Below are 41863 nucleotides of genomic sequence, written 5' to 3'. Positions count from 1 at the left end.
CGGACTGCACGATCGAGCCGTGGTCGACATCAGCCTGCGTGACCCGGTACGAGCCGGTGCACGTCGCATCCGCACCCGGCGCCAGCGTCGCGACCGAGCACGACGGCTTCGCCCCGAGGGTCGCGGTCACCGTCAGACCCGACAGCGTCACGTTCCCGGTGTTGCTGAACGTCGAGGTGTACCCGACCTCCTGCCCGGCGACGATCTCCGACCCGGCAGCATCCGACACGATCGCCGACGAACCCTGCGGCGCGGCCGTGATCGTCGTCGTCACGGAGTCCGAACCGAGCGCGACCGCTGCTCCGGCGGGGCTGGTCGCACCCGCGGTGAACTTGCGGGTGATGCGCCCGGCGTCGATGTCGTCCTGGGTGACCGTCGCGGTGCTCGTGCAGGTCGTCGAGGCGCCGGCGCCGAGCGTGACGGTGTCGCAGGTGGCGGTACCGCCGGCGGAGACGCCCACGGCCACATCATCGAGTCGGACGTTCCCCGTGTTGCGCACGGTGACGCGGTACTCGACGGAACCGCCGGGGACGAGCTGGGCGGACTCGCGGACGGCGCTGACCTCGCCGGCAGGTGCTGCGGCCTGGAACGGCGCGGGGAGCGGCACCGGGCGGGAGGACTCGCCGCCGTCGCGGTCCGTGCTCGCTGACGCGGTCGCGATGTTCACGGCGTCGTCTCGACCGCCCGTGAAGCCCTCGGCGAGGTGCGCGCGGAACGTGAAGGAGCGGTCTGCGCCGGCGGCGAGGTCAGTGGCCGACGTGCAGGTGACGTCCTGCCCGTCCGCGGTGCACTGGTCCGCGGAGCCGACGAACGAGACACCGTCGGGGAGCGTGTCGTGGACGGCGACGTCCGAGGCGGGCGAGGTGCTCTGGTTCTTCGCGGTGACGGTGTACTCGAAGTCACCACCCGGGATGAGGGCGGCATCGCCGTCGAGCAGCGCGGCCGACTTGGTGGTGGTGACGTCCGTGTTCGCGACGACGCGGGCCGTCGACGTGACGGTGTTGTCGTCGGGCTCGGCGTCGGCACGGTCCGCGGGCGCTTCGACGTGCACCCTGCTGCGGAGGGTACCCGTCGCGGTCTTCGGGAGCGTGCCGGTGACGGTGTACTCGGCGGATCCCCCCACCGGGAGATCGACGGCGGCGCGGATGTCGTTGCCGGTGCCGCTCCGATCGGTGCAGACGGTGTCGGCTGCCGGCGCACACGTCCACCGGACGTTCTGCAGTGCTGCCGGGACGGTGCTGGTGACGACGGCACCGGGTGCCGCGTTCTGGCCGTGGTTCCGCACGGTGAAGGTGGAGCGGACGTCGGTCCCTGCGGCGACGCTCGTCGGGAAGTCCTGGGTCACCGAGAGGTCCGTCGGGACCGCGACGCGCACGGCACTGATCTCGTGGACGTTCGTCGAGCCTCCGGTGCTCCCCGCGAAACCGAGACGGAGCGTCGGCGGCAGAGCGGCCTGACCGGCTCCGCTCACAGCGACGTTGTCGATGATGACGGCCATCGGGGTCCCGGGGCCGGTGTTGCTCCGGACCGAGAGTCGCAACACACCGTCCGCGTCCGGCTGCATCGTGATGCGGACGTCACGGGCACCCGTCGCGCTGCCCGTGCTGAGCGATCCTCCGGGTGCTGCGACGCCCGTGACGTAGCGGTAGCCGGCGGTGCCGTCGCCGGAGCCACGAACGACGACCTGGTTGCTGCGCTGCCCAGGGCCCGAGTTGCCGAGGGCGTTGGAGAAGTTCCCGAACTGGTCGAACCCGACTCCGACGTAGCCACCGGGGACACCCGCCACGGTGCACGGTCCGCTCGGCCCGCCGGAGGGTGCGCACGAGTAGCCGAGTCCGGCTCCGGGTGCGCCGACGCCCTGGCTGGCAGCGCCGTCCGCGAGGTAGGCCACGAAGCCGTCCGCTCCCGATCCGCCGTACATGCCGTACGAGAAGGACACGTCGACGCCGAGGCTCGACGGGAACACCCCGTCGGTGGCCCAGGAACCGGCCTGACCCGTCTGCGCCTGCGTCAGCCGGAGCTTGTTGTCCGTGACGACCGCCGAACCCGTCAGCGTCCCGCCGTCCGCCGATGCGAAGTCGGTGGCGAACGGGAAGTGCAGTTCAGCGGCATTCGCTGGCACTGCAGCGAGCAGTCCGCCGCCGATGCCGACGGTCGACGCGAGGACGGCGGCGAGCATCGGTCGGAACGGAGAGCGGAGGGCGAGCCGAACGCGGGCCGGCAGTGCAGAACGAGACATGGATCGCAATCGTCAGGAACGGATGTCCTGTAAATATACCACATGTCAGCGAAGGGATATCAGTCGTGTCGGTCGGCACCGTCTGCGATGAGGCGCTTGCCGAGCGAGACGGTCCGGTCGTCCGCATACCCGAGGGTCTCGTAGAACGCGATGACCTGCTCGTTGCCGGCGCGGACCTGGAGGTTGAGCTTCGGGCAGCCCATCGCGGTGAGCAATCGTTCGAACTCCGCCATGAAGCGGCGGCCGAGGCCCGAGCGCTGCAGGGAGGGTGACACGGCGAGGTAGTTCACCCAGCCACGGTGCCCGTCGAAGCCGGCCATGCCCGCTCCGAGGATCGTCGCGCGGTCGTCGGCCGGGGTGGCGACGAGGAACAGCTCGGGCTGCACCGTCAGCTTGCGGGCGATGTCACGGCGCGGGTCGTTCCAGGGGCGGATCAGGTCGCACTCGGTCCACAGCGCGACGATGGCCTCGGTGTCACCTGGCTCGAACCGGCGGAAGACGATCTCGGGGGCGTCCATCGCCCAACGCTAGCGGGGCGCCGGTCACCGACCGAGCGGTGTCCCGGCCGCGCGGTAGGAGCTGAAGTCACAGGTGTGCACGGCGGACGCGTCGAGCACGGTCCGCAGGTCGTACTCGGCGCAGTCCCGGAACGTCGCGATGCTCGGCGACTTCGTCGATCGGTGGAGGACACCCTTCGAGGGACCGTCCCCGCCGATCCCGGCCCGATGCACCACCCATTCGAGATCCGAGGCCTCGTCGACCAGGTGGCGCATCACGGCCTCGTTGTCCTCGTGCTGGCCGATGTACCCGCGGGCGATGGTCGCGCGGATGAGTCGCAGCGCGGGCGGCAGCGAACCGCCGGGGGGAGCGCTCAGGCCACCCGCCTGGTACAGGAACCGGGCGACGCCGCTCCGTCGCATGGCCGGCACGAGCTGTTGCACGAACTCGGTGTTGATGCGGCGTGTCCGCTGGGCGGCGGCGTCCCCCAGCATCGAGACGACGGCGTCCGCGCCGTCGAGGAGTCCGTCCAGGACCTGGTCGAGTCCGTGCCGCTCGCCCACGTCTCCGCGGACGACCGTCAGCGCGGGGTGCTCCGCCGGCATCGTGGACGGGTCGCGGACCATCGCACGGACCTGGTGACCTTCCTCGAGCGCGCGCCGGACGAGGTGCCGGCCCGTCTGGCCCGTGCCGCCGAACACCACGAGTGTGTGCTGGGGAACCATGTCTGTCGTCCTGTCGTCGAGCACCGGTCCGCGGGCATGGATCACGATCGCGGAGCGGCGCGTCATGACCGACGGCCGCGCATCCCAATCTAGGCACTGTCTACTATCTAGTCAATGCCTAGTGCTCACTAGGATGACTCCATGACACCCCAGCCCTTCCACCACGGGAACCTCCGGGCTGAACTCCTCGACCAGGCGGAGGCCCTGCTCCGGGACTCCGGGGTCGACGGCCTGTCCCTCCGTGAGCTGGCCAGGCGTGCCGGGGTGAGTCACGGCGCTCCACGGAGTCACTTCGTCGACCGGCAGGCGCTGCTCGACGCTCTCGCCGAACGGGGGTTCATGCGTCTGACGGAGGACGTCCGATCGGCACTCGCGACGGAGGGGCTGCTCGCCGACCGACTCGTCCGTGTCGGGCAGGCCTACGTCGACTTCGCCGTCGCCGACGCCGCGCTCATGGAGCTGATGTTCGCCGTCGGGACGAGCGCGCCGACGAGGCCCGTCCAGGACGCGGCAGCCCGGTTGTTCGCGGTGCTCGACGGGGTCATCGGCACACACCGCAAGCTGCTCTTCGCGGCGACCCTGCAGGGCATCTCGACGTTCGTCTCCGGCCACCGCGTCACCCCGGCACAGGGCGAGTCGCTGGTGCGGGACGCGGTGTCGACGATGCTCGGCGCAGGCCCCACCGGCCCGGTCACTTGATGCCGCTGCGCGCGAACCCCTGCACGAAGAACCGCTGGAACACCAGGAAGACGATGAGGATCGGCACGATGTCGATGAGCGCGAAGGCCATCGTCGCCCCGTAGTCCGAGTTGAACTGGCCCTGCAGGTACAGCAGCCCGATCGGCAGGGTGAAGAGCCGGTTCTCCCGCAGCGCGATGAGTGGCCACGCGAAGTCGTTCCACGACGACAGCAGGCTCATGAAGAACAGCACGGCGACGAGCGGCTTCGAGATCGGCAGCACGACGCGCATGAACACCGTGAAGTGCCCGGCGCCGTCGAGCCTGGCGGCCTCGATGAGCTCCTTCGGGATGCTCAGCAGGAACTGCCGCGCGAGGAAGAGCCCGAACGCAGATGCGGCGCTCGGCAGGATGACGGCCCAGTAGGTGCCGTAGAGCTGCAGACCCGTGACGATCCGGAAGAGGGAGACCATGATGACCTGCACCGGGATGGTCAGCGTGGCGAGTGCGATGAAGAACAGCACTGTGGAGCCCCGGAAGCGCAGCTGCGCGAACGCGTAGCCGGCGAGCAGGTTCACCGCGGTCGTGAGGACGGCCACGGACACGGCGATCGCGGTCGAGTTCCCGAGCCACTCCACGACCGGGAACGCCGAGAACACCCGCTCGAAGTTCTCGAGTGTCAGCGTGCGGGGCCACACCCGGAGCGCGCCGCCGAGGAGCTCCGCGCGCGGTGACAGCGCCACCACGAGCATCCAGTACAGGGGTGCGATCACGACGAGGGCGATGACGAGCACCACGAGGGTGCGGAGCACCGTCAGGCGGCGACGGCCGTGCGGCCTCCGCGGACGGGGCCCGCTCGGCCGGCCCGGGCGCGCGGACACGGATCGGGGTGCCTGCGAAGCGGTCATTCGACGACGTCCTTCGTGCGGGAGGTCTTCCACTGCACGATCGTGAACGCGACGGCCAGCACGAGCAGCACCATCCCGATCGCCGCCGCGTAGCCCTGGTCGCGCGTCACGAACCCGGTGTCGTACGCGTAGGTGACGAGCACCGAGGTGGCGTTCCGGGGCCCGCCGCCGGTCAGCACGAACACGATGTCGAACACCTGGAACGAGTACACGACGTTCAGGACCACGAGGAAGAACGTCGACGGGCCGAGGAGCGGCACCGTCACCGAGCGGAACCGCTGCCAGGTGTTCGCGCCGTCGAGGGTCGCGGCCTCCGGCAGGTCCGGGCCGATCCCCTGCAGCCCGGCGAGGTACACGAGCATGTTGAACCCGATGCGCCACCAGATCGTCACGAGGACGACGGACGCGAACGCCGGCACCGGGTCGGACTGCCACAGGGCGGCGGGGAGACCCATTGCACGGAGCAGCTTGTCGAGGATCCCGCTGTTCTGGTCGAAGACGAGGACGCCGATGAGCGCCGTCGCCACGCCGGACACGGCCATCGGGATGATGATGATCGACCGGAGCAGCCCCCTGGCCGGGATCCAGGCATTCAGGAGCGTCGCGGCGAGCAGTCCGAGCGCCATGGAGATCGGCGTGACGAGGACCGTGAACAGGACGGTGTTGACGAGCGCGCGCCAGAACAGCGGGTCCGTGACGAGGCGCGTGTAGTTCGCCGCGCCGATCCACTCCCCCGCGCCGAACCCGTTCGTGCGCTGGAAGCTGACGACGAAGGCCCCGACCAGCGGCACGAGCACGAACAGGCCGAGCAGGACCATGTTCGGGGCGATGAACGCGTACCCGGCGAGGTTCTCCGCGCCGATGCGCCCATGCCCTCGCCCACGCCTGTGCCCACGCCCGTCAGGGCGGACGCGACCCGCCTGCCCGGCTGCCCCGGGCCTCCCGGCCTGCTCCGCCCCGGCTGCGGTCATCGTGCTCCTCCTGTCGCGGCAGCGATGCCCTCGGCGAGCGACGCGACCGTGTCGGCGGCGCTCGTGCCGCCGACGAACGCGTCCTCGAGCCCGTTCTGCAGCACCGTGATGATCGCCGACATGTCCGGGGACGCGACCTGCGCCACGTCCTGCGGCTCGATCGTCCCCGCCTGCGCCAGGAACACCGGCGTCAGTTCGGGGCGCACGGTGAACCGGAAGTCACCGTCGCCGAGATCGCGCCGGGTCGGCAGCAGCGACGCCCTCGCGCAGAAGTCCCGCATCTGCTCGCGCCGTGTCACGAAGTCCAGGAAGGAGGCCGCGAGGTCCGGCTTCGTCGTCTGTGCGGTCGCGACGAGGGCGTTGCCGCCGAAGTCACTCCCCCCGCGGACCTTCCGCGGGGCCGGGATCGCCGTCCACTCGAAGTCGAGCGTCTTCGCGGCGTCCGGGATCTGGAAGCCGCCGGACCACACCATCGCGACGGTCTCCGAGTACCAGGAGTCGCTGGCGTAGGTCGCGGACTTGATCGAATCGTTCTTCGGCACCCAGCGCTCGTCGAAGAACCGCTGTGCGAACGCCACGGCCTCGCGACCTGCCGCCGAGTCGATCGCCGGGGTCTTCTGATCGGTCTCCAGGAACGCCCCGTCGGCCTGGAACAACAGGTTCAGCCACCGCGTCACGCCGTTGCCCTGCCAGTTGTACGCGAACGGGTACCGGCTGTCGGGCAGACGGTCGCGGAGCTTCTGCGCGTTGCTCGCCAGCTCGTCCCAGGTCCAGGCGTCCGCCGCGGTCGTCGGCAGTTCCGTGATCCCGGCGTCCCGGAGCATCTTCGTGTTGACGAGGATCGCCGAGGTGTCCGTGTGGTGCGGCACCCCGAACGGCCTGCCGTTCGCCTGCACGGCCGCCCACGCCGCGTCGGTGAAGCGGTCGCCGACGCCCGCGTTCAGCGAGCGGCTGAGGTCGAGGAGCTGGCCGCGCCCGGCGTACGCCCCGAACGTGTAGTACGGCACGCGGAAGACGTCTGGCGGGTTGCCGGCCTGCAGCTGCGCGTCGATGTTCGTGAACATCTGCTCGTACGGCACGGCGTTCAGCGCCACGGATCGGCCGGGGTACTCACGCTCGAAGTCCTTGATCGCGGCACGGAAGCCGGCGAGTTCGTCGTCGGTGCCCCACGTGGTGAAGGCGAGCGTGTCCGCGTCGGCCTCCGACCCGGACGACTGCGGGATGAACCCGCACCCGGCGAGGGCCATCGATCCGACCGACACCCCGGCCACTCCGAGGAAGCGGCGGCGGCTCATCGACATGCGCAGGACTCCCGGTGACGGTGGGGCTGACGCCCCGGACGAGCAGGTGCTGCGCCCCGGACTGGAGACACGGGGCGACTCCACGACGGACCGTCGAGTCAGTCCCGACTCTGCCCGGTCCGCCGCGATCGTGTTCGCCGGTGTCCAGCGGGCGCTGGGGCGGGGGTGTACGGATGGTCCGGTGCGATACGTGATCATCGGAGCAGGGTCCATCGGCGGAGCCATCGCGGCCCGCCTCGCGATGCGGAGTCCGAACTCGCCGCTCGTCGTCGCCAGGGGTGGCCGCGCTGATGCGCTCCGGTCCGGTGGCCTGCGCCTCCGCACCCCCGACGAGGACACCACTGTCCGGGTCGACGTCGCGACGTCGCCCGAGGGGGCGGCGCTCCGCGAGGACGACGTGCTCATCCTCGCGACGAAGACCCACCAGGCGGACGAGGCGCTCCGCGAGTGGGCGGACGCGCCGGTCCACGACGGGTCCGGGGACGTCGTGGGGAGCGCCGGGGCCCTGCTGCCGGTGTTCACGGCGTTGAACGGCGTCGAGGCGGAACGGATCGCACTCCGGTACTTCGCCCGGGTGTACGGCGTGACGGTGTGGATGCCCGCGGTGTCCCTCGAGCCGGGCGAGGTGGTGGTCCGGATCGCGCCGACGATCGGCATCCTGACGATCGGGCCGATCCCCGCATCCGGGTCTCCGACGGACGACTCGATGCTCGAGACCCTGCGGGAGGACTTCGCGACGGCCGGCATCGACGTGTACCTCGAGCAGGACGTCATGCCGTGGAAGTACTTCAAGCTCCTGACGAACCTGTCGAACGGGCTGCAGGCGCTCCTCGGTCCGGACGCGTCGTTCCGGGACCTGTCGACGGCGCTCCGTGACGAGGCCGTCGAGGTCTACCGGGCGGCGGGCATCGAGTGGACCTCGGACGAAGACGAACGCGCACGCCGTGGTGACATGTTCGACAGCAGGCCGGTCCCCGGGGTGGAGCACGCGCTCGGCGGGTCCTCGTGGCAGTCGATCGCGCGCGGGTCCGGGTCGATCGAGACGGACTACCTCAACGGGGAGATCGTGCGGATCGCCCGGGCAGCAGGGGCCACGGCGCCGCGGAACGCCCTCGTGCAGCGGCTCGCCCGGGTCGCGGCGCGGGACCACGTCGAGCCCGGGACCCTGGGTGTGGAGGAACTCCGGGAGCAGTTCGCGGCACTGGAGTTCAGGCTCGGATGACACCACTCTTCGCGCATCGCACCACATGTGACCCGTGGTGCGATGCGCCGATGGTGGTGCCACTCCAGCGGGTCCGGGCAGTCAGTGCCCGGTCAGCGGACCCATCAGGCGCGCGGCCACGGACCTCCGGCCGGTGAGCTGTTCCTCGCGGTCGGCGATGTCCGTCGCCACGAGCCCCGCGTTCGCCCCGAGGAACCGCAGCGGCTCGGGCTCCCACTCCGGCGAGCGGTGGTTCACCCACGGCAGGTCCACGAGCGGCGACGCGACCCCGAGCACGAGGTCCGCGAGCGTCCGTCCGGCGAGGTTCGTCGTGGAGAGGCCGTCTCCCACGTAGCCGCCGGCACGCCCCACCGAGCCGTCCCACGTCACCGAGGCGCACCAGTCCCGCGGGACCCCGAGCGGCCCGCCCCACGTGTGCGTCACCGGGACGTCGCCGATCTGCGGGAACATCTCGCCGAGCGTCCGACGGAGGTGCGCGAACACCTGCGGGGCTCGGTCGTACGCGGGATCGATCGTCGAGCCCCAGTGGTACCGCGCACCACGGCCGCCGAACGCGAACCGGTCGTCGGCGGTCCGCTGCCCGTAGACCAGCAGGTGCCGGTAGTCGGAGAACGTCTGCCCGTGCTCGAGCCCGATCCGGTCCCAGACATCGGGCGGCAGCGGTGCGGTGGCGATCATCAGCGAGTAGAGCGGCAGCACACTCCGGCGGATCTGCGGGATCTGCGAGCCGTAGCCCTCGACCGCGATGACGACCGCGCCGGCGCTCACGACGCCGCGGGGTGTCACGACGCTGGCACCGCGCGGACCCGCGGATCCGGACGGACCCGCACCGGCCCAGGACGAGGCGGGGGTGCGTTCCGCGATCACGACGCCACGGGCCTCCAGGACGGCCGCGAGCCCGCGTGCCAACGCGGCGGGCTGCACCCGTGCGCAGTCCGCGTCGAACGCGACCCCGACGCTCTCGGTCGCGTCGCCGTCCCGCGCCGGTCGGTACGTGATCCGGTCGCCGTACCGTCCGGACTCGGTCGCCTCGGCGCGCGCGGCGCGGTCCTGGACCGCACTCCGCGCGTAGAGGACGGTCCCGCCCTTGACGAAGTCGCAGTCGATGCCCTCGGTGGCGACGACCCGGCCCACCTCGTCGACCGTGTCACGCATGGCAGCGCGCATCGCTGACGCGGCCGGGAGGCCCGACATGCGTTCCAGCGCCGCTCCCGACCGCGGGAACAGGGCTGAGCACCAGCCCCCGTTCCGCCCCGAGGCGCCGAAGCCGGCGATCTCCTGCTCGACGATCACGATGCGCAGGGACGGGTCGCGCTCGAGCAGTGCGTACGCGGTCCAGAGCCCGGTCAGGCCGGCCCCGACGATGCAGACGTCCGCGGTCGTGTCACCGTCGAGGGGCGGCCTCGGGGTCAGGTCGTCCCGGCCAGCGGTCACGAGGGCGTCGAGCCAGAACGACAGGTCGCGGTACGGACGGGTGGTGGCCACGGTGTGCTCCGTCGTCGTCTCGGCGTGCGTCGTCGTCGTCGTCGTCGCTAGATCTTCGTCCAGGCCTCGGACAGGACGCCCCGCAGGATGCTCGTCATCTCCCGGAACTCCGCCGGTCCGACGGTGAGCGGCGGGGCGAGCTGGACGACGGGGTCGCCACGGTCGTCGGCGCGGCAGTAGAGGCCCGCGTCGAAGAGCGCCTTCGACAGGAACCCGCGGAGCAGCCGCTCGGACTCGTCGTCGTCGAAGGTGGTCTTCGTCGCCTTGTCCTTGACGAGCTCGATGCCGTAGAAGTACCCGTCGCCGCGGACGTCACCGACGATCGGCAGGTCGAGCAGGGTCTCGAGCTCGGCCTTGAACAGCGGTGCGTTCGTCCGGACGTTCTCGAGCAGGCCCTCCTCCTCGAAGATGTCGAGGTTCTCCATCGCGACCGCCGCGGACACCGGGTGCCCGCCGAACGTGTACCCGTGGTAGAACGTCGTGTCGCCCGTGGAGAACGGCTCGAAGATCCGGTCGGAGATGATCGTCGCACCGATCGGCGAGTACCCGCTCGTCATCGCCTTGGCGCACGTGATCATGTCCGGGACGAAGCCGTAGTGGTCGCAGGCGAACATCTCGCCGATGCGGCCGAACGCGCAGATGACCTCGTCCGACACGAGCAGGACGTCGTACTCGTCGCAGATCTCGCGGACGCGCTGGAAGTACCCGGGCGGTGGGGTGAACGCGCCGCCGGAGTTCTGCACGGGCTCGAGGAACACCGCCGCGACGGTCTCCGGACCCTCGAACTCGATCATCTCGCGGATGCGCTCCGCGGCCCACACCCCGAACTGCTCCTCGGTCTCCCCCGCGAAGCCCATCTCGGCGGCCCGGTACCAGTTCGTGTTCGGCACGCGGAAGCCGCCGGGCACGAGGGGCTCGAACGCCTTCTTCATGTCCGGGATGCCGGTGATCGCGAGGGCACCCTGCGGGGTGCCGTGGTAGGCCACCGCTCGGGAGATCACCTTGTGCTTCATCGGCATCCCGCGGAGCTTCCAGTACTGCTTGGCGAGCTTGAACGCGGTCTCGACGGCCTCGCCACCGCCGGTCGAGAAGAACACCTTGTTCAGGTCGCCCGGCGCGTGGTCGGCCAGGCGGTCCGCGAGCTCGATCGCCGCCGGGTGCGCGTAGGACCAGATGGGGAAGAAGCTCAGCGTCTCGGCCTGCTTGGCGGCCTGTTCCGCGAGCCGCTTGCGCCCGTGCCCGGCAGCGACGACGAACAGTCCCGCGAGGCCGTCGATGTACTCCTTGCCGTGCGAGTCGTAGACGTGGTGCCCCTCGCCCCGGACCATGATCGGGACCTCGGCCCCCGCCTGGACACCGCCGTGCCTGGCGAAGTGCATCCAGAGGTGGTCCCTGGCCTTCTGCTGGAGTGCGTCGTTGTCGACGGCGGCGAAGGGGTCGTACGAGCCGAGGCGGGTGGGCTGCTGCATCGTCATTATCTGGTTCCCCAGTCGTAGAGCTGCTTGCGGAGTTGGAGGTAGACGAACGTCTCGGTGGAGACGACGCCGGGGAGGCTGCGGATCTGGCTGTTGAGCAGTTCGATGAGGTCGTCGTCGCTCTCGCAGACGACCTCGATCATGATGTCGAAGCTGCCCGCGGTGAGGACGAGGTAGTCCACCGCCTGGAGCTTCTCGAGTGCATCGGCGACGCTCCGGGTGTCCCCGCTGACCCGGATGCCGATCATCGCCTGCCGGTTGAACCCGAGCTGCATCGGGTCCGTGACGGCGACGATCTGCATCACGCCGGTCTCGGTGAGCTTCTGCACCCGCTGTCGCACGGCGGCCTCGGACAGCCCGACCGCCTTGCCGATCTCGCCGTAGGAGCGACGTCCGTCGGCCTGGAGCTGTTCGATGATGCGTTTGGAGATGTCGTCGATCGGTCCGGGTCGTCGTGGTGCCGCTGCCATGCCGGACAGCATGACAGCGGATCGACACCTGCCGCAACCGCAGACGAGTGAATTCGTCGCGTTCCGGTGGTTCCACAACGGATATCGTGGATTCCGGGCTGTCGACCTCGTGCCGTCTGCCTCTAGGATCGCGGACATGCGCACTCTCCAGAACTTCGTCGGTGGTTCGTCCACCACGGCCGACGCATCCTCGGCGATCGACCTCATCGACCCCGCGACCGAGGAGGTCTACGCCTCCGCTCCGGTGTCGAGCGCCGCGGACGTCGATGCCGCGTACGGTGCCGCGTCGACCGCCTTCGAGGGCTGGAAGCGGACGACCCCGTCCGAACGGCAGCTCGCACTGTTCCGGATCGCGGACGCGATGGAGGCACGGGCCGACGAGTTCGCGGACCTCGAGTCCCAGGACACCGGCAAGCCGCGGGCCTCGCTCGTCGAGGACGAGATCCTGGCGTCGGTCGACCAGATCCGGTTCTTCGCCGGCGCCGCGCGGAACCTCGAGGGGAAGTCGGCCGGCGAGTACATGGCCGACCACACCTCGTTCATCCGCCGCGAGCCCATCGGCGTCGTCGGCCAGGTCGCGCCGTGGAACTACCCGCTCAACATGGCGGTGTGGAAGTTCGCACCCGCCGTCGCCGCCGGGAACACCACCGTGCTGAAGCCGTCGGACACCACCCCGCAGTCCACGCTCCTGCTCGCCGAGGTCGCGGCGGAGTTCCTGCCCGCGGGCGTCCTGAACGTCATCGTCGGCGACCGGACGACCGGCGCGGCGATGATCGACCACCGGACACCGCAGCTCGTCTCGATCACGGGGTCGGTCCAGGCCGGGATGTCGGTCGCCCGTGCAGCGTCGTCGGACCTCAAGCGCGTGCACCTCGAGCTCGGCGGCAAGGCCCCGGTGATCGTGTTCGACGATGCCGACGTCGAGTCGGCGGTCGCGGGGATCGTCGCCGCCGGGTACTTCAACGCCGGCCAGGACTGCACCGCGGCGACGCGGTTGCTCGTGCAGTCCGGCATCCACGACGAGTTCGTGGCCGCACTCGCCGCGTACGCATCGGACAACGCGCGGACCGGTGCCCCGTCGGACCCCGACGTGCTGTTCGGGCCGGTCAACAACGCATCGCAGCTGTCACGGGTGTCGTCGTTCATCGACTCGCTGCCCGACCACGCGTCGATCGAGCTCGGCGGCCACCGCCAGGGCGACGTCGGGTACTTCCACGAGGCGACGATCGTCTCTGGGCTCCGCCAGGACGACCAGGCCGTGCAGGACGAGATCTTCGGCCCGGTCATCACCGTGCAGCGGTTCACCGACGAGGCCGAAGCACTCCGCTGGGCGAACGGTGTCGAGTACGGGCTGGCCAGCTCGGTGTGGACGTCGAACCACGGGCGGGCGATGCGGTTCGCCCGGGACCTGGACTTCGGGTGCGTGTGGATCAACACGCACATCCCGCTCGTCGCCGAGATGCCGCACGGCGGGTTCAAGCACTCCGGGTACGGCAAGGACCTGTCGGCCTACGGGTTCGAGGACTACACGCGCATCAAGCACGTGATGTCCTACATCGGCTGACGCGGGCCCCGGAACGAGCGAACCCGCACGTTCGTGCAGTTCCACCCGGGGGTGAACGACACGAACGTGCGGGTTCGCGGTGCGTGGGGGGTCAGTGCTTGCGGAAGTAGCCGTTCGCGCCACCGACGAACATCAGGATCGTCGCGATGATGACCGCGACGACGCCGATGATGCCCGCGACGGAGAAGGCACCGAACACGCCGAGGATCTGCAGGATCGCGAGGACGAGCAGGACGATGCGGGCCCAGTTGCGGCCGTCGCGCATCTTGAAGACGATGATGAGCTCGACGACGGCGATGATGATCGCGATGACCGCGCTCCCGACCGCGATCCCGGTGCCCATGTTGCTGACACCGGCCTGGTCGGCGGCCTGCTGGGCTCCGCCACCGACGAAGCCGATGATGCCGTTGATGATGCCGATCAGGACGACGACGAGCCAGATGAAGAACGAGACGGTGACGCTGGTCGGACGACCGGACGTGGTGTTTGCCATGGTGATGATCCCTCGGTGATGGTGTCTGCTGCGACAAGTGGAGGCGGCCCCGATGGACCGCCACAGTGCACCAGAGCGTAGGCCGTGAACTCACTGCGGGTTTCGTGTGGACGATTCCGGGCGTGTCGTATGCCTGCGCGCACAGCTGGGAGCGACCAGCATTGCTGCGGCAAACCGCAGCTCGAGTGGAACATGACGACGAAATCAGTCGCAACGGACCGCAAAACTGACGAATTTCGTGAACATCCTGTTACAGCACTTCCGGTTTCCGTCGCGACAGTGCCAGTATCGGGGCCACCCGAAACGGACGGGCCCTCCACGGTGACTCGACCGGGGACGACCCGACCAGGTGCGAGGAGGACACATGCCAGGAGCATTCGCCGAGTCCGGCGCCGATCTCGAGCTCGTCGGGCTCCGTAAGGAGTTCCCCGGCAGCGGGAAGACCGAGGGGTACACGGCGATCGAGGACCTGGACCTCACCATCCCCGCCGGCTCCTTCTTCGCGCTCCTCGGGCCGAGCGGCTGCGGCAAGACGACGACGCTCCGGCTCGTGGCCGGCCTCGAGGAGCCCTCGGCCGGGCGCATCCTCATCGGCGGCGCGGACGTCACGGACACCAGGGCGCACCAGCGCCCGGTCAACACCGTCTTCCAGAGCTACGCGCTCTTCCCGCACATGACGGTCCTCGACAACGTCGCGTTCGGCCTCAAGCGTCGGAAGATCGCCGACCCGATGGGCAAGGCACGCGAGGCCCTGGCGCTCGTCGAGCTCGAGCAGGTCGCGAACCGACGCCCGGCGCAGCTCTCCGGCGGCATGCAGCAGCGCGTCGCTCTGGCGCGCGCGGTGGTCAACCGCCCGGCGCTCCTGCTCCTCGACGAACCCCTCGGCGCGCTCGACCTGAAGCTCCGGCGCCAGATGCAGCTCGAGCTGAAGAGCATCCAGGGCGAGGTCGGCCTGACCTTCCTCCACGTCACGCACGACCAGGAGGAGGCGATGACGATGGCGGACACGGTCGCCGTGATGAACCGGGGGCGGATCGAGCAGATGGGTGCGCCGGAGGAGCTGTACGAGCTCCCGCGGACCGCCTTCGTCGCGAACTTCCTCGGGCAGTCGAACCTGTTCCCCGGAACGGTCCGCGGCACCGACGGCGCACTCCTCGTCGTCGAGACCCCGGCCGGCGTCATCGGCATCCCGGCGGACCGCGCCGAAGCAGCGGGCACCGCCGCGTCCGGAACAGGCACCGCCGGGACCCGGATCACCGTCGGCATCCGGCCCGAGAAGCTCCTGCTCTGGACCGAGGCCCCGCCGGCGACCGCCGGCCGCAACGCCGTCGGACCCGGCCGGGTGGTCGACGTCTCGTTCTCCGGCGTGAGCACGCAGTACCTCATCGCCGTCCCGGGTCTCGGCGAGATCGTCGTGTTCGCGCAGAACATGGTGTTCGGCCCGGTCGTCTCCCCGGGCGCCGAGGTGTGGGTCACGTGGCAGGTCGAGCACGGGTTCGGACTGGAGGCAGGGGCCTGCCCCGCACCGGAGGCGAGCGTTCCGGACAACGCGGCCCCGGGCCTCCAGTCCGACGCGGCGACGCGCGCGTCGCAGACCGCGGAGGCGGTCGCGTGAACGGCGAGCCGGAGACCACCGACCACGGCGCGTTCCGGCCCGACCTGGTCCGCGGGATGACCGAGCGGCGGATGAGCCGGCGGCAGCTGCTCCGCGGCGGCGCGGCGGTCGGCGGTGCCGCCGCGATCACTGCGCTGCTGAGCGCCTGCAGCATCCAGGGGTCGGTGGCGTCCCAGGCCGAGGACCCCGTCGACTGGACCGCGTACTGGCGGGATGCGAAGAAGACCGAGACGCTCAACTTCGCGAACTGGCCGCTCTACATCGACTCGTCGCACGGCAAGTCCGAGTCGATCGCGCTGTTCGAGCAGGCGACCGGGATCCGGGTCGACTACCAGCCGGTGATCCAGGACAACGCGAACTTCTACGCCACCGTCTCGCCGATCCTCCGGGCGCACGGCGCGACCGGCTACGACATCGTCGTCATGACGAACGGGTGGGAGCTCACCGAGATGATCAAGAACGGCTTCGTCGCCGAGCTCGACCACTCACGGCTGCCGAACTTCGCCGCCAACGCCTCCGACGCGGTGAAGAGCCCGAACTACGATCCGGGCAACAAGCACTCGCTCGTCTGGCAGACCGGGTTCACAGGCATCGCCTACAACCCGAAGTACATCGACCGCGAGATCACCTCGTGGGAGGACCTGCGGGACCCGGCATTCAAGGGCCGCGTCGGCATGTACAGCGACAACACCGAGATCGGGGCGGCCGCACTGCTGGCCATCGGCATCGACCCGGGTTCGTCGACGCCGAAGGACTGGCGGAAGGCGCAGGCCTGGCTCCAGAAGCAGCGTCCGCTCGTCGCCGGGTACTACGACCAGAGCTACATCAACCGGCTCGAGAACGGCGACACCTGGATCACGCAGGCATGGTCCGGCGACGTCTTCCAGGCGCAGCAGTCCGGGTTCCCGCACCTGGAGTTCATCACGCCGAAGGAGGGGCAGATGACCTGGCACGACAACATGATGATCCCGCGGCAGGCCGAGAACCCGATGGCGGCACTGTCGTGGATGGACTTCTACTACACGCCGAAGATCGCCGGGATCGTCGAGGACTACGTCAACTACGTCTGCCCGGTGCCGGGAGCGCAGGACTACGTGCGGAACGAACTCGACGACGCTGCGGTGGCAGACAGCCCGCTCGTGTTCCCGTCTGCCGAGGTGCTGTCGAACTCGCACGAGTTCCCCGTGTTCCGGAACTACGACGAGTACGCCGAGTGGAACAGCCTCTTCAACGCGGTGATCCAGTCATGAGCTCGGTGGTCCGGTCATGACCGCGGCGGTCCTCACCGGTGCAACACCCACGCGCACCCGGACACGTCGTCGGGGCACGCCGTACCTGCTCGCGGTCATCGGTGTCGCCTGGCTGGCGCTCTTCTTCGTGGTGCCGCTCGTCTCCGGGCTCATCGTGTCGCTCATGTCCGGGAACCCCGACGACGGCTACGCGTTCACCTGGAACTGGGGTGTGTACTCCGCGCTCTTCGTCGACCCGACGGTGCCGTACGCGACCTTCTTCCTCCGGTCGCTCTGGTACGGCGCCGCAGCGACGGTCATCACCATCGTCGTCGGGTACCCGGTGGCGTACTTCATCGCGTTCCGGGTGTCCGAGCGGTGGAAGAGCCCGCTGCTCATGCTCGTGTTCGTGAGCTTCCTCGTGTCGTTCGTCATCCGGACCGACATGTGGGCGTTCGTGCTCGCGTCGCAGGGGCCCGTCGTCACGGTGCTCCGGGACCTGCACCTCGTGACGAAGGACTTCCACATCCTCGGCACGTCCGGGGCGGTGGTCTTCGGCGACGCGTACAACGACCTGGCCTTCATGGTCCTGCCGATCTACGCGGCGCTCGAGCGGATCGACCCGCGGCTGTCCGAGGCAGCGTCCGACCTCTACGCGAACAAGTTCCGTGCGTTCTTCCACACGACGCTCCCGCTGTCCCGCTCCGGCATCTTCGCCGGGGTGCTCCTGGTCTTCATCGACACCGTCGGCGACCCGGTGAACTCCTCGCTCCTCGGCGGCACGAACACGTACACGATCGGCCAGGCGATCCAGGACACCTACTCCGGCAACCAGCAGTACAACGTCGCAGCCGCACTGTCGACGGTGCTGATGATCGTGCTCGGCATCATCCTCTTCCTCTACGCCCGGGTCGCGGGCACCGACGACATCGAGGACCTCGTATGACCGCCACCACCGCCGCCCCCGCCACACCGGTCGCGTCCTCGCACGCGCACGCGGACCGGACGGGAGGCACGGCCCGCCCCCGTCCCGCCCGTCGCCGCCGCGCCGGGTCACGCTGGGTGCTCCCCCTCGTCTACTGGGTCGTCATCGGGATCACCCTCGTGCCGATCGTGTACATGGTCGCGTACAGCTTCAACGACGCCCCGACGAACCGGCTCACGTTCGCCTGGAACGGGTTCACGACGTACTGGTACGCGAACCTGACGCAGGTGAGCGGCCTCGGGTCGGCGTTCCTCACCTCGGTCGTCGTCGCCGTCGTCGCCGCGGTCGTCTCGGTGGCGATCGGGCTCCCGCTCGCACTCTCCCTCGAGCGGTACCGGTGGTTCGGACGCGGTGCGGTCTCGACCGTCGTGTTCGCGGACATCGCCGCGCCGTCGATCGTCGTCGGCTCGGCGTCGCTGTCCTTCTTCCTGTCGATCGGGGTCGGCACCGGGTTCCTGACGATCCTGATCGTGCACGTCGCCTTCGACGTCGCGTACGTCGTGGTGGTGCTCCGGGCCCGGATCTCGGGCATGGGACACGTGCTCGAGGAGGCGGCGAGCGACCTCGGCGCGACACCGTTCCAGGCGTTCCGGCTCGTGACGCTGCCGCTGCTCGTGCCGGGCATGCTCGCGGCGGGGCTCCTCGCGCTCGCGATGTCCATCGACGACTACGTCATCACGTCGTTCATCGCCGGGCCGTCGGTGACGTTCCCGCTGTTCGTCTACGGTGCCGCGAAGGCCGGGATGCCGCCGCAGGTGCTGTGCTTCGGGACGCTCATCTTCGTGGTCGGGCTCGTCGTCGCGCTGCTCAACGGACTACTCAATCGTCGGTTCGCTCGGACCCGGGGGTCGCTCGACGCCTGATCGGCGGACGGCCGTCAGACGGTCGTGTTGACTCTCGACCCGCCACCCGGGGCCCGACGGACCTCCACCCGGTCGGGGATCCGCAGCTTGAGCTCCTCGACGTGGCTCACGATGCCGATCTGACGACCACCCGCCGAGAGCTGCGCGAGCTGCCCGACGACGCCGTCGAGGGTCTCCGGGTCGAGCGTGCCGAAGCCCTCGTCGACGAACAGCGTGCCGAGCTCGACACCGCCCGCCTCGGCCTGGACGACGTCCGCGAGTCCGAGAGCCAGACACAGCGACGCCGTGAAGGTCTCACCGCCGGAGAGGCTCTTCGGGTCGCGCGGTCGCCCCGTCTCGTGGTCGAGGACCGCCAGCGCGAGCCCCGTCCGACGTGCCCGCGAGGACGATTCCCGCTCGTCGGAGGTCTGCAGCGAGAACCGCCCGCCGAGCATCGTTCCGAGACGGCTGTTCGCGGCGGCGACGACGTCCTCGAACCGCCGCATCAGGACGTAGGTCCCGAGGGTGATCCCGGTCGGGTTCGATCCGGGGACGGCCGCGGCGATGTCGGCGAGTCGGACGACAGCTCTGCTCGCGGCCGACGTCGACTCCCTGGCCGCGACGGCGCGGGTGAGACCCGCCGCACGTGCTCCCGCAGCGCCGAGCCGGTCGGCGCTCGTGACCGCGGCGACCCGTGCGGCGTCGAGCACACCGGCGGCCGACGTCTGTGCCGCCTGCACGCCGGCGAGGTCGATGCGTTCCGCGGTGTCCTGGGCCGCGGCGACGACCCCGGGCTCGGCGAGCACCGACTCGACCACGGCCTGCTCGCGGTCGTGTCGGGCGATCCGGTCGCGCAGAGCGGCACCGTCCTGGGGCCCGAGCGCTGCGGCCCGAGCGCTGTCCGCATCGACGAAGTCGTTCTCGTCGAGGGCACGCGCGACCTCGACGGCCCGGACCTCGAACTGCGCTCCGGCCGCGACCGACACCGTCAGGACCTCGGCCACGTCGGCCAGGATCGACGCGTCCCGATCCACGAGCGCCACGGCGGCCGCGAGGGCGCCGTCCGCGGAGTCCCCCGCATCGTCGGGATCGCGAGGTGCGGAGGCAGCGCGGAACCCGCGGAGCGCACGCACCCGTTCGGCCACGGCCGCGGTGTCCAGCGCGATCGAGGCGGTCTCCGAGGTCTGTGTCGCCTCTGCTCCGGCTAGGGCGGAAGCGGTCGCACGCCGGTCGGACTCGAGCTCGGCGGTCCCCCGGTCGAACGCGGCGACCTGCGTCTCGACCTCCTTCCGCTGGGCGCCGGCGTTCCGGGCGTCGGCGACCCGCTGCCGGGCGAGCTCGATCGCCCGGAGCGCGGACTCCGCGGTCGCGTCGCCCACCTGCGTGGTCAGACGGCGGTGCTCCTCGGAGCTCAGCGCGTACTCCGTGGCGGCATCGGCGAGGAGGGCGTCGGCTGCGGCGCGGGCATCGGTGGCGGCCTGGACCGCGTCGACGTCGGGGTGTTCGTCGGTCGGCGCCGCGACGGCGGGGTGCTCGACGGCACCGCAGACGGGGCACGGGTCACCATCCACGAGCGCCGCGCCGAGCTCCCCCGCGAGGCCGGCCGCACGGCGTGTCCGGAGATCGGCCTCGTGTGCGATCGCGGAGCGGGCGGCATCGGCTGCTGCCCGTCGAGCGGCATCAGCACGTTCCCGCCGGTCGCCCGCGGCCTCGAGTGCCACGACGAGCCGCGCAGTGTCCTCGGCGTCCGCGAGCGCACGCTCCGCGGGACGGGCGTCCTCGGCACGGTCGGCGAGCGCGGCGGCGGCCGTCACGAGGCCCGCGCGTTCGTCCGGCCGTCGGTCGAGCTCGTCGGACAGCGCGGCGAGGCGGTCTCGTGTCGTGGTCAGGGTGTGCTCGCGGCGGGCCGCCGAGGTCCGCCGTTCCGGGAGGTCACGCTCGACGCCGACGAGGTGCCTGGCCCCCGCGACCGCCTCGCGGAGCGCTGCCGCGTGGTCGGCGAGACCATCGGCGTCGTACTGCCCCGTGCCGGACCAGATCGTGCCCGAGCCGCCCTGGCCGTCGCCGGAGACCGAGTCGGACGCCGAGCCCGGGCCCGAGGCCGGGCCCGAGGCCGGGTCCACGCCCGAGCCTGAGCCCGAGACCGAGCCGGAGCCGGAGACACCGACGGGCTGCAGCGCACGGCGGATCGTGGCCCCGTGCCGGTCGACCGCGGCATCGCGAGCAGCCTCGGCCTTCTGTGCTGCGGCACGCGCGGTGTCGAGCCCGGTGAGCATCGCGAGCACGCGCCCGGCCCGTTCGGCGTCGGCGAGCCGGGCGCGCGCGGCGTCGGTCTCGGTGTCGCTGTCCGCCAGGGCGGATCGACGGCGCAGGTACTCCCGGCGTCGATCGAGTGCTGCGGAGCGACGGGCGGCGTCCTCCGCGACGACCCGACACCGCTCGAGCGCCCCTGCGGCGTCGGCACGAGCAGCCTCGGCCTGCTCGGACGCCGCGCTGAGGACCCGGACGACGTCCGCCGCGTCGTCCTCCGTGAGCTCGGTGCGGCCGGAGGCCTCCTCGAACCGGCTCAGCGCGTCCGCGACGGCATGCTCGGCCTGCTCCACCGACGCGATCGCCGCTCGTCGCCGCGCTGCGAGCTCCTCGGCCGTCCGGACGTAGATCTCGGTGCCGAACAGCGACTGCAGCAGCGCCCGACGGTCCTCGCCCGGCGCGCGCAGGAACCGCGCGAACTCGCCCTGGGGCAGGACCACCGTCTGGACGAACTGCGCGCGGTCGAGCCCGACGATGCGGAGGATCTCGGCGCCGACCTCCGGCGCTCGGTCGGACAGCGGCTCACCGACGGTGTCGTCGGGTGCCGCGAGCCGGAAGAGCCGAGCAGAGGCCTGCTGCGTCACGGTGCCCGTCCCGCGCTGCTTCGGGCGGTCGTACGCCGGCGTCCGACGCACCCGGTGGACACCGGCGGCGGTCTGGAACACGAGCTCGACGAACGGTTCGGTGGTGGGCGCCGCGTGGTGGCTGTGCAGTCGGTCCCTGCTGGTACCGGAGGAGTCGCCTGCGAGCGACCCGTAGAGCGCGAACACGACGGCGTCGATGATCGTGGACTTGCCGGATCCCGTCGGGCCCTCGAGCAGGAACACCCCCGAGGCTCCGAGCGCCGCGAAGTCGACGTCGACGCGGTCCGCGAACGGTCCGATCGCCTGGAGTGTCAGGTGGTGCAGGTACATCAGCGCGCTCCTTCGCTGAGCGCGGCGGCTGCGGTCTCGTACGCGTCGCGGAGGAGACCGATCTCGAGTTCGGTGGGCGCGCCACCCGTGGCGTACGTGACGAAGTCGGCGGCGACCTCGACGGGGTCGGACGTCGCGGTCACGGCGGCGGCTCCGGTCCGGATGAGGCCGCCCTCCGGCTCGTGCAGGATCGACAGTGCGAACGGGAAGCGCTCCTTGACGCGCGCGTACATCCGGTCGGGGTGCGCGGCGTCGGTGACCGTCACCCGGACCCACGCGTCCACATCGGCCGCGAAGTCCCCGGACTCGATCTGGTCGATGGTCCCGCGAACATCGACGAGGCGGCGGGGCACCGGGGTCCGGACGAGCTCCACGGACACCGCGCCGTCCGCGCCCAGGTCGACGACGGTCACGGACTTCTGCTGGTGTCGCTCGCCGAACGAGAACGCCAGCGGGGACCCCGCGTACCGGATGCGATCGCCGACACCGACGCGCTGGGGGCCGTGCAGGTGTCCGAGCGCGACGTAGTCGATGCCGTCGAACACCGACTCGGCCACGCGGTCGACGCCCCCGACCCGGATGTCCTGCTCGCTGTCGCTCGGTTCCGCACCACCGACGAACGCGTGCGCGACGACGACGCTCCTGACCCCGGGACGCGAGGCCAGATCGGCCCGGACCCGCTCCATCGCAGCGCCCACGACCGCCTGGTGCGACCGGGGCAGCGGCGTCGCCGGGTCGGACGACAGCTCGTGCCGCACCATGTCGGGCGCGAGGAACGGCAGCCCGTACACGGCGACGGGTCCTTCTGCGTCGTCGAGGAGCACCGGTGTGCCGATCCCCCCGACGTCCGCGAGGATCCGGACGCGGTCCTGCATGACACCGGCGCCGAAGCCGAGCCGGACGGCGGAGTCGTGGTTGCCCGGCGTCACGACGACCGGCGCGACCGCGGCGAGTCGTTCGAGCGCGCCCGACAGCATGCGGACGGCGGGGACGGGCGGGATCGCGCGGTCGTAGACGTCCCCCGCGACGACCACCAGGTCGACGGCACGATCGCGGGCCAGGTCGACCAGGAAGTCGAGGAACGCCGCCTGGTGGTCGAGGAGGTCCGTGCCGAGCAGGGTGCGCCCGAGGTGCCAGTCCCCGGTGTGCAGGATCCGCATGGCAGCCCCCTCCGGCTCCGTCCGTCCGGACCACCCGGACGCCTGCCACGCTAGACGGGACGACGGACATCCCGCGACTCGGCGTGCGGAGCTGTGGACAACCGGCCGGGCGACTGCTCCGACTACCGCCCCTGCTTGTACAGCGTCGACACCTGTGCGGCCGTCAGCGCCGTCGGGTACGCGGTGACGTCGTCGAGGTCGCCCTTGAAGTAGGCGCTCGTCGGCGCGTTCGTCCAGGCGTTGAGATTGTCGTAGCCGATCCGCCACCAGCCCGAGTTCGCCTCGGCACCGGTGTTCGTGTTCGTGCCGACGCTGACGCCGTCGACGTACAGGGCCATGCCGGAGGACGACATCGTGCCGACGACGTGGTGCCAAGCGCCGTCCGTGACCACCGCGGGCGAGGCGATCGTGATGTTGCCGGAGTTGTAGACCCCGAACACGATCTTGCCCGCCGAGTTGACGTAGAGATGGCGGTCGTACGAGCTCGACGTGCCGGTCTGCGAGTTGCCGAACCCGACCACCTTGCCGGCCGCGGTGGAGGTGCGGATCCAGGCTTCGACCGTGAACGTCGTCGGAGCGGTGACCTTCGTCGCGCTCGTCGTCGTGATCTGGCCCGAGGTCCCGTCGAACGTGACGTACGGGCTGCTCCCGCAGGTCCCGCCGACCCGGGTGACGCCCGTGGACAGCGTGCCCGCGCGGCCGTTCGCGGACAGGTCCGACTCGCTCGTGCCGGATGCGGCACCGAACTGGTACGTGAACGACGGCGAGTTGGTCACGGTGCGACCGAGGCAGTCGAAGGTCGAGCCGGCGGCCCACGAGGACGTCGGGTTCACGGCGGTGGCCCCGAACCCGGCCGCGAGCGCCTTGGCCGGCAGGACGAGTCCCGCGCCGCCGGCGACGAGGACGATGGCGAGCACCGTACCGGCCCGGCGGAGGCGACGGGTGTGCCGGACGCGACGACGCGCCTCCCGGCGGCTGACGGTGGCGACGACGGACGGGAGGCCCGTGGTGGCGTCGACCCGCGCCTCCAGTCCGATGTCGGTCGCGTCGGTGCGGCCACCGGCGTCGGCGGTCGTCCCGCCGTCCGTGTCCGCGTCCGCGTCTGCGTCCTCGAGCCGGCGACGGAGCGACGCGTCGAGCATGCTGAGGAGCGCGATCGCGGCGAGGACCACGACGAGTCCGATGACCCGGAGGTACTCGCCGTCACGGAGCCACATGACGGGGAGACCGACGTACGGCACGCGGATGAACGCGACCCCGTGAACGGCGGTCCGCATGATCGGCGTCGAGTCCGCGGCGGGGTTCGCGTCGCCCTTGGTGATGATCTGGCCGTTCGACCCGGCCTTGTCGAACCGGTGCAGGCGGAGCTGCCCGGGCATGTCCGGGTCGTCGTAGAGGAGCACCTGACCCGCGTGCAGCGAGGTCTCGGCGACGGGGCGTGCGACCACGACGTCGCCCGGGTGCAGGCGGGGCTCCATCGAGCCGGTCATCACGGTGGTGGGGTGCCAGCCGATGACCGCCGGAGCAGCAGCCCAGAGCGCCATGCCGAGCAGGGTCGCGATGACGCCGCGAGCGAGCGTCGCGACGATGATCCTGGACCAGTCACGGACGTCCCGCATCGTGCTCGACGGCAGGGACACCGTGGGGAGCTCGATGCGGGACGTGGTCATGACTGCCTTCTCGGGAGGAGTGGTGCGGGGTGGAGCGGTTCAGCTGTACTCAGCTGCTTCAGCTGTTCTGGGCCTCCCAGGTGAGACCGAGGGCCGCGGTGCCGGCCTGCGCCGAGTTCGGGGCCGTCGAGGACACCGTGTAGCTGATCTGGTAGACGCGGGACTCCGAGGCGGTGCCGGTCGGGGTCCAGGTGCCGACGCCGTTGCTGTAGTTCGTGTAGGTGTTGCCGAAGTTCAGCAGGGTGCCGGTGTACAGCGAGCTGCCGGAGGCGAGCGGGGTGAAGCCGGTGCAGGAGCCGAAGCCGCCGCCGGTGCCCTGGACGACCGAGATGTTGATGTAGGAGGAGAACGCGTTCGTCGTCGCGGCGGCGGTGCCGTAGAGCTTGACGGCCGAGGCGAGCGAGCCGGTCGAGGTGACCGTGATGCAGTTCGAGCCGGTCGAGCCCGGCTTGAGGCCGGTCGCCGTGAACATCGCCGAGTTCGCGTCGTCGTCGGTGAGGGCGACGGTGCCGGCGGTCCAGTTGTTCGTCGGGTTCACCGTGGTGGCGGAGAAGGCCGAGTAGGAGGCGGTGGAGACGACGATGCCCGAGGCGATGAGCGCTGCGGGGATGGCGATCCAGGCGGCGAGCTTCGCGGCGCGGGGCGTGACACGGGACATGGCGGTACTCCAGAGGAAGAGGGGGTCTGATCGAGAAGGCGGCCAGCGGCGGGAACCGGGCTGCGGTTGGTACGACGATCAAGTTACTTGCGCGTCGAGTTGCTCACAAGCCGTGCGACACCCCCACTGGTGGGGGTACCTCGATCATCGAGTAACTTGCACTTCGAGCAGTATGCTCAGCGAGTGGCACGATCCGTGGCACATGCCCCACCTCCGATCGCAGGATGCGGTCCGACCGAAGAGATGCCCATGACGGACACCCTTGTTGCCCCTGACACCGCGATGGACACGACGTCCTCCCGCGATGTCGCCTCCCCCACCGACGGCGATGCGCTCGACCGGCTCCTGCAGTCCTTCCGCGTGCTGCAGCTCCACCACGCGCACGTGCTGCACCACGAGGCGGTGCGACGCGGGCTCAACGAGACGGACCTCCGCCTGGTGTTCTTCCTCGGCGTCAACACGTGCGGCGGCGTCACCCCGAAGCAGGCCGGCGAGTACCTCGAGCTCTCCACCGGAGCCGTGACGAGCCTCGTCGACCGGCTCGAGCGCCACGGGCACCTCGAGCGTCAGCCGAACCCGGCCGACCGCCGCAGCGTCCTCATCCAGCTCACCGACTCCGGCCGTGAGATCGCCGCAACCATCGGCGGGGTCTACCGGTCGGTCTTCAGCCAGTCGATCCCCGCCGAGCACCTGCTCGCACTCGCTGCCGGGTTCGACCAGATGAGCGCCGCCCTGGCGCGCGTGACCAGCGTCCCCGCGCCCTGCGAATGACCGGCACGACGGCACCGGCCACGGCCACGGCACCGGCCCCGGCCCCCGCCACGGCTCCGGCGGAGGCGTCGATCGACGCGGCCATCGAGGTCTACCGGCGACTCCAGCTCCACCACGCTCGACTCACGCAGGAGCTCGCGACCGCCCGGAGCATCAACCACACCGACCTGCGGTTCCTGTTCTACCTCGCGGCCCAGCCGGACGAGGGTGTCCTCCCGAAGACCGTGACCCGGTACCTGGGGCTCACGACGGGCGCCACGACGAGCCTGGTCGACCGGCTCGAGGACCGCGGGTACGTCGAGCGCGTCCCGAACCCCGAGGACCGTCGGAGCGTCTACGTGACGATCACCCCGACCGGCGTCGAGCTCGTCGACGACGTCAAGGTGACCTTCCGCGATGCGTTCGCGGAGGCGATCCCGGCGGATCGCCTCGATGCGTTCACCGCCATGCTCGCCGCGGTCGACGCCGCACTCGTCGCACGCAGCGACCTCCGACCCTGACCGGGGTCGGCGTGCGGGGATAGCGTGGCGGCATGACCCCCACCGAACTGCTCATCGAGTCCTTCTCACGCATCCCGGACACGGTCGAACGCGCCGTCACAGGGCTGTCGAAGGACCAGCTGGCATCGCGTCCGTCCGCCGGAGCGAACACCCTCGCGTGGCTCGCCTGGCACATCGCCCGCGGGCAGGACGTGCAGATCGCGGGGTTGGCCGACAGCGAGCAGGTGTGGACCTCCGGCGGATGGTACGACCGCTTCGGCCTGCCGTTCCCGGCCGAGGCCCTCGGCTACGGCATGACGCGCGACGACGTCGGCCGGGTCCGCGTCTCCGCTGACGACCTCGTCGGGTACCTCCGTGCGGTGCACGCTCGGACCGTCGAGGTGCTCTCCGGCATGTCCGAGGCAGACCTCGACGCCGTCGTGGACGACGCCTGGGACCCGCCCGTCACCGCCGGAGTCCGGCTCGCGAGCATCCTCGACGACTGTGTCCAGCACGCTGGACAGGCCGGGTACGTCCGGGGGCTGCTCTTCTTCTGAGACCGCGCCCCGTCGACGACGTGAGCTGAACACAGACAGACGGGAGGCCCGGTACCGGCTGGTACCGGGCCTCCCGTCCGCGCGTGCTGCGTCCGGCGCTAGCGGTTCGCCAGTTCCTTCAGGAACTGGTCGCCGGGCGCGACCGAGACCATCGGCGCCTCGATCTCGGCGCGGCCGAGCATGTCCTCCATCTTGCGACGGCGGTTGTTCGTGATCAGGGTCACGACGGTGCCCTCCTTGCCCGCTCGACCCGTCCGGCCCGCGCGGTGCGTGTACGTCTTGTACTCGTCCGGCAGGTCGGCCTGGATCACGAGCGAGATGTCGTCGACGTGGATACCGCGCGCTGCGACGTCCGTGGCGACGAGCACGTTGACGCGTCCGGTCGTCAGGAGCGACAGGTTGCGGGTGCGTCGCGCCTGGTTGAGGTCGCCGTGGAGGCTCGTGGCGCGGATCCCCGCGTCCTCGAGCTGGTCCGCGATCCGCTCGGCGTAGGCACGGGTCCGCGCGAAGACGAGCGTCTTGCCGGGACCGCTCGAGAGTTCCTCGATGATCTCGTCCTTCTGGCGCTGCTCGATGAGCAGGACCTGGTGGTCGATCGTCGAGGATGCCTGGTCCTCGCCGAGGACCTCGTGCACGGCCGGGTCGACGAGGAACTTCTCGACGAGAGACGCGACCTGCGTGTCGAGCGTCGCGCTGAAGAGGAGCTTCTGCGCGCGGTCGCCGTGCGGGGTCACCGTGGCGGTGGCCTCGAGGATGCGCTCGACGGGCTCGAGGAACCCGAGGTCGCACATGTGGTCGGCCTCGTCGAGGACCGTGACGGTCACCTCGCTGAGGTCGAGACGGCCCTGTGCCATGAGGTCCTCGATACGCCCGGGCGTGCCGATGATGATGTCGACACCGCGATCGAGTGCACCGACCTGACGACCCTGCGGGACGCCACCGTAGATCTGCGTCGTGAACAGGCCGACGGCGCGGGCGATGGGCTGCACCGTCCGGTCGATCTGCAGCGCGAGCTCGCGGGTCGGCGCGACGATGAGGGCGCGGGGGTTCCGACCCATCCGACGGTCCTTGCCGCCGCCGTGCTCCATGAGCTTCTCGACGAGGGGGGCGCCGAACGCGATGGTCTTGCCGGAGCCGGTCTTGCCGCGACCGAGGACGTCACGGCCGGCGAGCACGTCCGGGATCGTGGCGGCCTGGATCGGGAACGGACGGTCGGCGCCGAGCTCGGCAAGGACACGGGTGATGTTGCCGCCGATGCCGAGGTCGCCGAACGTCACGCCCTCGACGTCCTCCGCCACGGTGGCCTCCGCCTGGAGCTTCTCGAGCTTGACGTCGTCGCCGGGCTTGAAGGGGGCGCGGTCCTCGCGGGCGTCGCCGAAGTACCGGCCACCGGTCTCGTGCTGACGCTGCGGGCGATCGTTGCGGTCGTTGCGGTCGAACGAGCGCTGCGGGCGGTCGTCACGGTCACGACGGGGTGCGCGGTCGTCACGGTCGAAGCTGCGCGGGGCACGGTCGTTGCGATCGTTGCGGTCGTTGCGGTCGAACGAACGCTGCGGGCGGTCGTCACGGTCACGACGGGGCGCGCGGTCGTCACGGTCGAAGCTGCGCGGGGCACGATCGTTCCGGTCGTTCCGGTCGAACGAACGCTGCGGGCGGTCGTCRCGGTCACGACGGGGCGCACGGTCGTCACGGTCGAAGCTGCGCGGGGCACGGTCGTTCCGGTCGAACGAACGCGGGCCGCGGTCGTCGCGGTCACGACGGGGCGCACGGTCGTCACGGTCACGACGGGGTGCGCGGTCGTCGCGGTCGAAGCTGCGCGGGGCACGGTCGTTGCGGTCGTTGCGGTCGAACGAACGCTGCGGGCGGTCGTCACGATCGAACGAGCGGCCACCACGACGGTCATCGCCACGGTCGCTCGGACGACCAGCGGTGCCGGCCCGACGGTCGTCACGCTCGAAGCGCCCACGACCGCGGCTGTCGTTGTTCGAGCGCGGCTCCCAGTTCGGCCGCTCACCCTTCGCCGCACCGGAGCCGGCACGATCACGGCGCTCCGAGGCGTTCCAGCGGGCCTTCTGCTTCGGGGCTCCAGGCTCGTCGGCGCGGTACCCGCGATGCGAGGAGCTGCGCGAAGCCGGGGTGCCGTTGTCGTTGCGGGCACGCGAGGGCCCGCCCTTCTTGAATGGGGGCATGAGGATCTTTCCGGTGTGGAGACATGCCGCTGCCCACCCTGGGCTGCATCGGCCGGGGTGTCACGCGGAGGGGGTTCTTCCCGTCGGAACATCGACGTGATTCCAGCCCTCGAGATACACACACCGCTCGCAGCCACATGCTGCGTTGTCGAGAGCCGACCGATCCACCCTACGCGACCCGACGTGCGATCGCCAGCCCCGTGCCTCCAGGTCGACCGTCAGGACTCGGCGAGGCGCCGACGCTGCTCGGCGACGTCGAAGTCGGCCGACGGCCACTCGAGGTGCATGTCCTGGAGCGCACCGATGAGCAGCTGTTGCACCGCCAACCGGGCGTACCACTTGCGGTTCGCCGGGACGACGTACCACGGTGCGACGTCGGTCGAGGTCCGGTCGAACGCGACCTGGTAGGCCTGCTGGTACTCACCCCAGAGCATGCGCTCGTCGATGTCGCCCGGGTTGAACTTCCAGTGCTTGTCCGGCCGGTCGAGCCGCTCCCCGAGGCGTTCGCGCTGCTCGTCCTTGGAGATGTGCAGCATCACCTTGACGATGCTCGTGCCCGACGAGGCGAGCGCCCGCTCGAACGCGACGATCGCTCCGTACCGCCGCTCGATCTCCTCCGGAGGGGCGAACGACCGGACGCGCTGGATGAGGACGTCCTCGTAGTGCGACCGGTCGAAGACGCCGAGCTGGCCAGCGGAGGGCAGGGCCTTCTCGATCCGCCACAGGAAGTCGTGGTCGCGCTCCTCGGCCGTCGGGGCCTTGAACCCCGCGTACCGGACGCCGTTCGGGTCGACCGCACCGACCACGTGGGACACGATGCCGCCCTTGCCCGCGCTGTCCATCGCCTGGAGCACCAGGAGGACCCGACGTTCGTCGCCGGCAGTGGACGCTGCCCACAGCCGCTCCTGCATCGCGCCGAGTCGGGCTGCACCGGCGGCGAGCGCCTCGAGCCCGTCGATCTTGCGGCCGCGGAACCCCGGCGTGGACTCCGGGTCGACGTTCGTGAGCCGGAACCCCTCCTCGACGCGGAGCAGGGGTTCTGGATCCTCGGACCATGCCGTTCGTCGACTCACGCGGTCTCCTCCTCGATGTCCTCGAATCCTCCCATCCCGGACGGTGCCAGCGGAAGCGACGGAGCGGGTGCGTCCAGGGGAACTGAGGCGAGACACCGTTTATGTTGGACGGCGATGACGTCTGACCCGACCCGCCGGCGCGCTGCGCGTGATCCGCGCCCCGTCACGCGGCGCCGGTCGGTACAGGTGCTCGCGCTCGCGGTCGCGGCGGCGCTGCTGGTGGGGCTCGCAGCGTGCACGGGTTCCCCCACCGGCGACTCGGACGCCACGGTCGACGCCAAGCCCGTCATCTACCCGCTCTCCCTGCGCTACCGGGGCATCGAGACCGTGTCCGACGTGCCCTACGGGGGCGACCGACTGCAGCAGCTCGACGTGTGCCTGCCGGTCGGGGCCTCCGGCGGACGACCCACCGGTACCGCCACGGATGCCGCGCGCGACCGAGCGGACGCGAACGCCAGCGACAGCGCCGACACGGGTGCGAGCGCCGACGCGAGTGCGGACACGAGCTCCGCGGCGGGTGCCAGCACCTCGACCGCCGCACCCGACGCGCCGACCGGCAGCGCCGAACCCGACGCGACGCCGACCGCCCAGGGCACGCGCGCCGCGATCATGATGATCCACGGCGGCTCGTGGTCGCACGGTGACAAGGCCACCGCCGCCTACCACTCCGTCTGCCAGTACCTGGCGTCCGAGGGCTTCGTCGTCTTCAACGTCGACTACCGACTCGCGCCGACCGATCCGTTCCCCGCCGGCCTCGACGACGTCCGCCGCGCACTCGACTGGGTGTTCCGAGCTTCGACACTCGACACGTACGACGTCGACCGCGACCGGGTCGGGGTGTTCGGCGGCAGTGCCGGCGGCAACCTCGCGTCGCTGCTCGCCCTCGAGGACCACGGCTCGGCGTCCTACGCCGCGGGTGACCGCATCCGGGCCGTGGCCGAGCTGAGCGGCCCAGCCGACCTCACCGCCGCGTCGACTGCTGCCGACGGCGTCACCGAGGGCTTCCAACGGACACAGCTCCTGTACCTGAACTGCCCGAACTACGCCGACTGCCCCGCAGCACGTCGCGCGTCCCCGATGTACAAGGTCACCGCGACCACACCGCCGTTCTTCATCGGGCAGTCCACCCACGAGTTCATCCCGGCATGGGAGTCGCAGCGCTTCGCCGAGCGGCTCCGGGGGCATGACGTCCCGGTCACGCTCGTGATGGTCCGTGGGAGCGCCCACTCCATCGCGCAGCTCGACCAGGCGATGAGCGAGCGCGTCGCGGGATGGTTCCGAGCCCGCCTCCGGTGAAACATCGGTGCCGTACGTTTGTATTTCAGGTACGATGATCATGGTGCTGTCCCCTGTCCCCCGTTCTGGCGGCACCCGCACTCGGGTCTGTCCGATGTGGAGCGGTCAGCCGAGACTGGGCACCATGAGCACGCAGCAACTGGACCGCGCCGAGCGGATCACCGCCCCCGAGTGGGCAGGGATGACCTGGCTGCGCGCCGGCACCGAACTGCTGCTCGGCCTGTCGTTCCTCGTCACCGTCGGTTTCGGGTTCGCCGGGGTCGTCCGGGGCGAGACCTCCATGGTCGCCCAGCTCAGCGCGGTCGTGTTCGTCTGCTCACTCGCCGCCGTGCTCGTCAACTGGTTCACCGCCACGACGGACGACAGTCACCGCCGCGGCTGGGAGTGCTGACCCGCCGCTCGGCGTCCTGGTCACCGACCGTCAGCAGTCCGACCGCGTGAGCGCCACCGTCGTATGAAGCGCGAGATGGCGTTCGGCCGCTTCGGAGGCAGCAGCCCAGCCCGCCGGTCCGCCCGCCGCTCGAGCCACCCCTCGACCACCGAGTAGAGCGCCGGCAGCACGATCAGCGTCAGGACGGTCGACGACACGAGCCCGCCGATCACGATGAGTGCAAGCGGCTGCGAGATGAACCCGCCCTGCCCGGTCAGCCCGATCGCCATCGGCACGAGCGCGAACACCGTCGCGAGTGCCGTCATGAGGATCGGTCGGAGTCGACGCGTCGCACCCTCGACGAGTGCCTCGCGGACGCGGAGCCCTCGTCGTCGGTACTGGTTCACGAGGTCGATGAGCACGATGGCGTTCGTCACGACGATCCCCACCAGCATGAGCAGCCCGATGAGCGACGGAACGCCGATCGGGATGCCCGAGACGATCTGCAGGACGACGGCTCCGGTGGCGGCGAACGGGATCGACACGAGCAGCATCAGCGGCTGGTAGAGGCTCTTGAACGTCGCGACCATCACGACGTACACGATGAGGATCGCGATGAGCGCCGCGAGTCCGAGCTGCCCGAACGCGTTCGTCTGACTCGAGGCGACACCGCCGATCGACGCGGACGCGCCCCGCGGCAGGTCGAGGTCGTCGACGGCCTGCGTCACCGAGGTGGTGGCCGCGCCGAGGTTCGTGGCCGACGGGGTCACCGAGATGGTCGCCGTGCGGACCGCATCGGACGTGGTCACGCTCGTCGGACCGTCCGCCTCCGCGACGGTGGCCAGATCGGACAGCGGCACGGACCCGGTCGCGGTGGGGATGGACAGTGCCCGGAGCGCGTCGGCGGTCGTCGGCGGCGTGGCGTTCTCGATGTAGATGTCGAGGGTGGCATCGCCGAACTCCACGGTGCCCTTGGACTGCGGCGACACGGATGCGGCGACGATCCCGCCGACCTCCGTCTCGGTCAGACCATCAGCGGCGGCCTTCGAGCGGTCGACCTTCACCTGGAGGAACGGCTGCGCCGACGACAGGTTGCTCGAGGCGCCGGTCGTGTTCGGGACGTCGCGCATCGCCCGGAGCACCTGCTGCGAGGCGGTCCGGAGCTGGTCCTGGGTCGGCGCCGTGACGTCGACCTCGATGTTCGAGTCCGAGCCGAAGCTCGACGACGAGGACATCGCGATGTCGCCCGCGCCCGAGAGCGCCTTGAGTCGTGCACGCGCGGTCGACTGCAGGTCGGTCTGGTTGCGGTCGGCGTCGGTCGTGACCGAGTAGGTGATGGCACCGCCGGCACCGCCGGAGAACGCGGCCTGCAGGGAGTTGCCGCTCGAGCCGATCGTCACCTGCACCGTGTCGACGCCGGGCACCCGCCGGAGCACACGCTCGACGCGGTCCGCGGAGGACGACTGCTCGGCGAGGCTCGTCGCGGGCGGGAGCGTCTGCGTCACGGTGAAGGTGTTCTGGCCGGAGTCGCCGAGGTAGTTCGTCTTGACGAACGGCAGCGCGGCCGCGGTCCCGCCGAGCACCATGACGGCGAGGACGATCACCAGCCACGGGAACCGCAGCACCCAGGCGAGCACCGGCTGGTAGCCGCGTCGGAGCCGGTCGGGCGCGGACGCGTCGTGCAGGTCGGCAGCGCTCGTCAGGGTGCCCTCCGTGGCGGACGTGCCCCGTTCCTCCAGGCCGACGGGTGCCGCACTGGCGGCGCGCGCTCCGACGCGGGATGCACCGGCGGCGTGCGCGCCGACGTGCGCGGGCGCCTTCGGGGCTCGGAGGAGCCAGTACGCGAGCACCGGCACGATCGTGAGCGCGACGAGGAGCGACGCGACCAGCGCCATCGTCACGGTGAGCGCGAACGGCCGGAACAGCTCGCCGACGAGCTCCTGGACGAAGGCGACCGGCAGGAAGACCACGACCGTGGTGATGGTCGACGCGGTCACGGCGCCGGCGACCTCGCGCACGCCGTCGAGCACCGCGGTCCGCCGGTCCACCCCCGGCTGCAGATGTCGCTTGATGTTCTCGATGACGACGATCGAGTCGTCCACCACGCGTCCGATCGCGATCGTGATGCCCGCGAGCGTGATGATGTTCAGGGTGTACCCGGCTGCCTGCATGCCGATCGCGGCGAGGAGCACGCTCACCGGGATGGACACGACGGTCACGAGCGTCGACCGCCACGACAGCAGGAAGACCAGGATGACGATCACGGCGAACCCGAGGCCGAGCAGGCCCTCCTCCGCCAGGGAGTCGATCGACTGCTGGATGTAGGGCGCCTGGTCGAACACGACCGTGAAGCCGAGGTTGCCCCCGACCTTCGCCTCGATCGCCGGCAGGGCATCACTGACGGTCTTCGACACGTCGACGGTGTTGGCCTGCTGCGTCTTCGTGATCGCGACGGTGAGGGCCTCTTTCCCGTTGACGCGGCTGATCGACGTCCGCGGCGCTTCGGTGAGCTCGACCGTCGCGACGTCGCCGATCGTCGCCGCCTCCGGCTGTCCGAGTGCGTCCTTCGCGCCGGTCAACGGGAGCGCACCGATGTCGTCGACCGAGGCGAGGCGCTGCCCCGACTGGATCGACAGTGTCTTGCCGTTCTCGGTGATCGTGCCACCCGGGATGAGCGTCCCGTTGTCGTCGAGCGCGTCCGAGATCGCCGTCTGCGAGAGCCCCCGCTGGGTGAGCGCGTCCGTGTCCGGCGTGATGACGATGCGGCGCCCCGGGTTGCCGTAGACGTCGGCCTGGCGCACCCCGTCGAGCTTCTCGAGGTCCGGGATCGCCGTCTGGTTGAGCTTGTCGACGAGCTGCTCCTGGTCGGCGCCCGGATCCGACACCGCGAGCTGGAGCACCGGGATGTCGTCGAAGGAGCCCGTGACGATCTGCGTCTGCACCGAGTCGGGGAGCGAGAGCGCGTTCACGACGGTCTGGATCTTGTCCTCGGCGCTCGCGAGGTTGGACCCGTAGTCGAACTCGGCCGACACCACGCTCTGGCCGGTCGACGAGGTCGCCGTCGTCGACTTGAGGTCGGGAACGGCCTGGATCCCCTGCTCGATCTTGGTGGAGACGTCGTTCGACACGACCTCCGGGGTCGCACCGGGGTAGACGCTGACGATCGCGACCTGCGGGAACTGGACGCTCGGGATCAGCTCCTGCTTGAGGTTGGTGAGCGCGATGCCGCCGAAGATCGCCACCACGACGGTGACGAGGGCGATGAGCGCCCGGTTCCGGAGACTGAATACCGACAGGAGATGCACTCGTCGATCATCGCAGGGACCTCGGACGCTGCCGGGGTGGTCTCACAGCCTGGGGAGGGCGTCGGGCCCGGCCGGGGGTGTGGAGGGTCAGCCGCCGAGGATCGAGTACGCGGTGAGGACGGCGGCCGCTCCGACGACGCCCGCGGCGAGCCCGACGACCCGTGCGACCGGGGTGCGTCCGACCGCGACCGCTGCGGCGACGACGAGGACGCCGACGATGATCTCGGTGACCCAGAACGCCGAACCGGTCGTCTCGGCGACCTGGAGGAGGCCTCGTCCGCCCTCACCGACGAGCGTCGCGCCGGCGAGACCGAGCGCGAGGGACCGGAGCCGGGTCTCACCGCGGAGCGTCCAGGTGACGACGGCACCGGCGAGGAGCCCGGCGGGGAGCGCCATGATCACCCAGAAGTTCGTGATCGCGAGGAAGTCGGGGTGCCCGCGGAGGTTCGACGCGACCGTGTAACCGACGTGCATGAGCTCGAGCACCACGACCCCGAGCGGGAGCGCCCAGCGCATCCGCGGTCGGACGATCAGCAGCAGGAGCATCGCGGCGACGAACCACGAGCCGCCGGAGTTGGACATCGTCGAGACGAACTGGGGTCCGGCCTGGCCGAAGCTGGTCAGCATCCCCACGAGGAACGCCCCCGCGAGTGTCACGAGGACCGCTGCGGGCATCGGGAGGACGTGCCCGGGGTGCTGCCGCGGTGCAGCACTCGACGCGTGCGGTGACGATCGGTCGATCACGGAGGACTCCATGCCGTCCAGCATGACGGACGCGGGCGTGCCGGACATCGTCCTGAAGGATGAGCCGAGCCGCCGCCAGAGGCGCTCACACCACCGCAGCGAGCGACCGCACCCCCGACGCCTCGATCCCCCCGACGCGCGCCCATGCCCCCACCAGCACGTCGAGCATCCGCTCCCGGTCCACCGCGGACCCGGAGAACGGCACCCGGAGGAACCGTTCGAACCCACCGTCCGGCCCGAACACCCCGCCGGACGCCAGTGCCACCCCGTCCGCCCGTGCGGCGAGCACGAGCGCACTCGACACGGGTCGGCCGAGCCCCACCCACGCCGTCAACCCGCCCGCGGGCGACGGCACGTCCCACTCCGGGACCCGCGTCCGCAACCCGGCCACGACGTGGTCGCGACCCTGCAGGAGGTGGCGGCGTCGTTCCTCCAGGACGGCCTCGGTGCGCGGCAGCAGCTCGCGGACGACGAGCTGTTCGAGGATCGGTGTCCCGAGGTCCCCCGTCGGGCGCGCGAGCACGAGCCGCTGCACGAGGTCCGGGTCCGCCCGGACCCAGCCGATCCGGAGCCCGCCCCAGAACACCTTGCCGGTCGAGCCGATGAGCACGACCGAGGCCGGCCCCGTCGTCGGCCCGAGTGCCGCGAGGGGCGGGTGCACGTCGCCCTCGATCCGCAGCTCCCCGATCGTCTCGTCGGCGATCACGACGGTCCCGGCGTCGGCCGCGGCGTCCAGCAGGGCGAGACGGGCCGTCAGGGACATCGTCGCCCCGGTCGGGTTGTGGAGATCCGGCATGACGTAGGCGACCGACGGTGCGGTCCGCCGGATCGCGGTCGTCATCGCGCCGACGTCCCAGCCGTCCGCAGCGTCGACGGGCACGCCGACGAGTCGCCCACCGGCGGCGCGCAACGCCTCGTGCGCGTGCGGGTAAGTGGGCGACTCGACGACCACCGCGTCACCGCGGCCGACGAGCACCCGGGCGAGGAGTGCGATGGCGTGCTGCGCGCCGAGGGTCACCAGGACCTGCTCCGGCCGGGTCGGCAGCCCGCGTGCGGCGTACCGCTCGGCGATCGCGGCGCGGAGGCCCTGGTCCCCGACGGTGTCGTACCCGACGTCGGCGAGCGCCGCCGGCAGGTGCCGCATCGCCAGTTCCGCGGCCTCGGCGATGCCGGGCGCGGCGTGCATGACGGCCTTCCGCAGGTCGAGGACGCCGTCGGTCGCACCCCCGGCTCCGAGACGGACCCCGCCGAGCTGCTCGGGGTCCCGACGCCCGGCGACCGCCGCCGGCAGCTGGACGACGCTCCCCGATCCGCGCACGCTCGCGATGAAGCCGTCCTCGCGCAGGCGGGCGTAGGCGGTCGCCACCGTCGTCCGGCTGAGTCCGAGCGTCTCGGCGAGCCGCCGCTCGGCCGGCAGTCGCGATCCGACCGAGACCCGCCCATCGATGACGAGCACGCGGAGCGCATCGGCGAGCGCTTCGTAGGCGGTGCCGCTCCGACCGTCGCGCCAGTGCGCGAGCAGGAGACCGGCCGCGCGGGGACTGATGACGACGGGAGGCATGGGTCCACGGTAGACCGATTGGCTCTTGGCGACCAGGCCACTTCGGGCCAGAGTCGACACCATGCCCCGCTCGATCGCCCTCCCCCTCCGGTTCGGACAGCTCTTCGTCGGTCTGTTCCTCTACGGGATCTCGACGGCGATGATGGTGCGCGCCGTGGTCGGCGTCTCGTCGTGGACGGTGCTCACCGAGGGGCTCGAGAACGTCGTCCCGTGGTCGTTCGGGGCCATCACGGTGGTGTCGAGCGGTGTCATCCTGCTGTTCTGGATCCCGCTCCGCCAGCGTCCGGGGATCGGCACCCTGCTGAACGCCCTGTCGATCGGCCCCGCGGCCGACCTCGGGCTGGCCGTGCTGCCGGAGCCGGGAACGCTCGTCGGCAAGGTGCTGCTGTTCGCCGGCGGCCTGATCCTCCTGGCGATCGCGACCGGCTGCTACATCGGGGCATCGTTCGGTGCCGGAGCGCGCGACGGACTCATGGTGGGGCTGCACGAGCGGCTCGGCTGGCCGATCTGGCTGACCCGGACGCTCGTCGAGGTCACGGTCGTCGTGGTCGGCTGGCTCCTCGGCGGCGACGTCGGCGTCGGGACCGTCGCCGCCGCGTTCCTCATCGGACCGATCGTCGGTCAGGTCATGCCGTGGTTCACCCGCTTCCCGTGGTCGCCGACACGGTCGGCCGCCGACACCACGGCAGAGCCGGATGACCGACCCGGCCTGGAGACGCGCGCCGTGTCCGACGGTTCCGTTGCGGTTCCCAGGGACGCGACATACCGTGTCTTCCACAGAACGCGATAGATCGCGTTCCAGACAGTGGAGGACCCCATGGCGCAGGAGAAGTGGCTCGTCGAGGAGCCGAAGGTCATCGACACCGGGATCGTGCGGAAGCTCCGCGTCGGTCTCGTGGGTGGACAGGTGGACGTGATCGGCCACGACGAACCGACGGCCCGCGTGGAGATCCACACGGTGTCCGGCAAGGCGATGCGCGTCGAGATCGACGGCGACACCCTGACCGTCGACCACCCGCAGATCCGCTGGGACGACCCCATCGGGTTCCTCCGGTCCTTCCGCGGGAGCGCCAGGGCCGACGTCAGCATCCTCGTGCCCCGCGACGCCGCCGTCACGCTCGGCGTCGTGTCCGCGGGTGCCCTCGTGTCCGGACTCGTTCGCGACGCCACGCTCAACACCGTCTCCGGGGACCTCGTGGCCGACGGCATCGCGGGCGACCTGCAGGTCAACGCGGTCTCCGGCACCGTGACGGTCCGCGACCACGCCGGCGAGATCACGGTGCACACGGTGTCCGGGGACGTCGTCGCGACCGGCGACGTCGAGCGGTTCTCGTGCGACGGGGTCTCCGCGAACGTGCTGCTCGACCTCGCCGGCATCCCGGACTCGATCCGCGTGAACACCGTGTCGGGCGACGTCAGCGTGCGTCTCGAGCACGACGTCCCGTTCACGTGCGCCGTGGGGACCGCCTCCGGCAAGCTCCAGTTCGACGACGAGCGGATCAAGGGTGTGCACGGCTCGTACACCAAGCGCTCCGGGACGCTCGACTCCCGCTTCGTCGAGATGAGCATCAACTCGGTGTCCGGCGACGTCGCGGTGCTGCACGGCGGCCCGGTCGCCGGAGCGCCGAGCGACACTGCGCCGCACACCCCGACGTCCGGCTCGACGCCGTCCGTCGACGAGCCCTTCCCCGGTGGCACTGCTCCCGGCGGGATGGCCCCGGGAACCGCGGGGCCCGCCGGGCAGGCCGGGTCCACCGGCCACACCGGGACGGAGGCCGACCAGTGAGCCCCGTCTTCGCACACGGACACCTGCGCCTCTACCTGCTCGTGCTCCTCGCGGACCACCCGATGCACGGCTACGAGGTCATCCAGGCCCTCGGCGACCGGTTCGGTGGCACCTACGTCCCGAGCGCCGGCACCGTCTACCCGCGGCTCGCCAAGCTCGAGGAGGACGGCCTCGTCACCAAGACCGCCGACGGTCGGAAGACCGTCTACGCGATCACCGACGCCGGTCGTGACGAGCTCGCCCGCCGCCAGGACGACGTCGCCGACCTCGAGGCCGGGGTGTCCGACTCCGTGCGCTCCCTCGCCGACGGCGTCCGGGCGTCGGTCGGCGAGGCGATGCGGTCCCTCCGCGCCGACCTCGCGGCGTCCGCCCGGCAGGCGACCTCCGGCACGCCACGGACCCCGACGTCGACCCCGTCGGAGTCCGCCAAGCAGCTCCGCGAGGTCGAGATGCTCCTCGCCGGGTTCCGCCAGGACGTCCGGAGCGACATGCGTCGGCTCGCGAACCGCGACCAGCTGACGGACACCGCCGTCGCGGCGCTCCGTGACGGTCTCGGTGCGCTCCGGCGCAGCCTGCGGGACCCGGCCGCCTGAGGGACCTGAGCCGGGAGGAACGGCGCGAGTCGTGCCTCCCGGCCGGCGGTCCGCACCACCCACCGGCCGCGCACGGTGACGCGGATCCGACCCGATCCGGCGTCCAGGGAATGCCGAGCGGGCTCACCGTGTTGCGCTCCGCCCCGAACTGAGTAGGTTTGCCCCTCGTGACGAACGAGATCCGGTCGCTGAAAGCGCGACTGATCGGGGACCCGCTGCCCTCGGAGAAGCTCGAGGGGCAACTCCTCCCGAAGCACCTGGCGCTGCCGATCTTCGCGAGCGACCCGCTCTCCTCGGTGGCCTACGCGCCCCAGGAGCTCCTGATGATCCTGCTGCTCGGCGGGATGTCGTTCCTGACCTTCGCGCCGGGGGTGGCCGCGATGGTCGTCCTGCTGCTCATCGTCGTCGTCGCCTCCTACCGCCAGCTCATCAAGGCCTACCCCTCCGGCGGCGGCGACTACGAGGTCGCGCACCGGAACCTCGGCGAGAAGGCCGGCCTCGTCGTCGCGTCGGCGCTCCTCGTCGACTACGTGATGACCGTCGCCGTGTCCGTGGCGTCCGGCGTGGACAACATCATCTCCGCCCTGCCCTTCCTCGCAGAGTTCCGCGTCGAGCTCGCGCTGGTGTTCGTCGTGGTGCTCGCCGCCGTGAACCTCCGCGGTGTCGCCGAGTCGAGCAAGGCCTTCGCGATCCCCACCTACCTCTTCGTCGCGAGCGTGTTCGTGATGGTCGTCACCGCGCTCGTCCGGACGTTCGCCGGCAACGCCCCGGTCGCGGAGTCCGCGGGCTACGTCGTCGACCACGGCTCGGACCTGGCGCACGCCGCGTTCATCCTGCTGCTCCTGCGGGCGTTCGCATCGGGGTGCTCGGCACTCACCGGTGTCGAGGCGATCGCGAACGGCGTGCAGGCGTTCCGCCGCCCGAAGGTCCGGAACGCGCAGAAGACCCTCGTCGCGATGGGCGGCATCGCGATCGTCCTGTTCGTCGGCCTCATCTCGATCGCGCTCGTCTCGCGCGTGCACTACGCCGAGAGCGCGTGCGACCTGCAGGGCTTTGCGAACTGCGCCACGACGCCGCAGCGGTCGCTCATCGCCCAGATCGCGGCGGCGACGTTCGGCAACAACAGCGTCCTGTTCTTCGTCGTGCAGGCCACCACCGCCGCGGTCCTGCTCCTCGCCGCGAACACGGCGTTCAACGGGTTCCCGCTGCTCGGGTCGATCCTCGCGCGGGACTCCTACGCACCGAAGGCGCTCTCGACCCGCGGTGATCGGCTCATCTACTCGAACGGCGTGATCGTCCTGGCGCTCGTGGCCGCCGCGCTGCTCATCGTCTACCGGGCGAACGTCACGAGCCTCATCCAGCTGTACATCATCGGTGTGTTCGTGTCCTTCACCCTCGGGCAGACCGGCATGGTCAAGCACTGGCTGCGGCTGCTGCGGGCCGACCGCGACGGGACCCTGGGCCCCGACGCCGAGCCGGTCAACCGGGGGCAGGTGTACCGGAGCCTGTCGATCAACGCCACCGGCGCGCTCTTCACGTTCATCGTGCTCGTGGTCGTCACCATCACGAAGTTCACCCACGGCGCGTGGCTCGTGTTCGTGATCATGCCGATCCTGTTCGTGCTGATGCTCGGCGTGAACCGCTACTACCGCGACGTCTCCCACGAGATCGAGGCGGACCCGGCGACCAAGTTCGGGGCGACCGGCGACCACGCGATCGTGCTCGTCA

35 protein-coding genes (1 of these 35 only partly in view) are annotated in these 41863 nt (G+C 70.8%); 16 read left to right on the top strand and 19 right to left on the bottom strand.

The features are described from left to right. The 3 genes from ASF23_RS15270 to ASF23_RS15260 form a co-directional block, all read right to left on the bottom strand. Window positions 1-2239: DUF7507 domain-containing protein (locus ASF23_RS15270; RefSeq protein WP_156364553.1), on the bottom strand; the 2239-nt coding region annotated here is incomplete at its 3' end. A gap of 59 nt (window positions 2240-2298) precedes the next feature. After that, window positions 2299-2757: a GNAT family acetyltransferase gene (locus ASF23_RS15265; protein WP_055955480.1), complete on the bottom strand. Its 459-nt coding sequence runs from the start codon at window positions 2755-2757 to the stop codon at window positions 2299-2301. Window positions 2758-2781: 24 nt separating this feature from the next. Next, window positions 2782-3462 (bottom strand): NAD(P)-dependent oxidoreductase, encoded by a 681-nt coding sequence (locus ASF23_RS15260; RefSeq protein WP_055955601.1) that lies wholly within the window; start codon window positions 3460-3462, stop codon window positions 2782-2784. A 141-nt stretch (window positions 3463-3603) separates the two neighbouring features. Between ASF23_RS15260 and ASF23_RS15255 the strand changes: the two genes are divergently transcribed. Beyond that, window positions 3604-4161, top strand: coding sequence for a TetR/AcrR family transcriptional regulator (locus ASF23_RS15255; protein ID WP_055955478.1), 558 nt, complete (start codon window positions 3604-3606; stop codon window positions 4159-4161). On the opposite strand, the gene ASF23_RS15250 is transcribed toward ASF23_RS15255, so the two are convergent. The 3 genes from ASF23_RS15250 to ASF23_RS15240 are packed head-to-tail and all read right to left on the bottom strand — an operon-like array spanning window position 4154 to window position 7319. Then, window positions 4154-5047 carry a carbohydrate ABC transporter permease gene (locus ASF23_RS15250; RefSeq protein ID WP_082474214.1) on the bottom strand — a complete coding sequence of 298 codons (894 nt, stop codon included), beginning with the start codon at window positions 5045-5047 and terminating at the stop codon, window positions 4154-4156. The genes ASF23_RS15255 and ASF23_RS15250 overlap by 8 nt on opposite strands. Beyond that, window positions 5044-6018, bottom strand: a complete 975-nt coding sequence (locus ASF23_RS15245) for a carbohydrate ABC transporter permease (protein ID WP_082474213.1) — start codon at window positions 6016-6018, stop codon at window positions 5044-5046. Before ASF23_RS15245 ends, ASF23_RS15250 begins: the two co-directional genes overlap by 4 nt. Then, window positions 6015-7319, bottom strand: a complete 1305-nt coding sequence (locus ASF23_RS15240) for an ABC transporter substrate-binding protein (protein WP_055955477.1) — start codon at window positions 7317-7319, stop codon at window positions 6015-6017. Before ASF23_RS15240 ends, ASF23_RS15245 begins: the two co-directional genes overlap by 4 nt. A gap of 181 nt (window positions 7320-7500) precedes the next feature. On the opposite strand from ASF23_RS15240, the gene ASF23_RS15235 reads away from it, so the two are divergent. After that, complete coding sequence (locus ASF23_RS15235) at window positions 7501-8541, top strand: ketopantoate reductase family protein (RefSeq protein ID WP_162236776.1); 1041 nt, start codon at window positions 7501-7503, stop codon at window positions 8539-8541. Between the two features lie 81 nt (window positions 8542-8622). Here ASF23_RS15235 and ASF23_RS15230 read toward each other — a convergent pair whose 3' ends face one another. Genes ASF23_RS15230 through ASF23_RS15220 form a run of 3 tightly spaced genes read right to left on the bottom strand, consistent with a single transcriptional unit; the run spans window position 8623 to window position 11971 of the window. After that, window positions 8623-10026, bottom strand: a complete 1404-nt coding sequence (locus ASF23_RS15230; protein ID WP_055955472.1) for an NAD(P)/FAD-dependent oxidoreductase — start codon at window positions 10024-10026, stop codon at window positions 8623-8625. Between the two features lie 47 nt (window positions 10027-10073). Beyond that, window positions 10074-11495 carry an aspartate aminotransferase family protein gene (locus ASF23_RS15225; protein WP_055955592.1) on the bottom strand — a complete coding sequence of 474 codons (1422 nt, stop codon included), beginning with the start codon at window positions 11493-11495 and terminating at the stop codon, window positions 10074-10076. 5 nt (window positions 11496-11500) lie between these two features. Beyond that, a complete protein-coding gene (locus ASF23_RS15220) occupies window positions 11501-11971 on the bottom strand; it encodes an Lrp/AsnC family transcriptional regulator (protein WP_156364551.1) in 471 nt (156 codons plus the stop codon). Between the two features lie 136 nt (window positions 11972-12107). Between ASF23_RS15220 and ASF23_RS15215 the strand changes: the two genes are divergently transcribed. Continuing rightward, window positions 12108-13535, top strand: coding sequence for a gamma-aminobutyraldehyde dehydrogenase (locus ASF23_RS15215; protein WP_055955467.1), 1428 nt, complete (start codon window positions 12108-12110; stop codon window positions 13533-13535). 91 nt (window positions 13536-13626) lie between these two features. Here the strand turns inward: ASF23_RS15215 and ASF23_RS15210 are convergent, their stop codons facing one another. Further along, on the bottom strand, window positions 13627-14028 hold the full coding sequence (locus tag ASF23_RS15210; RefSeq protein WP_055955464.1) for a hypothetical protein: 402 nt from the start codon (window positions 14026-14028) through the stop codon (window positions 13627-13629). 364 nt (window positions 14029-14392) lie between these two features. Here ASF23_RS15210 and ASF23_RS15205 point away from each other — a divergent pair, with 364 nt between their 5' ends. Genes ASF23_RS15205 through ASF23_RS15190 form a run of 4 tightly spaced genes read left to right on the top strand, consistent with a single transcriptional unit; the run spans window position 14393 to window position 18720 of the window. Beyond that, window positions 14393-15643 carry an ABC transporter ATP-binding protein gene (locus ASF23_RS15205; protein ID WP_082474211.1) on the top strand — a complete coding sequence of 417 codons (1251 nt, stop codon included), beginning with the start codon at window positions 14393-14395 and terminating at the stop codon, window positions 15641-15643. Then, window positions 15640-16893 carry an ABC transporter substrate-binding protein gene (locus ASF23_RS15200; RefSeq protein WP_200919373.1) on the top strand — a complete coding sequence of 418 codons (1254 nt, stop codon included), beginning with the start codon at window positions 15640-15642 and terminating at the stop codon, window positions 16891-16893. Before ASF23_RS15205 ends, ASF23_RS15200 begins: the two co-directional genes overlap by 4 nt. A 16-nt stretch (window positions 16894-16909) precedes the next feature. Then, window positions 16910-17818 carry an ABC transporter permease gene (locus ASF23_RS15195; protein WP_055955462.1) on the top strand — a complete coding sequence of 303 codons (909 nt, stop codon included), beginning with the start codon at window positions 16910-16912 and terminating at the stop codon, window positions 17816-17818. Beyond that, window positions 17815-18720, top strand: coding sequence for an ABC transporter permease (locus ASF23_RS15190; protein ID WP_082474210.1), 906 nt, complete (start codon window positions 17815-17817; stop codon window positions 18718-18720). Before ASF23_RS15195 ends, ASF23_RS15190 begins: the two co-directional genes overlap by 4 nt. Before the next feature lie 14 nt (window positions 18721-18734). Here ASF23_RS15190 and ASF23_RS15185 read toward each other — a convergent pair whose 3' ends face one another. From ASF23_RS15185 to ASF23_RS15170, 4 genes are all read right to left on the bottom strand, one after another. Beyond that, on the bottom strand, window positions 18735-21923 hold the full coding sequence (locus ASF23_RS15185) for an AAA family ATPase (RefSeq protein WP_055955459.1): 3189 nt from the start codon (window positions 21921-21923) through the stop codon (window positions 18735-18737). Further along, a complete protein-coding gene (locus tag ASF23_RS15180; RefSeq protein ID WP_055955456.1) occupies window positions 21923-23083 on the bottom strand; it encodes an exonuclease SbcCD subunit D in 1161 nt (386 codons plus the stop codon). Before ASF23_RS15180 ends, ASF23_RS15185 begins: the two co-directional genes overlap by 1 nt. Before the next feature lie 122 nt (window positions 23084-23205). Then, complete coding sequence (locus ASF23_RS15175) at window positions 23206-24753, bottom strand: signal peptidase I (protein WP_055955453.1); 1548 nt, start codon at window positions 24751-24753, stop codon at window positions 23206-23208. Window positions 24754-24811: 58 nt separating this feature from the next. Continuing rightward, window positions 24812-25411, bottom strand: a complete 600-nt coding sequence (locus ASF23_RS15170) for a hypothetical protein (protein ID WP_055955450.1) — start codon at window positions 25409-25411, stop codon at window positions 24812-24814. Between the two features lie 249 nt (window positions 25412-25660). On the opposite strand from ASF23_RS15170, the gene ASF23_RS15165 reads away from it, so the two are divergent. Genes ASF23_RS15165 through ASF23_RS15155 form a run of 3 tightly spaced genes read left to right on the top strand, consistent with a single transcriptional unit; the run spans window position 25661 to window position 27218 of the window. After that, a complete protein-coding gene (locus ASF23_RS15165; protein WP_156364550.1) occupies window positions 25661-26182 on the top strand; it encodes a MarR family winged helix-turn-helix transcriptional regulator in 522 nt (173 codons plus the stop codon). Then, the gene (locus ASF23_RS15160) at window positions 26179-26682 is read left to right on the top strand and encodes a MarR family winged helix-turn-helix transcriptional regulator (protein WP_055955442.1); all 504 of its coding nucleotides are present in this window, start codon (window positions 26179-26181) and stop codon (window positions 26680-26682) included. Before ASF23_RS15165 ends, ASF23_RS15160 begins: the two co-directional genes overlap by 4 nt. A gap of 32 nt (window positions 26683-26714) precedes the next feature. Continuing rightward, window positions 26715-27218 (top strand): mycothiol transferase, encoded by a 504-nt coding sequence (locus ASF23_RS15155; protein WP_055955439.1) that lies wholly within the window; start codon window positions 26715-26717, stop codon window positions 27216-27218. 98 nt (window positions 27219-27316) lie between these two features. Here ASF23_RS15155 and ASF23_RS15150 read toward each other — a convergent pair whose 3' ends face one another. Further along, window positions 27317-29407 (bottom strand): DEAD/DEAH box helicase, encoded by a 2091-nt coding sequence (locus ASF23_RS15150; RefSeq protein WP_055955437.1) that lies wholly within the window; start codon window positions 29405-29407, stop codon window positions 27317-27319. Window positions 29408-29625: 218 nt separating this feature from the next. Continuing rightward, on the bottom strand, window positions 29626-30480 hold the full coding sequence (locus tag ASF23_RS15145) for a PPK2 family polyphosphate kinase (RefSeq protein ID WP_055955434.1): 855 nt from the start codon (window positions 30478-30480) through the stop codon (window positions 29626-29628). A gap of 114 nt (window positions 30481-30594) precedes the next feature. Between ASF23_RS15145 and ASF23_RS15140 the strand changes: the two genes are divergently transcribed. Continuing rightward, a complete protein-coding gene (locus ASF23_RS15140; RefSeq protein ID WP_162236775.1) occupies window positions 30595-31776 on the top strand; it encodes an alpha/beta hydrolase in 1182 nt (393 codons plus the stop codon). A gap of 124 nt (window positions 31777-31900) precedes the next feature. Continuing rightward, complete coding sequence (locus tag ASF23_RS15135) at window positions 31901-32167, top strand: hypothetical protein (protein WP_055955429.1); 267 nt, start codon at window positions 31901-31903, stop codon at window positions 32165-32167. Window positions 32168-32187: 20 nt separating this feature from the next. On the opposite strand, the gene ASF23_RS15130 is transcribed toward ASF23_RS15135, so the two are convergent. From ASF23_RS15130 to yczR, 3 genes are all read right to left on the bottom strand, one after another. Continuing rightward, window positions 32188-35451 (bottom strand): efflux RND transporter permease subunit, encoded by a 3264-nt coding sequence (locus tag ASF23_RS15130; protein ID WP_055955426.1) that lies wholly within the window; start codon window positions 35449-35451, stop codon window positions 32188-32190. A gap of 87 nt (window positions 35452-35538) precedes the next feature. Continuing rightward, complete coding sequence (locus tag ASF23_RS15125; RefSeq protein ID WP_055955424.1) at window positions 35539-36243, bottom strand: DUF6518 family protein; 705 nt, start codon at window positions 36241-36243, stop codon at window positions 35539-35541. Window positions 36244-36280: 37 nt separating this feature from the next. Further along, the gene (yczR, locus tag ASF23_RS15120; RefSeq protein ID WP_055955421.1) at window positions 36281-37756 is read right to left on the bottom strand and encodes a MocR-like transcription factor YczR; all 1476 of its coding nucleotides are present in this window, start codon (window positions 37754-37756) and stop codon (window positions 36281-36283) included. 61 nt (window positions 37757-37817) lie between these two features. On the opposite strand from yczR, the gene yczE reads away from it, so the two are divergent. The 4 genes from yczE to ASF23_RS15100 all read left to right on the top strand — a co-directional run. Further along, window positions 37818-38546, top strand: coding sequence for a membrane protein YczE (gene yczE / locus ASF23_RS15115; RefSeq protein ID WP_082474208.1), 729 nt, complete (start codon window positions 37818-37820; stop codon window positions 38544-38546). A 27-nt stretch (window positions 38547-38573) separates the two neighbouring features. Continuing rightward, complete coding sequence (locus tag ASF23_RS15110; RefSeq protein ID WP_082474207.1) at window positions 38574-39542, top strand: DUF4097 family beta strand repeat-containing protein; 969 nt, start codon at window positions 38574-38576, stop codon at window positions 39540-39542. Further along, window positions 39539-40135, top strand: coding sequence for a PadR family transcriptional regulator (locus ASF23_RS15105; RefSeq protein WP_055955418.1), 597 nt, complete (start codon window positions 39539-39541; stop codon window positions 40133-40135). Before ASF23_RS15110 ends, ASF23_RS15105 begins: the two co-directional genes overlap by 4 nt. 158 nt (window positions 40136-40293) lie before the next feature. Further along, window positions 40294-41863: the 5' portion of an APC family permease gene (locus tag ASF23_RS15100; protein WP_055955415.1), read on the top strand. The gene runs 653 nt beyond the window's last position; 1570 of the gene's 2223 nt are visible here — the first part of the coding sequence; the start codon lies at window positions 40294-40296; its stop codon lies off the right edge, out of view.

The organism is Curtobacterium sp. Leaf261 (genome assembly GCF_001422205.1).
In the GTDB taxonomy this organism is placed as follows: domain Bacteria; phylum Actinomycetota; class Actinomycetes; order Actinomycetales; family Microbacteriaceae; genus Curtobacterium.
The sequence above is the reverse complement of the archived record's forward strand: the minus strand, read 5'-3'. Positions and strand labels throughout refer to the sequence as shown.

Excerpts from the sequence above, each read along its gene's own strand:
- ASF23_RS15265 (WP_055955480.1), bottom strand. The coding sequence starts at position 2,757 with ATGGACGCCCCCGAGATCGTCTTCCGCCGGTTCGAGCCAGGTGACACC.
- ASF23_RS15165 (WP_156364550.1), top strand. The coding sequence starts at position 25,661 with ATGACGGACACCCTTGTTGCCCCTGACACCGCGATGGACACGACGTCC.
- ASF23_RS15220 (WP_156364551.1), bottom strand. The coding sequence starts at position 11,971 with ATGGCAGCGGCACCACGACGACCCGGACCGATCGACGACATCTCCAAA.
- ASF23_RS15140 (WP_162236775.1), top strand. The coding sequence starts at position 30,595 with ATGACGTCTGACCCGACCCGCCGGCGCGCTGCGCGTGATCCGCGCCCC.
- ASF23_RS15190 (WP_082474210.1), top strand. The coding sequence starts at position 17,815 with ATGACCGCCACCACCGCCGCCCCCGCCACACCGGTCGCGTCCTCGCAC.
- ASF23_RS15255 (WP_055955478.1), top strand. The coding sequence starts at position 3,604 with ATGACACCCCAGCCCTTCCACCACGGGAACCTCCGGGCTGAACTCCTC.
- ASF23_RS15210 (WP_055955464.1), bottom strand. The coding sequence starts at position 14,028 with ATGGCAAACACCACGTCCGGTCGTCCGACCAGCGTCACCGTCTCGTTC.
- ASF23_RS15110 (WP_082474207.1), top strand. The coding sequence starts at position 38,574 with ATGGCGCAGGAGAAGTGGCTCGTCGAGGAGCCGAAGGTCATCGACACC.
- ASF23_RS15180 (WP_055955456.1), bottom strand. The coding sequence starts at position 23,083 with ATGCGGATCCTGCACACCGGGGACTGGCACCTCGGGCGCACCCTGCTC.
- yczR (WP_055955421.1), bottom strand. The coding sequence starts at position 37,756 with ATGCCTCCCGTCGTCATCAGTCCCCGCGCGGCCGGTCTCCTGCTCGCG.
- ASF23_RS15170 (WP_055955450.1), bottom strand. The coding sequence starts at position 25,411 with ATGTCCCGTGTCACGCCCCGCGCCGCGAAGCTCGCCGCCTGGATCGCC.
- ASF23_RS15155 (WP_055955439.1), top strand. The coding sequence starts at position 26,715 with ATGACCCCCACCGAACTGCTCATCGAGTCCTTCTCACGCATCCCGGAC.
- ASF23_RS15160 (WP_055955442.1), top strand. The coding sequence starts at position 26,179 with ATGACCGGCACGACGGCACCGGCCACGGCCACGGCACCGGCCCCGGCC.
- ASF23_RS15195 (WP_055955462.1), top strand. The coding sequence starts at position 16,910 with ATGACCGCGGCGGTCCTCACCGGTGCAACACCCACGCGCACCCGGACA.
- ASF23_RS15245 (WP_082474213.1), bottom strand. The coding sequence starts at position 6,018 with ATGACCGCAGCCGGGGCGGAGCAGGCCGGGAGGCCCGGGGCAGCCGGG.
- ASF23_RS15205 (WP_082474211.1), top strand. The coding sequence starts at position 14,393 with ATGCCAGGAGCATTCGCCGAGTCCGGCGCCGATCTCGAGCTCGTCGGG.
- ASF23_RS15185 (WP_055955459.1), bottom strand. The coding sequence starts at position 21,923 with ATGTACCTGCACCACCTGACACTCCAGGCGATCGGACCGTTCGCGGAC.
- ASF23_RS15240 (WP_055955477.1), bottom strand. The coding sequence starts at position 7,319 with ATGTCGATGAGCCGCCGCCGCTTCCTCGGAGTGGCCGGGGTGTCGGTC.
- ASF23_RS15260 (WP_055955601.1), bottom strand. The coding sequence starts at position 3,462 with ATGGTTCCCCAGCACACACTCGTGGTGTTCGGCGGCACGGGCCAGACG.
- ASF23_RS15175 (WP_055955453.1), bottom strand. The coding sequence starts at position 24,753 with ATGACCACGTCCCGCATCGAGCTCCCCACGGTGTCCCTGCCGTCGAGC.
- ASF23_RS15125 (WP_055955424.1), bottom strand. The coding sequence starts at position 36,243 with ATGTCCGGCACGCCCGCGTCCGTCATGCTGGACGGCATGGAGTCCTCC.
- ASF23_RS15215 (WP_055955467.1), top strand. The coding sequence starts at position 12,108 with ATGCGCACTCTCCAGAACTTCGTCGGTGGTTCGTCCACCACGGCCGAC.
- yczE (WP_082474208.1), top strand. The coding sequence starts at position 37,818 with ATGCCCCGCTCGATCGCCCTCCCCCTCCGGTTCGGACAGCTCTTCGTC.
- ASF23_RS15225 (WP_055955592.1), bottom strand. The coding sequence starts at position 11,495 with ATGCAGCAGCCCACCCGCCTCGGCTCGTACGACCCCTTCGCCGCCGTC.
- ASF23_RS15250 (WP_082474214.1), bottom strand. The coding sequence starts at position 5,047 with ATGACCGCTTCGCAGGCACCCCGATCCGTGTCCGCGCGCCCGGGCCGG.
- ASF23_RS15135 (WP_055955429.1), top strand. The coding sequence starts at position 31,901 with ATGAGCACGCAGCAACTGGACCGCGCCGAGCGGATCACCGCCCCCGAG.